This is a genomic window from Nocardia sp. NPDC023733 (assembly GCF_040639775.1).
Classification (GTDB): Bacteria; Actinomycetota; Actinomycetes; order Mycobacteriales; family Mycobacteriaceae; genus Nocardia; species Nocardia rosealba.
Genome location: NZ_JBFAAN010000003.1, coordinates 461,374 through 516,316 on the forward strand (window position 1 = coordinate 461,374; position 54,943 = coordinate 516,316).

Here is a 54,943-nt window from a genome sequence, read left to right on the forward strand (position 1 = left end):
GGTCTGATGCACGTCCGGTTCGGTCCCTACCACGTCAAGGACGTGAAGTTCGTCGCCGCGTTCGACGTCGACGCCAAGAAGGTCGGCTTCGACCTGGCCGAGGCCATCTTCGCCAGCGAGAACAACACCATCAAGATCTCCGACGTGCCGCCCACCGACGTGACGGTCCTGCGTGGCCCGACCCTCGACGGCATCGGCAAGTACTACGCCGAGACCATCGAGCAGTCCGAGGCCCCCGCGGTCGACGTCGTGAAGGCGCTGAAGGACGCGAACGTCGACGTGCTGGTGTCCTACCTGCCGGTGGGTTCGGAAGAGGCCGACAAGTTCTACGCCCAGTGCGCCATCGACGCGGGTGTCGCGTTCGTCAACGCGCTGCCGGTGTTCATCGCCTCCGACCCGGTGTGGGCCAAGAAGTTCACCGACGCCGGTGTGCCGATCGTCGGCGACGACATCAAGTCCCAGGTCGGCGCGACCATCACCCACCGCGTGATGGCCAAGCTGTTCGAAGACCGCGGCGTGGCGCTGGACCGCACCTACCAGCTCAATGTCGGCGGCAACATGGACTTCAAGAACATGCTCGAGCGTGAGCGCCTGGAGTCCAAGAAGGTGTCCAAGACGCAGGCCGTCACCTCGAACCTGAGCGGTTCGCTGGCGGGCAAGGTGCACGACCGCAACGTCCACATCGGTCCCTCGGACTACGTGGAGTGGCTCGACGACCGCAAGTGGGCCTACGTGCGCCTCGAGGGTCGCGCCTTCGGCGATGTGCCGCTGAACCTGGAGTACAAGCTCGAGGTGTGGGACTCGCCGAACTCGGCGGGCATCATCATCGACGCGGTGCGCGCGGCCAAGATCGCCAAGGACCGCGGCATCGGCGGGCCGGTCATCCCGGCCTCGGCCTACCTGATGAAGTCCCCGCCGGAGCAGATCGCCGACGATGTCGCGCGCAAGCAGCTCGAGGCCTTCATCATCGGTGCCGACTAGTCACTGAAACAGAAAGGCCGGGCACACATCGGTGCGCCCGGCTTTTTTGTCTGCTCAGTCGAGGGAGACGTACACCTCGACGCTGGTCGGGCCGGTGTAGCGCTCCAGTTCCGCGGTGTGGGAGCGGGTGATGGTCCCGGCGTTCTCGGCCTTGATCACCTGGGCCCACGCGGTGCGCAGGAGGTCGTAGGGCTTGTCGGAGACGACGAATTTGGCGTAGCGGCCCGCGGGAATGCGGGTCAGGACGTCGCCCTCGTCCACGTCGTCGAGGCCGGCGACCTCGTAGCCGAGGACGGCCACGGCATGGTCGTTCTGGCCGATGTAGGCGGCGGCCCGGGTGACCGGCTTCTCGCGGGACAGGTAGCGGTCCCAGGTGAAGTTCACCAGGTCGAGATCGCGGGCGGTGACCTCGCGACCGGCCAGCGGCACGGTGAGTCCGGCGATCAGGCTGTTGTCCAGGGTGACGATCTCGAAGTCGGCGGTCATCGGCTATTCCCCGCTCTGCGCGTCGTCGGTCAAGGAAACGAAGATCTCGACGGTGCGTTCGTCGGGGTACTGCTCGCAGTCGCCGGTGTAGGCGCGCACGAACTCGCCCGCGGCCTCGGCGTCCCACACCTGCCGCCACAGGGCGACGATGGTGTCGCCGATCTCGTCACCGTGCGCCACGAACCGCGCGTAGCGGCCCGCCGGAATCCGCGCGAGCACATCGCCTACCTGCAGGTCGGCAAGGGTTTTGCATTCGTAGCCGACGATATGGGTGAGGTAGGAGTTGATCTCCGGAGCGAAGTCGACGTAGCCCGTCGCGAACGGTCCGGGTAAGTCCTGTCGTGCCCGTAGCCGCTGCCACGCTTCCACCACTTTGGCGCGTCGCGGCCCCTCCACAGCGAGCGCCGGACTGCGCAGCACTGTGCCCGCGATCAGCATCTCGGGACGGTCAACGACATTGAAATCCACCTGCGTAGCCCCTATGTCTAGTCTCGTCGTCGCTCGAGCGCACATCTTCCCGCATGGATACGACAGGTTCCGCGCCGGGATTCCGCCGGCGCCCGACTCCGGATGCGCACTGGCCAACGATGTTGCCATGTTCGTGCAGATGTGTGGTCACGCCTGTCCAATCCGTGATCTATCGCGGCGCCTCACCACCCAGTCCGGGGAACCATTCGCCGGGTGTACTCGGGCTCGGAGCGGGCGGGATGATGATGATCGGCGCCGGATTGCGTGGTGTGTCGCTCGGCGGGTTGAGGATGTCGAAGCCACCGCCACCGCCACCGCCACCGCCACCGCCACCGCCACCGCCACCGCCGCCACCGGACGAGGGCGGCGGGGCAGGTACCAGTGACCCGCTGCCGCCCAACGGCGGAGTCGGGAACTCCTCCACCGGCGAACCGGCGAGCGCGGAGTCCATCGTCTGCTTCCAGATGTCGGCGGGCAGCCCCGAACCCCAGATCGGGTTGCCGCGTCCGTCGCGCAACGGTTGCGGATGCTCGGTGCCCACCCACACCGCTGTCGACAGCGACGGCGTGTACCCGACCATCCAGGCGTCCTTGTTGGCCTTGGTCTCACCCAGCTGGGTCGTCCCCGTCTTGCTCGCCGACGGCCTGCCCCCCGCCAGGCCGTGCCCGTTGGAGTAGTTGGCGATCGGTTCCATCGCCCGCGTGGTCGCGTCGGCGATGGCCGGGCTGATGCGCTGCTCCGGCTCCGGAAGTTGTTTGCCCCTGCGGGTTTCCGGCGGACCACGATCGAGCAGCACCCGGCCGTTGCCGGTGGTCACCCGCTGCACGAAGTACGGCTGCCGGTACACCCCCGACGCGGCGAGGGTGGCATACGCCGATGCCATATCGATCGGCCGAACAAGATACTGCCCCAACACGATTCCGTTGAGCGGCGGCTCGCCGTTCTCGGTGAGCGTCTCGCCCTCCACCCCCGGGATGTGCTCGGGGATGCCAGCGAGATGGGCGGCCTGGGCCACCGAGCGCGGCCCGTCGGCCATCGTCATGGTGAGCCGGTAGAAACTGGTGTTGAGCGAGCGTTTCAGCGCCTCGGCCAGCGAACACCGCCCACACGAGTCACCGTCCACATTGGAGATGGTCGTGCCACGGTCGGTGATGGGTGAACTGTCGATCGCCCGCGTCACCGGGATGCCCTGCATCTGGGCGGCGACGAGCGCGAAAACCTTGAAGGCCGAACCGGTTTGCAGCGGCGCCTGGGCGAAGTCGAATCCGGTGCCGTCCTCGCCGCCGTAGTAGGCGCGCACCGCACCGCTTCGAGGATCGATCGACACCACGGCCGCCCGCAATTCCGGTGGCTGCCAAGAGGATCGGGCTCGCACGCTGTCGACGGCGCCCGCCTGCGCGACCGGGTCGATGGTGGTGGTGATCTGCAGGGCGCCGGTATTGATGTCGGCGTCGGTGAGTCCGGCGGCGCGCAGTTCCCGCAGCACCATGGTGCGGATGTGGCCCTCGGGGCCCGATGTCTCGGGCTCGGTCGCCACGTCGTCGAGGGCCAGGATCGGCGGGAACACCGTCGCGTCACGGTCACCGGGGGCGAGCACGCGCATCTCGACCATCCCGTCGAGCACGTACTGCCAGCGGGCGCGCAACTGGTCGAAGTGGGTTTCCGGGTCGAGCACCGAGGGCGAACGGATCACCGCGGCCAGCACGGCGCCTTCGGCCAATGTCAGTTCCGGCACCGGCTTACCGAAGTACGCCTTGGCCGCCGCCGCGATACCGTAGGCGCCGCGCCCGTAGTAGATGGTGTTCAGGTACGCGGCGAGGATCTCGTCCTTGCTCCACTGCCGCGACATCTTCGCCGCGATGATGAGCTCGCGCATCTTGCGGGTGACGGTGCGTTCGGAGCTCAGGAAGGCGTTCTTCACGTACTGCTGGGTGATCGTCGACCCGCCACCGGCGTTGTCGTGCCCGGCCAGGTTGTCCCGCGCCGCGCGCAGGAACCCGCTCGTGGAGTATCCGGCGTTGGTGTAGAAGGTGCGGTCCTCGGCCGCGAGCACCGCCTCCCGCACGTGCATCGGCACCTCGGTCAGCGGAATCGGAATCCGGTTGCCTTGCGGCGGAATGATTTTCGCCAGCACCGTGGTGCCGTCGGCGGCCAGCACCGTCGCCGGTTGCTCGACGGCCACTTCGCCCGGTTCGGGGATCTCCGAACTCCAGTACACCGCGAAGAACAGCAGCGCGGGCACACACACGAAGATCACGAACAGCGCGAAGACCAGCCGCCGGATCCGCTGTGCCCTGGTGCGCGGCGGGCGGGGTTCCGGGTCGTCGTCGCCCGCCAGCCGGGCAGCCTGGGCTCGCCGGGCCGCCCCTTTGCGCGGCTGCTGCTCGCGCAGAGGATCCCGGAAGCCCGCGATCGAGGTATACGGCACGTCCTCGTCGGAACGCCCGCGCCTGCCGGCCACGACCATCTCCTCCCGTCGGTGCAGGCGACTTTACCCGCCTGCACCGGCACAACCCGGGAGGAGCGCGCCCGTCAGCTCTTCACGCCGCCCGCGGTGAGGCCGGAGATGATGCGGCGCTGGAAGATCAGCACCATGATCACCAGCGGTACGGTGACGATCACACCGGCCGCCATGATCGCCGCGTACGGCTGGACGAGCGGGTCGTTGCCGGAGAAGCTCGCGATGGCGACCGTCACCGGCTTGGTCTGCTCACCGGAGAGCAACCGGGCGAGCAGATATTCGTTGACCGAGGCGATGAACGCCAGGATCGCGGTGGTGAACACCGCGGGCGCCGCCAGCGGCAGCATGACCAGCCGGAACGCCTGCAGCTTGCTCGCACCGTCGATGCGCGCGGCTTCTTCGAGCTCCCAGGGCAGTTCGGCGAAGAACGACGCCAGGATGTACACCGTCATCGGCAGTACGAACGAGATGTTCGGGATGATCATCGCCTGGTACTGGCCGATCCAGCCGAGGTCGGTGAACAGCTGGAACAGCGGCGTCACCAGCACGACGGCGGGGAACATCGACGCCGACAGGATCAGCCCCGAAACCAGGTACTTGCCCGCGAAGGTCATCCGGGCGAGCGCGTACGCGGCGAGCACGCCGAGCACCAACGCGACCACCGTCGTCACCGAGCCGATGATCACGCTGTTGAGCAGCGCCTTGCCGAAGTCGTTGCCGCGGCTGGTGTCGAAGGCGTTGCGGAAGTTCTCCAGCGTCACGTGGGTCGGCCACGGAGTGCTGTCGAAGGTGTGGGCCGGGTCGCGGAACGCGACCACGGCCATCCAGTAGAACGGTCCGAGCCCCCACACGAGCACGATCGCCACACCGAGGTACAGGCGAACGGTTCCGAGCCGTTTCCGCCACGAAACCGACTGTTCCGCAACGGGTTTGCGTTCGACGGTGGGCTCTTTGGTCATCGAGATGCTCATCAGTTCGCCTTCCGCTGCTCTTCCTGCGTGCGAACGGCGTTGGCGCCCAACACCTTCACCAGCAGGAACGCGATCGCGAACACCAGCACGAAGGTGATCGTCGACAGGGCGGCCGCGCTGTTGGGACCTTGGCGCACTTGGTCGACCACCAGGATCGACAGGGTGCTGGTGGCCGGGTTCGCGCCGGTCATGATCGCGGGCAGGTCGTACATGCGCAGCGCGTCCATGGTGCGGAACAGCACCGCGACCAGCAGTGCGGGCTTGAGCAACGGCAGCGTGATGTGTACGAACCGCTGCCAGGCCGACGCGCCGTCGACCTTGGCCGCCTCGTACACGTCGTTCGGGATCACCTGCAGCCCGGCCAGGATCAGCAGCGCCATGAACGGGGTGGTCTTCCACACGTCGGCCACGATCACCGCGAACCGCGAGGCCCACACATCCGAGGTCCACAGGATCTCGGTGCCGAGCACCCGGTTCACCACGCCGTCGTACTGGAACATGAACTCCCACAGCCGCGCGGTGACAGCGGTGGGGATGGCCCATGGGATCAGCACCGCGGCTCGCAACAGCGCCCGGCCACGGAAGGTCTTGCCCATCACCATGGCCATGCCGAGGCCGAGGGTCGCCTCGATCGTCACGGTCACCACCGTGAAGAACAGGGTGACCCCGACCGCCGCCCAGAACTGCGACCCGAGCGTGCCGGTCGGGCACGACACCGTACCCATCAGCGAATTGCATTGCTGCAGTAGCCAATGGGTGTAGTTGTCGAAACCCGCGCTGCCGCCCTCGACGAACATGCCGGTGGCCGGGTCGATGCCGGCGTCCTTGCGGAACGACATCCACAGCGCCTGGAACACCGGATAACCGATGACCACGGCCAGTGCGACCATCACCGGCGTCACGAACAGCCACGCCCGCCGCGATTGCCTCAGTTGCAGCGCTAGCCCGCGCTGCTTGGCTCCCGAAGGATCCGACACCGTTTCTACTCTCCTACGGTCTGGTCGGGTCCGCTGCGCGTACCGCTACGAACCAGCGGTCTCGATGCCCTTTTGCATGCCTGCGACTGCGTCGTCGACGGACTTCGTGCCGTTCAGGGCAGCATATGCGTTGTCCTGGATGGCCTTTGACACCGCCTCGTAGAACGGCGAGACCGGTCGCGGCACCGCGTTGGCGATCGACTCCTTCAACGCGGGCAGGTACGGCATCTTCGCGATCAGTGCCGGGTCGTCGTAGAGCGAGGTACGCACCGGCGGGAAGGCGCCTTGGGCGACGATCTGCTGCGCCTCTTCGCTGACCATGAAGCGAACGAAGTCGGCGGCGGTGGCCTTGTTCTTGGAGAACGCGCTGATCGCGACGTTGTAGCCGCCGAGGGTCGAGGCGCCGACATCGGTCTTGCCGGGCAGCGGTGCCACGCCGAAGCGGTCCTTCACCGACGAGCCCTCGCCGTTGGCCTGGCCGTACAGGTACGGCCAGGTGCGCAGGAACAGCAGCTTGCCCGACTCGAACGCGTTCGCGCTCTCGCCTTCCTTGAAGCTGATGGCCTCTTTGGGGATGTCGCCGCGCTGGTAGGCGTCGACCAGAACCTTCAGCCCCTCTTTGGATTCGGGGCTGTTCACGGTGGGGGTCTTGCCGTCGGCGCCGACGAAGCTGCCGCCGTAGGCGTTGATGACCTCGGAGGTGTTCACGGTCAGGCCCTCGTAGGGGAACAGCTGACCGGCGTAGCAGCCGATGTTGTTGTCGCGCGCGATCTGGCACTGGGCGAGCATCTCGGACCAGGTGCGCGGCGGGTTGGGAACCAGGTCCTTGCGGTAGTACAGCAGGCCGCCGTTGGTGTTGCGCGGTGCCGCGTACAGCTTGCCGTTGTAGGTGGCGCTGGCGACGGTCGGCGCGAGCAGCGGCGCGGTGTCGATGGCGAAGCTGCCCTCGAGCGGCTGGATCCAGCCCTTGGCGGCGAACTCCGCGGTGTAGGGCACGTCGAGGGCGACCACGTCGTAGCCGTCCTGCTTGGAGCGGAAGTGCTCGGCCATGTCGTCGCGCTGCTGGTCGGCGTCGGCCGACTGCTCCTTGAACGTCACCTGCTCGTTCGGGTGCGCGGCGTTCCAGCGGTCGATGAGCTGCTTGACCATGCCGGTCTCGGAGACGTCCTTACCCTCGACGTAGGTGATCGGCCCACGCCCGGTCAGGTTCTGGTCGAGGGCGTTGCCGCCGTTGTCACTCGAGCAGGCGCTGGCGAACGATGCGGTAAGCAACGCAATCGAGGCAGCAGCCATCGTCGCTCTGGGGACAAACTTCAAGGCCATCGCAGACACTCCAGGGTCGAGACAGTGAGCAGCAGCACAGTGCGTCGGTGCAGGGGCAAACATACAGGATTTGTGGCGGCGCGGGCGCCGCGTGTTCGCGGCCCCGCCGGTCCCGACGATCAGGTACCGTTGCTTGCTCCTTCGTCGCCTACGCAACGGCACCTGATCGTCGGGACGGCCGCGAACCGCCGCTGCGCGGCGATCCCTCCTCGAGGTCGGGATGTGGTGGCGGGGAGTGCGGTTATGCGTGCTGAAGTGTGTCGGTGTGGTGGCCTACCCTCGATCGGGTGACCATTGCATCGTCGGCGGGGCCGGACCGGATGCTCTCCCGGATCGGTGGTTTGCTGCGCAAGGCCGAGGCCACCGACAACGAACACGAGGCCGAGGCCTTTCTCGCGGCAGCACAACGGCTCGCGACGAAGTCGTCGATCGATCTGGCGGTGGCGCGCTCGCATGTGGCGCGGCGCGAACGCAGGTCCACCCCGGTGCAGCGGATCATCCCGATCGGGGAGCCGGGGCGGAAGGGGTTGCGCACCTACGTGCAGTTGTTCGTCGCCATCGCCACGGCCAACGACGTGCGCTGCGATGTCGCGCGCACCTCCACGCAGGTCTACGCCTACGGTTTCGAAGCCGATATCGACGCCTGCGAGGCGCTGTACGCGAGTCTGCTGGTGCAGATGGTGCGGGCCTCGGATCACTACATCAAGTCGGGTGCGTATCGCGAGGCCACGGTGGTGAAGGTGGTCGCCGAGAAGCGGTTCGGCCGCACGGTCCGTCGCAGGGTGCAGGCCCCGGTCGCCGGTGTGACGGCGCGACTGAATTTCCAGATGGCGTTCGCGGCGCGGATCGGCGCGCGCCTGGCCGAGGTGAAGGCCGAGGTGGTCGCCGAGGAGTCGGCGGTCGAGTCGACCGGAACCGCACTCGCCCTGCGCGACAAGGAACTCGCCCTCACCGACTTCTACACGGCCACCTCGGAAGCGCGTGGCACCTGGCGAGGACCGCAGACCTCCACCGGCCACTCGGCCGCCGCCCGGCAAGCGGGCGACCGGGCGGGCCGCAACGCCCGCCTCGGCCCCGCCACCGAACTACCTGCCGCTCGCGGCAAGCTCACGGGACGATGAATCGCGACGATGTTTCCCGTCCGGCTCCGCGGCGCGACACGCAGCGGGCGCGGGTGTACGACGCCGAGCAGTTGGTGCGTGGTGTCTTCGATCGCGCCGAGGAATTCGGGCATCGCACTGTCGATATCTATGGTTCGCAGGTGACCTTGCCGGTCGAGCGGCGATTCGCATCGGTGGAATCGGTGCAGAGTTATGTCGACAAGGTGCTTACGCTGAATTGGGTTCGAGCCCGATGGGATCGGGCGGTGGTTTCCGTGCGGGTCCGTGCGCGGGCGGGCACGGCCGCGGCACATTACGAACGTGCCGCTGCCGTGCTCGCCGTCCCACTCCATACCGGCGCCACCGCATGGGCGTTGCGCGAACTGGTTGTTCTGCACGAACTCGCCCATCATTTGGCGCCGACCCCCGACGAAGTGTCGCACGGACCCGAATTCTGCACTCGCTATGCGGAATTGGCCGACGGCGTGATCGGTCCCGAGGCGGCTCTGCTGATCCGGGCGACATTCGCCGGTTGCGGAGTCCGCTTCGGGTGAGCCTCGATTACCGGCCCCCGGTGCTGCCCGGGGCGCTGCCGCGCCCGCCCTGTCCGCTTCCGCGCGGACCGGTCGAGGTGCAGGACTTGCTGTCCGTGCAGGGTGAACCGCTCGTCGAACCGCCACTCCCGCCACCGCCGAGCGATCCCCGAGCAGCGACGAAACTCGACTGCGCGGGGTCTGGTGTCGCTGCGGCGGCCACGCCGACCCCCATCACGCTGAACGCGGCGATCATCGCGGCGGCAATTGCTGTTCTCATTGTTTCCCCTTCGTTCTCGGCTACGAGTCGATCGTGCGGGAAGGGGTCTAATGAATTCTCAACGGCCGCTTGTAGATAAGGCTCGAGGCCCCGGTGCAGGCGCACCGGGACCTCGATTGGACGGGTGTTGCCGATCAGTCCTCGGTGACCTGGACGTCGACGTCGATATTGCCGCGGGTCGCGTTGGAGTACGGGCACACCTGGTGTGCCTGGTCGGCCAGCTGCTGCGCTTCCTCGCGGGTGAGGTGGGGAAGGGTGACCTCGAGGGTGACGGCGAGCTGGAAGCCGCCCTTGTCGTTCGGGCCGATCGAAACCTGCGCACCCACAGCGGAATCGGCGATATTCGCCCCTGCCTTCTTACCGACCAGGCGCAGCGCGGAGTGGAAGCACGCGGCGTAGCCGGCCGCGAACAGCTGCTCGGGGTTGGTGCCCGCGCCGTCACCGCCCATTTCCTTCGGCGGGGCGAGCACCACGTCGAGCTTGCCGTCGGTGGTGCGGGCGGAGCCGGTGCGGCCTTCGCCGGTGGCAAGGGCTTCGGCGGTGTAGAGAACCTGCATGGGGAGTCTCATTTCTCGATGAGGGAATCGGTCAGTTTGCGGAGCAGAGTGCGAAGGGCCGCGGCTTCGTCGCCGGTCAGACCCGCGGCTTGCGCCATTTCCGTGGGGATGGCGCAAGCTCGGGCGCGCATGGCCCGCCCGTGATCGGTGAGCACGATGTCGACGCGGCGTTCGTCGTCGGCCGCGCGCCTGCGTTGCACGAACCCGGTTGCTTCCAGCCGCTTGAGCAGCGGAGACAGAGTGCCGGAGTCCAGATCGAGCGCCCTGCCGAGCTCGCCGACGCTGCGGCCGTCGCGTTCCCACAGTGCCAGCATCACCAGGTACTGCGGGTAGGTGAGCCCTAGTTGTTCCAGTTTCGGACGGTAGACCGCCGTCATCGCTCGCGAGGCCGCGTAGAGCGGGAAGCACAGCTGCTCGTCGAGGGTGAGTCCGTCGGTCATGAGAAAACCGTAGCGCACAATTAAGTTGTGTGCAACCAAATTGGGCCGATGGCTACCCTCGGTGGCCGAGGCGGCTAGGAGTGGCGCCTACGGACCGGAGTCGGCAGCTGAACCGTCCTCGAGCAATGCGCGTACCCGTTCATGCCGCCGCATCCACCACTGGGCCCGCTCGGCATCCGGATGCCGGTATCGATCCATCGCCGCGGGATCGGGTTCCGGCGCACTGGTCGGCACCGCCAACCACCCGTCCACCGGTCGCAGCGAATCGGCAACGAGATCGCCCTCGAACAGCGCGAGAGTGCCGAGCCCACAGGCGAATTCGAGCTCCGGCAGCGTCCCGGCCAGAGCGATCTGGGCTGCCAGCCCCACACTCGTCTCCAGTGCCGACGACACCACCGTCGGCAGCCCGGCGGCCTCGGCAACCGCGAGCGCCCGCCGCACCCCACCCAGCGGCGTGCATTTGAGCACCGCAACATCCGCCGCGCCTGCCACCGCAACGCGCAACGGGTCCTCCGCCCGCCGGATCGACTCGTCGGCCGCGATCGGCACCGAGACCCGCGCCCGCACCTCAGCGAGTTCCTCGATGCTCCGGCACGGTTGCTCGACGTACTCCAATCCGCCTGCCGCCGAATCAAGTTCCCGAATTCGCCGCACCGCTGTCTCGACATCCCACGCCGCATTGGCGTCGACCCGGACGGCGCCGGAATCCCCGAGCGCCGCCCGCACCGCCGCCACCCGCGCCAGATCTTCGGCCGACGAATCAGGATGATCGGCGACCTTCACCTTCGCTGTCGCACAACCGGATTCACGGACGATTCGCGCCGCACGCTCGGGATCTACGGCAGGCACAATGCAGTTCACCGGCACCCGCTCCCGCATCGGCGCAGGCCACCCGATCGTCGCCTGCTCGACAGCGGTAGCCAACCACCCCGCCGCCTCCCGATCGTCGTACTCGGGAAACGCGCAGAACTCTCCCCACCCGTTCTCCCCGCGAATCAGCATCCCCTCGCGCACGGTGATCCCCCGAAACCGCGTACGCAGCGGAATCGCGTAAACAAAGGTCTCGAAGTCCACGCCATCACCCTAAGCGTTGCGCAGTGTCGGAGAGGGTGACCTGCTCTGCCTACTTGTACGCCGGACCGTAGAAGTCAGGTCGCAGACCAGACCGCGGAAACGGGCGCGGTCGGGTACGGCGCACCGGTGACGGGTCTCGGCCGTAGCCGAGGACGACCGTCGGCGGCGGCATCCGAGTGGACGCCGCCGGCGACCGCATTCACAACCTTTCGATGATGGTCGCGTTGGCGAGCCCGCCCGCTTCGCACATGGTCTGCAAGCCATAACGCGCGCCACGCTGGTGCAGGGCGTGTACCAGGGTGGTCATCAGACGTGCCCCGGAGGCACCGAGCGGGTGACCGAGGGCGATGGCACCGCCGTTGACGTTCACCTTGCTGAGGTCGGCGCCGGTTTCCTGCGCCCAGGCCAGGACGACGGGCGAGAACGCCTCGTTGATCTCGATCAGGTCGATGTCGGACAGGTCGAGGCCCGCCCGGCGCAGCACCTTCTCGGTCGCGGGGATCACCGCGGTGAGCATGAGCAACGGGTCGTCACCCGCGACGGCGAAGCTGTGCAGCCGGGCCAGTGGGCGCAGGCCGAGCTGCTCGGCCCGCTCGCCCGACATGATGAGCACGGCCGAGCTGCCGTCGCTGACCTGGCTGGCGGAGGCGGCGGTGATCTCCCAGCCGATCTGCGGGAAGCGCGCCGCCATGGCCGGGTCGTAGTAGGCGGGCTTCAGCTTCGCCAGCGTCTCCAGTGTGGAGCCGATGCGAATGCCCTCGTCGGCGGTCAACCCGTTCAGCGGGGCGAGTTCGTCGGCGAAGAGTCCATCTTTCGTTGCGCGGGCGGCCTTTTCGTGGCTGTTCAGCGCGAACTCGTCGAGCTGGGTGCGGCTCAGCCCCCACTTGGCGGCGATGAGCTCGGCGCTGATGCCCTGCGGGACCAGGTCCTCCGGATACCGTTCCGCGAAGGCGACCCCGGACAGATCGGCGGCCCCGACCGCACTGGCGCCCATCGGGACTCGCCCCATGGACTCGACGCCTGCCGCGACGACGATGTCGTACGCGCCCGCGATGACGCCTTGGGCGGCGAAGTGGATGGCCTGCTGGCTGCTTCCGCACTGCCGGTCGACGGTGGTCGCCGGCACCGACTCGGGGTACCCCGCGGCCAGTGCGGCCCGCCGGGTCATATTCACGCCCTGCTCGCCGACCTGGGTGACGATGCCGCCGATCACGTCGTCGACCAGCGCCGGGTCGATGCCGCTGCGCTCGATCACCGCGCGCAGGCTGTGCGCGAGCAGGTCGACGGGATGGACGTCGTGGAGTGCGCCGTCGGGTTTGCCCCGGCCGATGGGGGTGCGTACCGCTTCGACGATGACCGCGTCTCGCATGGGAGCCCTCTTCCCTCTGGCTATATCAGACAATAGCCAGATTAGACGCTAACTATCATTTGCTCAAGTCAGGGAGGCGTATGATGTCGGCTATGGCAGCGGTGATGGAAGGACCCTTGGCCGATCTGAGCAGGTGGGAGACCGAAGGCTGTTCGATCGCCAGAGCCATGGAGCTCATCGGCACCCGCTCGGCCGTTCTCATCCTGCGTGAGGCCTACTACGGCACCACCCGCTTCGACGGCTTCGCCCGCCGCGTCGGCATCACCGACGCGGCGGCGGCGAGCCAGCTCCGCAAACTCACCGCGGCGGGCATCCTGGAAAAGCGCCCCTACCAGGAAGAAGGCAAGCGCACCCGGCACGAGTACGTCCTCACCCAGATGGGCAGGGACCTACTCCCGGCGGTCGTGGCGCTGTGGCAGTGGGGCGACACCTATCTCCAGCCGGGCCCGGCGCCGCTACTGCGCGTCGATACCGAAACCGGCGAACCGGTCCGGGCGCGGCTCACCACACCCACCGGCGCACCGGTCGAACTCGAACAGCTCACCGTTCGCGTCAACCCGGACTACCTGCGTGCCCGCAAGAAGGCGGGCCGCCGACCGGAGGGCACCGGTGCCTGATCGGTACGACGACGGAAGCCGACCGCACCGATGATGCGGTCGGCATGTCAGGCCGATCAGCGCAGCCGCTGACCGTTCTCCGTGCTGAAGAAGTAGAGGTTCGCCGGATCGGTGGACAGCGACAGGCGCTCGCCCTTGGCCGGTGGGTTGCGCCAATCCACCCGCGCCACAAGGGTTTCCCCGGACGTGCCGCTCGCACCGGTGGAGAGTGCTCGGCCGTAGACGTAGGCGTCGGAACCCAGTTCCTCCACCACGTCCACCTCCATCTGCATCCCCTGACCGTCGACCTCGAGATGCTCGGGGCGGATGCCGAGCACGACCGAACCCTCACCCGCGTCGGCCACCGCGCGCGGCACCGGCACGGGGTAGCCACCGATGGTGACGGTGCCGTCGGTGACTGGCAGGGTGAACAGATTCATCGCGGGCGAGCCCATGAACCCGGCCACGAAAACATTCGCAGGGTCCCGGTACAGGTCACGCGGCGACGCGCACTGCTGCAGCAGGCCGTCCTTGAGCACGGCGACGCGGTCGCCCATGGTCATGGCCTCGACCTGGTCGTGGGTGACGTACACCGTCGTCGTCCCGAGCCGCCGCTGCAGCTGGGCGATCTGGGTGCGGGTCTGCACGCGCAGCTTGGCATCGAGGTTCGACAGCGGCTCGTCCATCAGGAACACCTGCGGCTGCCGCACGATCGCGCGCCCCATCGCCACGCGCTGGCGCTGACCACCCGAGAGTGCCTTGGGCTTGCGGTCCAGGTATTCGGTGAGGTCGAGCAATTCGGCTGCCGCGCGCACCCTTTCGTCGCGCTCGGTCTTGGACACCTTGGCCAGCTTCAGCGCGAAACCCATGTTCTCCGCGACCGACATGTGCGGGTAGAGCGCGTAGTTCTGGAACACCATCGCGATGTCGCGATCCTTGGGTTCGGCGTGGGTCACATCGTTGTCGCCGATGAGGATGCGCCCGCCGTTGACCTCCTCGAGGCCGGCGAGCATGCGCAGCGAGGTCGACTTGCCACAGCCGGAGGGGCCGACGAGGACGAGGAATTCGCCGTCGGCGATTTCGAGGTCGAGGGCGTCGACGGCGGGTTTGCCCGCACCGGGGTAGAGCCGGGTGGCGCCTTCGAAGGTCACGGTAGCCATGCGTAGATCATTCTTCCCATCCCGGCAGGAACGTGCCGGACGATCCGAGAACAGGGTCGGCTCGGATCGTAGCGGCCCGGCGCTCCGGACGTGCTGCGGTAGCCTCGGTCCCGGAGCCCACCGAGTACCGAGGAGCGCGGTATGAGTCGTCCAGTTCGTATCGGAGTCCAGCTTCAGCCCCAGCACGCACCGGATTACGGGCTGATTCGTGATGCGGTGTTGCGGGCCGAGGACGCCGGGGTGGACATCGTCTTCAACTGGGACCATTTCTATCCGCTCACCGGTGATCCGGCGGGCGCGCATTTCGAATGCTGGACCATGCTCGGCGCGTGGGCCGAGCAGACCGAGCGGGTCGAGTTCGGTGCGCTGGTCACCGGCGGCGGCTATCGCAATCCCGATCTGCTCGCCGATATGGCGCGCACGGTCGACCGGATCAGCGGCGGCCGGTTGATTCTCGGCATCGGTGCGGGCTGGTTCCAGCGCGACTACACCGAGTACGGGTACGAATTCGGTACGGCCGGTAGCAGGCTGAACCTGTTGAAGGACAACATGTCCCGGCTCACCGCCCGCCTGCGCGTGCTCAGCCCGCCGCCGGTGCGTGACATCCCGATCCTCATCGGTGGCGGCGGCGAGCGCAAAACGCTGCGCCTGGTCGCCGAGTACGCCGACATCTGGCATTCCTTCGTCGACGTGGAGACGCTGGCGCACAAGAACAAGATCCTGGCCGAGCACGCCGCCGCCGTCGGCACCGACGAGAGCCGGATCGAACGGTCGGTGCAGTGGCAGGGCCGGGCGCAGGCCGAACAGTTGCGCGCGGCGGGTGTGAGCCTGTTCACCATCGGCGTCTCCGGTCCCGACTACGACCTCGCCGAGGTGCGCCGCGCGATCGAGTGGCGCGACGAAGTGAACCCGGAATTACTGGAAGGCCTCGCATAAAATCTTTGACCTGCCCGGATGCACCACACCAGGCGCGGGTGGCGAGTGGGGACACGGGCGGGCATTAGGGTCTATCGGCATGGCAGGTGTGCGTGCTGTGCGAACCCGGGCGCGGATTGCCGCGCTGTTGCTCCTCGTCGGCGTGGCCGCGACCGGATGCGGTGGCTCCGGTGGCGAGACGTCGACGGGTGACCTGTGCTCGCCTCCGGGCCAGAGCGCGGCGGCCGCGGCGCCGACCAATCTCGCCTCCTCCGAGACTGCGGGCACCGACCGCTACACGACCCCGACCACGGTGCCGCTCGAGTCGATCGACACCAGCAAGCTCGGCCTGCTCAGCCCGGGCAAGCTCAGCGTCGGCACCCTCTCGGACGCGCCGCCGAGCATCTGTGTGAACGGCCAGGGCACCTTCACCGGTTTCGACAACGAACTGCTGCGTGAGATCGGCGCGAAACTCGGCCTGCAGGTGGAGTTCTCGGGCACCGAGTTCGCCGGGCTGCTCGCCCAGGTGGCGGGCAAGCGCTTCGATGTCGGTTCGTCCAACATCACCACCACCGATGCCAGGCGCGAACTCGTCGGCTTCACCAACGGCTACGACTTCGGCTATTTCTCGCTGGTGGTTCCGCAGGGTTCGGCGGTCAAGGGCTTCGGTGATCTGAACTCGGGTTCGCGGATCGCCGTGGTGCAGGGCACCGTGCAGGACGAGTTCGTGGTGAACCAGCTGCGCCTGGACCCGGTGAAGTTCCCCGACTACAACACCGCGTACGCGAATCTGAAGTCCGGCCAGGTCGACGCCTGGGTCGCCCCGTCGGCGCAGGCCGAGGGCGCGATCAAACCCGGCGACGGAATCGTGGTGTCGGAGAACACCTTCAGCCTCGACAACTTCGTCGGCTACGCGGTGGCCAAGAACAACCAGCCGCTCATCGACGCCCTCAACGCGGGCTTGGACGCGGTGATCGCCGACGGCACCTACGCGCGCCTCTACGCCGACTGGGTGCCGCGCGAGCTGCCACCGGGCTGGAAGCCGGGCTCCAAAGCCGCACCGGCGCCGCAGCTTCCGGACTTCGCCGCCATCGCCGCGAGCAAAGACCCCGGCGAAGCCGAAGTGGCGCAACAGAAATCGACCCTCCAGCAGTTGAAGGACACCTTCTTCGACTGGTCGCTGTACACCAAGGCCTTCCCCGACCTCATCAAAACCGGTCTGCCGAATACGCTGATCCTGGCCGTGGTTTCGGGTGTCCTCGGCACGGTGCTCGGCATGCTGCTCGCGGTGATGGGAATCTCGCGCACCCGCTGGTTGCGCTGGCCCGCCCGCGTGTACACCGATATTTTCCGCGGCCTGCCCGCCGTGGTCATCATCCTGCTGATCGGGCTCGGTATCGGCCCGGTGGTTCGTAATGTCACCGGCGGCAACCCGTACTGGCTCGGCGCGGTGGCGTTGGCCTTGCTGGCGGCGGCTTACATCGGGGAGATCTTCCGGTCCGGTATCCAGTCGGTGGAGCCGGGTCAGCTCGAAGCGGCCCGCGCGATCGGGTTCGGGTACCGCCAGGCGATGACTCTCGTGGTGATCCCGCAGGGTGTGCGCCGGGTGCTGCCCGCGCTGATGAACCAGTTCATCGCCCTCATCAAGGACTCCTCACTCATCTACTTCCTCGGGTTGCTCGCTTCCCAGCGCGAGCTGTTCGCGGTCGGCCGCGACCTCAACGCCCAGACCGGCAACCTGTCCCCGCTGGTCGCGGCGGGTCTGATGTATCTGGTGCTGACCATCCCGCTCACCCACCTGGTGAACTACATCGACCGCCGGATGCGCACCGGAAAACCGGTTCCCCCGGTCGATCCGCTCGAACAGGCCGTCATCACGGAAGGCCGGGGCGCATGACCGCCACGCCCGCCCGCGCTTGCGAAGGAGTTACAGCTCGATGAGTGCATCCCTGACCGGTACCGGCCTGCATCTGACGCTGGGCAACAATCACATCCTGCGCGGCGTCGATATCCACGTCGACGCGGGCCGGACCACCACCGTCATCGGGCCGTCCGGTTCCGGCAAGTCGACCCTGCTGCGGGTGCTCAACCGCCTGCACGAACCCGATTCCGGCGACATCCTGCTCGACGGCGAATCGGTGCTGCGCGAGAACCCCGACCGGTTGCGTCAGCGCATCGGCATGGTGTTCCAGCAGTTCAACCTGTTCCCGCACAAAACGGTCGCCGACAATATCGCCCTCGGACCGCGCAAACTGCGCGGGCTCTCGACCGAGCAGGCACGGGCGCTCGCGGTGGAGCAGCTCGAGATCGTCGGCCTTGCCGACAAGGCCGACGCGCGACCAGGTTCGCTGTCGGGTGGGCAGCAGCAGCGCGTCGCCATCGCCCGCGCCCTAGCCATGAAACCGGAACTGATGTTCTTCGACGAGGCCACCTCCGCGCTCGACCCCGAGCTGGTGAAGGGCGTGCTCGCGCTCATGGCCGACCTCGCCGCCGGCGGCATGTCGATGATCGTGGTGACCCACGAGATGGGGTTCGCGCGCAGCGTCTCCGACAGCGTGGTGTTCATGGATCAGGGCCAGGTCGTGGAGACCGGCGCGCCCGGCGAACTGTTCGACGATGCCAAGACCCCGCGTCTGCGCCGCTTCCTCGATCAGGTCCTCTGACCAGCACGAAGGGCTCGCAGCAACGTATGCGCAACTGCTAATGTCGGGAGAGTTGCAAGCTCGATTCGACCCGGAGGAGAGCAGATGACCACCGCGCACGCCGAACATCCGCAGCACACCCACGTCCACGGCCCCACCTGTGGGCACGTCGCCGTCCCCCACCAGGACCACGTCGACTACGTCCACGACGGGCACTTGCACCGCGAACACGAGGGCCACTTCGACGAGTGCGAACCCTCGTCACACGTCGCCTGCTCCAACCACGACCACGTCCACGGCCCCGGCTGCGGGCACGTCGCCGTCCCGCACAACGACCACGTCGACTACATCCACGACGGGCACCGCCACGCACCCCACGACGGGCACTACGACGACCACTGACCGCCCCGGCACGCCGGCCGCAGCCACTGCGGGTCTTCGAGGATGTCGCTGAAAGCGAGGGCGGCTGAACCGAGACATCGCCGTCGAGGCTGCCGTCGCGGCCGAGACCGGGGTTGCGGTCGGGATCGCCGGTTGAGCGATCGCGGTGGTTGTGCCGCCGACCAGGCAAGCTGGTCAATCGGTGACAGTGGCGAAGGCCGACCAGAGGAGCGGGGAGTTCTCGGGGGTCGGGGTGGTTTGCCACGCCGCGAGCTGGGTTCGTTGCCAGTTCAGGAGGGTCGATACCGGGGTGGGGGAGTCGTGGGCGGTGTCGACGGCGCGGATGGCGGCTTGCAGCGGGTAGCCGGTCGTCGCGGTGAGGGTGTGGAAGGCGTGATCGGTGGGCAGCGGCCAGCGGGTTGCGGTGACTAGTTCGGCGCCTGCCGACAGCGCTGCGGTTGTCAGGCCGAGGGCTTCGGTGAAGCGCTGGTCGCCACCGCTTTCGCAGGCGATGAGCGCTACCCGGCTCGGCATCGGCCACAGGTCGCGGCCGGGGACCGGGGCTGGGTCGAGGGTGTAGGTGCCGAGAAGCAGGTCCTTGGCCGACAGCGGGCGGTGAGAGCGGTTCGGCGCCGCGAAGCCACGAGTGTCCGTGGTGCACGCCAGGTGCAGTTGCGCGTGCTCGCTTTCCCCGGACTCCGGTGCGGGTGCGGTGACATGGCCGACGTAGATCAGGCGGCTCGCGCCCGCGCGGAGTGTGTCGGACAGCCAGTCGCGGTCCAGATCGGTGCGACGGAACAGTTCCACCGTATCGGCGACCGTCGGCACGACGCGGTCACCGTAGGTACTGAAATGTTGCGCCACAACGGAATCCGCACTCGGGCGGCCGAGCACCGACCCGAGCTCGGAGTCCGCGCGGAAACCGGGAACTCGCGGATCCAGCACCGCCACCACCGGCAGGTCCCGGGTCTCACTCCAGCGCCGCACCATTCGATCCGGTGCCCGAACCACCGACACCGGCGCCAGCAGGCTCACATCGGCGATATCGAGGAGCCGGATCGCCGGATCGGGCGCGATGATCTCCCACGGAACCTGGGCGAGCCGAGGCGACGGCTGAATCCGCAGATGCGGTCGAGTGCCCCGCTGCGACAGTTCGTACAGTTGCACCGCCAGCCCGTATGGGAGCAGTGCCCGCGACAATGCCTGCGCCAGTGCGTTTTCCGCCTCGGGATCGACCAGTGCGCCCTCGGTCATCACCCGGCTCAACTCGTCCGGGCGGCTGGGATCAGGCACAGCTGCGGCCAGCTGTCGCAACACCGCACGCACATCATCACGCGGCAGCATCGCCACCCCGCGCGCCGAAGTGTCGCCGACCCACCTCCAGGAAACGTAGACGTCGCCGGCATCGGCCATCCGGATCAGCGTGGTCGGCTGTTCAATGCTCACGGTCACTCACTCATTGCTCTCGGGGGTCGACAGCCGCAGACACGGACTCGTGGCGCGCACGCACTCGCCGGCTTGCCGATTGCCGGGCGCCGGCTGGTTGCTTGCGGGGGAGCGGGCGCCGACTCGTTGCGCTCGGGAGTGCGGCGGTCACAGGGCGATCACCCGTTCGTCGCGGATCAGCCGGCCGTACCGCTGCTCGGCGTGGGAAATGTAGTCGGACAGGAGGAGTCGACCGTTATCGGAAAGGCGGGGCGGTGGGGCGACGGGAATTCCTGCTGCTGCGGCTACGTCGGCGAGGGCGGTGCCGAGGTGAAGGGCTGGGGTCGCGTCGTCGGGTGGGGGCGGGTCGATCAGCTCGAATTCGAGAGTGGCCGAGGGCGGTTCGGCCAGGAGCCCGACATCGAGAGCTGTTCCCGCGCAACGGCTGTCGACCAGGTCTGCAACCAATTGCCCGTCCCCGGTACGGGCCGCGCACTGAAAGGCCAGGCGCATGGCGGGTTCGGCGACCGTGCGGTGCCAGTGTTCGCGCTGGTTCCCGTTGGGCAGGGTGTGGCGGACCGCATCGATGGCCAGCGCGGCAGGGACCGCGAGGGTGAGCGCGCGCGACAGTGTGGCCGGATCGGGCTGAGCGTCGGACTCGATCCTCCGGTGCAACAATTCGGCGTGCCAGTAATCGAGCTGCGCGCAGTGCATTCCGAGACCGTGTTCGGCGTAGACCTCGAACGACATCGCGAGCAGTTCCTCCGCGAGGGCGAGGTCGTCCTCGGCGGCGGCGACGGTGGCCAGCCGCAACCGCACATCGGCCGCGTCGAGCACTGCACCGGCCTTGTCGAAACAATCGAGCGCATGCCGATATCGGGCGCGCGCGGTGTCGAAGTCACCCCTGCCTTCGGCCAGGTAGCCGTAGGTTTTCGCGCCGATACCCGCGCGATGCTCCAGCTCGGCTCCCGCGAAGAATCCCTGGCTGGCCGCCAACGGCTCCTCGGCATCGCCGAAGCGGCCCGACCGCACGAACATGATGGCCAGGTTCTGCTGGGTTTCGGCCACGGCCGCGGCATCGCCCGCCGCCTCGAACGCGGCCAGCGCCTGCTGCGCGAAGTCGACGGCCAGTTCGCGGCGACCGATCTCGAACGACGCGGCCGCCAGATTCATCAGCGGATGACCGATCAGCTCGGGCGCCAGCCGGCGCGTCACCTCGAGCGACTCGGCGGCGAGCTCATTGGCCCGCGCCCACTGCTGACGGTGCAGCGCGACAGCCGTCAGCGAGAGCAGGCACGCCACCGGCAACAAGCCCTGGTCGGTGCCGTCGGCGAGCAGCAGCCGGGCCTCTTCCAGCGTCTCCTGGGCGGAATCGAGTTCACCCAGATGCTGGTATGCCTGCGACAGATTGACCAGTGCGGCCGGTCGTTGATGCGCCGCGTCGGCCGGCATCACGGCAAGCGCTGTCCGCATCAGACTCACCGACCGTCGATGCTCGCCCAGCTCGTCGGCCATGCTCGCCGCATTGATCAGCGCGGCGCTGCGCAATCGGGGCGGTGCGTCCTGCGCGGCGCGCTCGAAGATCTCTAGCGCCCCGAGCACGTCACCGCGCTGGTAGGCCGTGTAGCCCGCGGCGAGCCGGTCGTCGTCGTTGTCCGATGTTCTACCGGTCGCTGCCATCGCATCGGCTCCTTGTCGTTCGGGCGGTGCCTGCGCGCATCAGAAGTCCTCGTCGGACTCGGCCGCTGCGGATTCGGCGGTGAGCAGCGGGTCGGTGGTCCGGCCGGTTAGCCGTCTGCGGACGAAGTCGCGGATGCGCGCACGCTCAGCGGATTCGTCGTGGGTGCTCTCCGGTCCGACGCCGGGGACGAAAACCGAGAGAGTGGTGAAGGTTTCGACGCCCTCCGGTAGTTGGATCTCGGCCGACCAGCTGTCTGTCCGCAGCTTCAGCCCGATGGTGACGAAGAGCTCGGCTCCGATGTCGAAGCCGAGCCCGACGCGAGGGCGCAGGTGCTCGGGAACATTCGGTGGGCAGTCCGGTGCTGCAACAACCGTGACGCGCACCTTGGACCCACCGGAACTGCGTACAACGTTCCAGGACAACGTATTCCCGCCTGCGTCGAACAGCCCCGGCGGGCATCGCCGCCAATCCCAATCACCACTTCCACGTGCCATGACAAGGCCGTCGCCGGCCCGCGTCCCGCCTGCGGCAAGCGCGTAATCATCAGCGCGAGAGGTTGATTCATGCCCCGCTTCGGCCATCGGGCCGGTCGCGTCGTCACCCGACTGCGTCGACCGGGCGGGTGGAGCGGACTGTTGGGCGGGCGCGTCTCGCCGGTAGGTGAGGTCGGCAAGGTCCTCGCCCGTGCCGATCCCTATGAGCTCCGAGTCCGCGAGCACCATCTCGCACCTCTCGGAAAGCTCTCGAATTTCCTCGTCCAGAAGGTTTGGGTCGAGGGCCGGTATCCCGTCGACAGTCGATGCGGGCCACCATCGAGAGGCCCAGTGCGCGTAGGCCAGCCGCCACAAAGCCACCACCAGATCCGCGCGCGCTGGTTCGGTGGCGAGCTCGCCGTCGACACCGTCAGCCACCGCCAGCGCGACGCTCTCCCCATAGATCGCCCACAGCCAGTCCTGCGCGGCATCCGCATCGTCGAGCACAGCGGCAGGCATCTGCCGATCGTCGAGAACGCTCCAACTGAGATGTCCACCAACAACTTCGAGAACCATCGCGTCCAACGGTGCCGAGATATCGGTGATCAAGGGGCCGGGACCGACGGTCACCAACCCCTCGGAGCGGCTGAGCCGAATCATCAACTGGCCCTCGCCTCTTCGATATCGACAGTCGCGACGGTGAGCGCCTGCTTCACCCGCGTCCGATGATCGAGCATCACCGACCGCGCCACCCCATCGAGCAGATCCCACAGCTCGGCCGGATCGAACACCGCGAGCTCGCGTACGTCCCGGCCGTGCAACCGCACCCACAACCTGCGCAGATACGGGCGCCACGGTATCCGCAGCTCAGCGGCGACCACGTCCAGCGGCCCGCTCGCTATCTCACCGAGGTGCACCGAGTAGCGCCGCGCTTGCAGGACATATGCTTCCCGACGCCATCGCGCGTTCACCACCGCGTGCGCCCGCGACCCGCGTTCACCGCGAGCGTCGGACATCACGACCGGGTTCGGTGCTACCGACATCGCACCCAACGGTGAAAGTCCGAGCGCCAGTTCACAACCCGCTGACGCCGTCACCCGAAGAGATTCGTCGAGCAACCCCCACGGCGAACAGCTCCGGGTCACCTCGGTGCTCACCAAAGTCGGCAGGTCGGGCAGGTCGGTCCGGTCGATGCTGCCCTGCAGGACGGTGAAGACACGTTCGTAGATGCTCCGGTCGAACGGGAGCGCGAGGGTGGCGGTCGATGCGGTGGCGCCGACAACGGGGCGTGGTGGGCATTCGTGCAGGGTCAGTCCCAGGTCGTCGGCACCGTGCCTGGGATGCGGGCGCCACAGGGCGATTCCTCGGTGGGTGCCGACCTTGTCCTCGATCAGCTCGTCGAGCAGCGGACCGGCGTCGGCGGGGTCACCCTCGCGGGCCAGAGTGCTCGCGTCGAGTAGTTCGATCAGCGCGGAGGCGAGGTCGCGCGAACCGGAGTTCGCCAATGGGCGTGCACGCCAAGCAGACTCGATGAGCGATGTCAGTTCGGCGAGCCGGTTCGGTTCGGTCACCAGGTTTTTCAGCGCCGTCGTCGTGCGGCCGCCCGTTCCCTCGTGCACCTCGCGTAGCACCGCGACGGCACGCTCGCGGGCATCCGCTCCCGGTTCACCGTGCAGAGTCGCCAGTTCGAAGCACCGCTGGAAGTACAGATCCTGCGCGTTGCCCTCGGTGATCCGTAAGGCGCGCCGCGCCTGCTTGAGCACGGTGAACCAGCTCGCGCACGCCCGCAGCGCATCGGAACGCGCGAGTACCAGGGAGGTCAGCAAGGTGACGCCGTCGGCGTCGAGGACGCTGCCCGCGCACAGCGGATGCTGCACCGGCCGGATCACCAGCGGGTCGAGGATCAGTTTCACGGTGCGCCGCAACGGCGCACCCTGTGGTCCGCTCAAGGCGTCGACACCGTCGAGCCCGCGCCACACCTCGTCGAGCACCATGGCGCGGGGTCTTCGCATTCGACCAGGGTAACCGCAGGTCAGCCGACTGTCCGAGGGAAAACTTGGGATCGGTAGGCGGCGCGCGATTTCTACCTTTCTCGCAACGGGTTCACCGACCCGCTCACACCGAGAGAGAACGGAAACACCATGAACACCAAGCTGATCGCCACCCTTGCCGCCGCCTCCGCCGCGACCGCCCTGTTCGTCACCGGCTGCAGCGACACCGGCAGCTCCACCAGTACCCCGTCCAGCACCGCCGCCCCCGCGCCCGCCGCGGGCAAGTCCACCGCCAGCGTCGACGGCAAGGAACTGACCGCGAAGTTCGACACCACCTGCGCCAAGCAGGCCGGAACACTGGCACTCGCCCTCACCGACACGGCCAACGCCACCTACGGCAGCCTGTCGGTGAGCGCGACGCTGGAGGGTGAAACGGTGCAGGCCGTCGCCATCGCGGGCAGCCAGGGCGGGTCCAGCGGCATGCCGTACGCCGTGGGCTACGGCAACGGCCAGCCCGGCGGCTCGGCCACCCTCGCCAAGGACGGCAACACCTTCCGCGTCACCGGTGAGGGCGTCGGCGCCCCCGACATGACCAACCCCCTGGCGGGCCCGTCGACGGTGAAGTTCGACATCACCTTCGCCTGCTCCACCATCGTCGGCTGACCTGACCCCCTGATCGCGATCCGGTCGCATCCATCCCTAGGAGAATCATGAAATCCAAGCTGCGTGCGGCCGCGGTCGCCTTCGGAATCCTGGCCATCGGCTACTACCTCTACTACGGCCTCACCTACACCCCCGACGAATTCACCGGCACCATGCTCGGCTGGGTCGGCCCGCAGATGGCGTTGCCCATCATCGCGCTGACGATCGTGCCGATGGTCTTCGCCTTCACCGGCGACGGCATCTTCGAGGCCTTCACCGGTCACAACAGCTCGGAGTTCCGCAGCGGTGAGATCGGTATCGGCACCATCACCTCGTTCCGCCAGACCGGGGTGTCGGTCAACGACCAGCCGCAGGTGCGGATCGAATTCCGGGTCGAAGGCGCCGACGGCAAGACCTTCGACTCCCACGCGAAGATGATCGTGCCGCTCACCGAACTGGCACTGCTGCGACCCGGTGTGGTCCTGCCGGTGCGATACCTGCCCGGCCGCACCGACAAGGTGGAGGTCGACCGCTCCGGCGATGCAGGCGCCGCCCAGCGCGCCATGAACGAATCGCTCATCCGCAAGGGCATCACCACCCGGGACAAGCTCGACATCGCCGAACGCGGCATCGCCGCCCAGGCGGTGGTCCGCAGCCTGGATGTGCCCGGCCGGATCCGGGGCGGGTACACCGAGGTGGTGCTCGGACTGGTCGTCACCCGGCCCGACGGCAGCACCTTCCAGACCGGTGCCGAGAAGTACCTGCCGCCGACCGCGATCGGATCGGTGCAGGTGGGACGCATCATCGGCGTCCACTACCTGCCCGGTGACGAACAGGAGGTGGTGATCTCACTGCCCATCAATGCCTGACCAACCCTCCACTCGGCGCGTGCTGCCCACGCGCCGAGTTTTGGTCGTGCGTTCACCTTCACGTTCCCGACGGCTCGCCTGCGCTGCCTACCGTGCCGGAAACCGCACTAATCAGGAGTAACCGTGAGTCTGAAACCGCTCGCCCTTTTCGTCACCCACGACGGTCAGTCGTCACGCTCGGCCATCACCTGCGAATACAAGTGCGGCAACGCCTGCTTCCACGAGGTCCCCAACACCTCCGACGGCGAGTACTTCGGTGACATCGTCGCCCGGCTGAACCGTCGCGGACTCATCAAGGGCGGCGCCGCGGCAGTGCTCGCCGTCGGCGCCGCGAGCATGCTCGCCGCCTGTGGCGACGACAGCTCCGACACCGGTTCGGCCGGCTCGCCCGGCACCGGCACCGGCTTCACACCCGTCGCGCCGAACAAGGAAGACGCCGTCGTCGTCCCCGAGGGCTACGAGCAGTCGGTGCTGATCCGCTGGGGTGACGCGGTGATCGAGGGCGCGCCCGCCTTCGATTTCGAGAAGCAGACCCCGGCCGCCGCCGCTCAGCAGTTCGGCTACAACTGCGACTTCGCCGGCCTCCTGCCCATCGAGGGCGAGGCCGACAAGTACGTGCTGGTCGTGAGCCACGAGTACAGCACCGAGCCGATGATGTTCCGCGGCTACAACAAGGACGCGCCGACCCGCGAGCAGTTCGAGATCGCCCTCGCCTCGCACGGCCTGAGTGTTGTCGAGGTGCACGGGCAGGCCGGCTCGGGTCAGCTGAAGCCGGTGTTCGGCAAGTACAACCGTCGCATCACCGCGACAACCGAGTTCGAGGTGCGTGGTCCGGCCGCCGGGAGCGCGCTGCTGAAGACCAAGGCCGACCCGACCGGTACCAAGGTGCTCGGCACCCTGAACAACTGCTCCGGTGGGGTAACCCCGTGGGGCACCGTGCTTTCCGGTGAAGAGAACTTCAACCAGTACTTCGGCAACGCCGAGAAGGTGACCGACGCCGACGTCGCCAAGAAGCTCAAGCGTTACGGCATCGAGGGTGGCGCGTCGGAGCGTCGCTGGGAGAACTTCGATCCTCGCTTCGACCTCACCCAGGAACTCAACGAGGTCAACCGCTTCGGTTACGTCGTCGAGGTGAACCCGTGGGATGCGTCCTCGGCGCCGGTGAAGCACACCGCGCTGGGCCGCTTCAAGCACGAGGCCGCGACCATCCACGTCACCGCCGACGGCAGCGTCGTCGCCTACAGCGGTGACGACGAGCGCTTCGACTACATGTACAAGTTCGTCTCGGCCAAGAAGGTGCAGCCGGGCGTCGGTGCGTCGAGCATGCGCCACAACATGACCATCCTCGACGAGGGCACCCTCTACGTCGCCAAGCTCACCGGCGACCACGCCGCCGAGATCGACGGTTCCGGCAAGGTCCCCACCGGCGGATTCACCGGTAAGGGCGAGTGGATCCGCCTGCTCGAGACCGGCGCCGACGGCAAGGGCAAGTCGTTCGTCGACGGCATGTCGGCCGAAGAGGTCGCCGTGTTCACCCGCCTGGCCGGTGACAAGGTCGGCGCGACCAAGATGGATCGCCCCGAGGACTTCGAGACCAACCCGAAGACCGGCAAGGTGTACGTGGCGCTGACCAACAACACCAAGCGCGGCGAGGAAGGCAAGCCGGGTCCCGACGAGGCCAACCCGCGCAAGCTGAACAAGAACGGTCAGGTCCTCGAGCTCACCGACAACCACACCGGCACCGAGTTCACTTGGACCCTGCTGCTGGTCTGCGGTGACCCCGCCGCCGCCGACACCTACTTCAGCGGTTTCGACAAGTCCAAGGTCAGCCCCATCTCCTGCCCCGACAACCTGGCCTTCGACCCCTACGGCAACCTGTGGATCTCCACCGACGGCAATGCACTGAAGTCCAACGACGGCCTGTTCGCCGTGGTCCTCGACGGCCCCGACCGCGGTGAGACCAAACAGTTCCTCACCGTCCCCCGCGGCGGCGAGACCTGCGGTCCGATCATCACCGAGAAGCAGGTCATCGTCTCCGTCCAGCACCCCGGCGAGTCCGACGACGCCACGGTCGACAAGCCCCTGTCGAACTGGCCCGACGGCGGCACCACCCAACCCCGCCCGTCGGTCGCGGTGATCTGGAAGAAGAACGGCGGTCGCATCGGCGTCTAACCCGCGCCGACACCCGATCTGCTGACGAAGCCGCTACCCGACTGGGCGGGTAGCGGCTTTGTCATGTCCTCGCCGCCGGATCAGGACTCGTCGGTGGGTGGACGTATGTTGGGGCGCACGGCGGCGATGGGAGTGGTGTGAAGGTGGGTAGGCGGGTGCGGTTCGAGCCAGGGGTGGCGGTGCTGGGGGAGTTGCGGGCCGCGGTTTCGCCTGATGACGATCCGGTCGGGGAAGGTGAGGTTTCCGGGGTCGAGTATCGGGATGTCGATTTCGCCGATGCGCAGGTGTACGGGTTCGGTGCCGAGGGGTGCCGGTTCGTGAGTGTGCGGTTCCCGACCTTGTTGCGGCAGGCCACTATCGCGGAATCGGAATTGCAGGTGTGCGATCTGGCGAATGTGCAGGCCGATGATTCCTCGATGTTCGAGAGTGTGGTCGGCAACGGCCGGATCACCGGGTTGTCGTGGACCGCAGGGGTTCTGCGTGACGTGCTCGTGGAGTCGACGCGGGCCGACATGGCCTCGTTCGCCGAATCCCGTTTGAGCAAGGTCGTTTTCCGGGATTGCGATCTGCGCCAGGCCGACTTCCAGCGCACCGACTTCCGCAATGTGCGCTTCGAACGCTGCAATCTCGCGGGTGCGCGGTTCACCGGAGCCCGCATCCAGCAGGATCTTCGTTTCGAAGAGTGCGATCTCACCGGCATCTACGGGGTCACCGCGTTGCGTGGCGCGACGATTCAGGGTGGCGACCTCGAAACGCTGGCCGCCACGCTGGCCCGCGAGCTCGGCATCACGGTGGAGCTCGGGAGCTAGCCCAGCCAGTCGAGGACCGAGGCGGCCGTCCAGGACTGTTGCATGCTGCCCAGCGGGGCGCCGGTGAAGGGTTCGTAGTACTCGGCGAAGGAGCCGTCGGCGGCTTGGCGCAGACCCTCGGCGCGCAGAAGGTAGGAGCGTTCGGCCCAACCTCGGCGGGCGAAGGCCCACGAGAACAGCCAGCTCATGACCGGCCAGACGGGGCCGCGCCAGTATTCCCGGGGCCGGAAGTCCTTGGCGACAGGGGAAGTCGAGGGCGGGAGGGCGTAGCGCAGGTCGGGGTGGCCGCAGAAGCGTGGGCCCTCGAAGGTGTTGAGCAGGGCGCGTTCGGCGGGGCGGGACAGGCCGCCCGAGATCAGCGGCGCGAACATGGCCAGCGTCTCGGTACTGATCCACCGGCCCAACCGCACGTCGTAATCCTTTGCGGCACCGGTCCGTTCATCGGCCGTGGCCGCCACACCCTTGCGGAAGCGCGCCGCCCAGCCGTGCAGTTCCCGCACGTCGGCATGCGGCTGCTTGTACTCCTCGCCGATATCGGCGAGCACCTCGCAGGCCAGCGCGAAGATCGCGGAGACGAACACGTCCTCCACGGCGAAACTCATCACCGAGGTGAGCTGGAAGTCGTCGTAGTTGGCGCGCCGCATCTGTTCGACCAGCCACAGGTACCGGTCGTACTCACGATCGCTCGGACGTTGGGTCGGGTCGGAGATGACGACGGTGTCGGCCCGGCGATACGGCGGAAGGTCCACGCCGGGAACGACATTGGCGTAGGCGCGGTCCCAGCGCGGCGAGTTGTCCATGCCGGATTCCCACCCGTGGTACAGCGTGATCCGGCCGTTCTCCTTGGGGTCGCGCGCATGGGCGAGCCACCGGTGCCAGCGCACCAGATCCGGCCACCGCCGATTCAGGAACTCCTGCGCCACCGCCCGCGTGGAACGCCCGTGCCTGCGCGAATGGTCGAGAATGCGCTGCACGGCGATGGCATGCACCGGCGGCTGGGTGATGCCGGAGGTGTCGGGCCCCTCGGGGGCGTTGGCGGCCAGCCTGCGGCACTCCCAACGCGCGGGCCCGGGGAAATACCCGTCGACACCGTTGGCGAACACGATGTGCGGGATCATCCCGTTCTTCCACTGCGCCGACAGCAGCGTGTCGAGTTCGACGACCGCCCGCTCCACGCTCAACGGCGCGAGCCCGACCGCGACGAAGGCCGCGTCCCAGCTCCACATGTGCGGATACAGGCGCGGCGCGGCACTGGTCATGGTGCCCAGGTCGTTGCCGCGCAGAAGGTAGGCGGCGCGTGCCGCGAGCTGCGTGGGGGTGAAACCCGGGTCGGTCATCTCCCTATTCTGCGGCGGAGCAGCACCGATGGCATCCCGACATGACTGTGACGATCAGTACCCGGTCTCGCGGGTGACATTCTGCGACGCCGTGCCGACCGAACTGAGCATGGTGGTGATGCACAACCCGAGCACCAGGTTGATGACCGCGGTCGCGATCTTGGCCTCGATATCGGCGACGAAGGTGAACGGCAGGATCACCGCCACGGCCGTGAGCAACAGGCAGATCCAGGTGAAGAACGTCATCGGACTCGGCATCGCCAGCAGCAGCACCATCAGCAGCGCGGTGGCCAGCAGGGCGGCACCGGCGGCGGCGACGGCATACGACGTGGTGGAGACGGTGCCGTAGGCGCCGGCACCCTCCGGGGAAAGGATCGCGATGCCGAGCACACCGCGCACGAGCATGATCGCGACGACCGCGAGCAGCGCGGCGACGACGGCCGTCCCGATGCCGCCCGCCCACAGCTTGCCCACATTGACCTTGGGCTCCTGGGGTTCGCCCGGCTGCGGGGCGTACTGGCCCTGGCCGTAGTGCGGCTGGCCCTGCTGCTGCGGATACTGCGGGTCCGAGGGTCCGTAGTTGTACCGGGGATCGGTCATAGTGCGACGGTACTAGTGCACGCCGACATCCGCCCGAGGAACGCACAGGTGTCGGCGTCGACGCGCCGGATTAGCGTGGGGCCTATGACGGTGACAAGTACTCCCGCCCCGATTGCCCTCATCACCGGCGCTAGCCGCGGCCTCGGCGCCGCCATCGCCCGCGAGCTCGCCCCCACCTATGATCTGCTGCTCGGCGCCCGCTCCGCCGACGCGCTCACGCCGATCCTGGACGAGCTGCCAGGCGCGACCGGTTGGCCGGTACCGCTCACCGACTATCCGACTGTCGCCGAGGCCGCCGCGCGCATCGAGCGGCTCGACGTGCTCGTGCACAACGCGGGCATCGCCGACCTCGGCACCGTCGCCGAATCCTCGCTCGACCAGTGGCGAAACACCCTCGAGGTGAATCTGATCGCCGTCGCCGAACTCACCAGGCTGCTGCTTCCCGCGCTGCGCGCCGCGAACGGGCATGTGGTGCTGATCAATTCGGGTGCGGGCCTGCGGGCCAACGCGGGGTGGGGTTCGTACGCGGCGAGCAAGTTCGGGTTGCGGGCCTTCGCGGACGCGTTGCGTCTGGAGGAGCCGCAGTTGCGCGTCACCTCGGTATTTCCCGGGCGCATCGATACGGATATGCAGCAGGCGATCGTGGCCGATGAAGGGCGTGAGTACCGTCCGGAGGAATTCCTGACCGCCGAGACGGTGGCGCGAGCGGTACGAAACGCCGTCGACACTCCGCGCGACGCGCATCCGACGGAGATCGTTCTTCGCCCGCGCTGAAACATTGGCGGCTGGCGCCGCGGTTCTCGGCGCTCGACTCCGCCTCTCCCTCCCTCCGGGCACTCCTTCGTCGCGCCCTCCGGTCAGTCCAGAGGCGGAGGCGCGCCGAGATCAGGACAGGCCTGCTGAGCATGGGTGTTCGTCCAAATGTGCTCCCTGGTTCTTCTGCTCGAGGGAATCTCGGGTTACGGTCCGCTGAGCGGTGCCGATGTGGTCTCGAGGAGGAGTGGATGGACAGACGTCGAATGCTGACCTTGCTCGCCGCGGGGACGGTCGGGGCACTGGCCGGTTGTGCCAGCGCGGGTGGTGAGACCGCGCCCGTCGGGGAGGCGGTCGTGCCGGTCCCACCGCCGCCCGCACCGACGCCGAAGCAACCGGTGCTGCCTCCGCCGCCGAGCGGTCCGAAGTCGATCATCGGCGCCGAGACCATCACCGCCCTGCCAGGCCAGGGCACCAGCATGGCCCTCACCGTCGACGACGGCGCGAGCCCGGAGGTGGTCGGCGCCTACATCAAGTGGGCCGAAGACACCGGCGCCCGCTTCACCTTCTTCGTCACCGGTTCGTTCGAGGCCTGGACCATCCACCGCGATGCCCTGCGCCCGCTGGTCGACTCCGGTCAGATCCAGCTCGGCAACCACACCTGGAGCCACGAGGCACTCACCAAGATCGGCGCCGACGGGGTCGTCGACCAGCTGAGTCGTACGAAAACCTTCCTGCACAACAACTTCGGTGTCGACGGCACCCCGTACTACCGTCCGCCCTTCGGCTATCACAACGCCACGGTCGACAAGATCGCCGCCGACCTCGGCTACACCGTGCCGACCATGTGGTACGGCTCCCTGTCCGACTCGGGTCTCATCACCGAGGAGTACCTGATGGAGTGCGCCCGAAAGTACTTCGCCGCGCAGACCATCATCATCGGCCACGCCAACTTCCCGCCGGTCACCCACTGCTACGGGCAACTCGTCGACATCATCCGCGAGCGCAACCTGTCGCTGGTCACGCTGAACGACGTTCTCGAGGTCCGAGCCTGACGAAAATGGGCCGGCGAGAACAGAACTCGCCGGCCCATCGGTAGCTCATCGGCTACGGCACGATGTTCACCATCTTGCCGGGCACCACGATCACCTTGCGCGGGGCCGCGCCCTCGAGCAGTGCCACGACCTTCTCGTCGGCCAGCGCGGCTGCCTCGATCGCGGCCGGGTCGGCGTCGGCGGGCACCTGGATCCGGCTGCGCACCTTGCCCTTCACCTGAATCGGGTACTCCACCGAATCCGCCACGAGCAGCGCCGGATCGGCGGTGGGGAACGGACCATGGGCCAGGGAAGCGTTGTGGCCCAGCCGTTCCCACAGTTCCTCGGCGATGTGAGGCGCCAGCGGAGCGAGCATAAGGACCAGGGGTTCCACGGCCGCGCGCGGTGCGCCGTCGGGGTAGTTCTTGGTCAGGTGGTTGGTCAGCTCGATCAGCTTCGCGCCCGCCGTGTTGTCGCGCAGGGCGGCCAGATCCTCGTCTACACCGGCGATGGTGCGGTGCACCAGGCGCAGCGTCTCGTCGGACGGTGCGGCGTCGGTGGCCTTCACCGCGCCGGTCTCCTCGTCGACCACCAGTCGCCACACCCGCTGCAGGAACCGGTGCGCACCGACGACGTCCTTGGTCGCCCACGGCCGCGAGGTGTCCAGCGGACCCATCGACATCTCGTAGAACCGGAAGGTGTCGGCGCCGTACAGGTCGCACATCTCGTCGGGGGAGATGGCGTTCTTCAGCGACTTGCCGATCTTGCCGTATTCCTGGGAAACCTCGATCTCGACACCGTCGGCACCGGTCCAGAAGAACTTCGAGTCCCGCTCCACCACCTCGGCGGCGGGCACGTACGCACCGCGCTCGTCGGTGTAGGCGTAACCCTGCACATAACCCTGGTTGTAGAGGCGGCGGTAGGGCTCGCTGCTCGACACATCACCCAGGTCGAACAGCACCTTCTGCCAGAACCGCGCGTAGAGCAGGTGCAGCACCGCGTGCTCGACACCGCCGACGTACAGGTCGACACCACCCGGGTCGTTCGGGCCGTGCTTGTCGGTGCGCGGGCCGAGCCAGTACTTCTCGTTCTCCTCGGCGCAGAACGTCTCGGTATTGGTCGGGTCGGCGTAGCGCAGCTGGTACCAGGAGCTACCCGCCCAGTTGGGCATGACATTGGTGTCGCGGCGGTACTGCTTGGGGCCGTCACCCAGGTCGAGTTCCACGTTCACCCAGTCGGTGGCCTTGGCCAGCGGCGGGGACGGCTCGGAGTTCGCGTCGTCGGGATCGAAGGTGACCGGCGCGAAGTCCGCCATCTCCGGAAGTTCCACGGGCAGCATGGATTCCGGCAGGGCGTGCGCGACACCATCGGCGTCGTAGACGATGGGGAACGGCTCACCCCAGTACCGCTGCCGCGCGAACAGCCAGTCGCGCAGCTTGTACTGGATGGTTCCGGTGCCGTGGCCCTCGGCTTCGAGGTGGCCGATCATGGCGGCCTTCGCCTCGTCGACCGAAAGACCGTTCAGGAAGCCGGAATTCACCAGCTCGCCCTCACCCGACCAGGCCGCCTCGGTGATGTCGCCGCCGGAGATGACCTCCACGATCGGCAGGCCGAGGGTGGTGGCGAAGTCCCAGTCACGCTGGTCGTGGCCGGGCACCGCCATGATGGCGCCGGTGCCGTAGCCGCTCAGCACGTAGTCGGCGATGAAGATCGGCACCTGGCTGCCGTCGGCGGGGTTGGTGGCGTAGGAGCCGAGGAAGACGCCGGTCTTCTCCTTGTTCTCCTGCCGCTCCAGATCCGACTTGGCCGCGATCGACTTGCGGTATGCCGCAACGGCTTCGGCGGGGGTGGCGCTGTCGTTGGTCCAGCGGGCGTCGGTGTCGGCGGGCCAGGCGGCGGCGGTCAGCTTGTCGACCAGCTCGTGTTCCGGCGCGAGCACCACATAGGTGGCGCCGAACAGGGTGTCGGGCCGGGTGGTGAACACCTCGATCGTCTCGCCCTCGGGCGCGTCGAAACGCACCTGCGCACCGCGCGAACGCCCGATCCAGTTGCGCTGCATGGACTTCACGTTGTCGGGCCAGTCCAGCTCGTCCAGGTCGTCGACGAGGCGGTCGGCGTAAGCGGTGATCCGCATCATCCACTGCCACATGCGCTTACGGAACACGGGGAAGTTGCCGCGTTCGCTTCGCCCGTCGGCGGTGACCTCTTCGTTGGACAACACCGTGCCGAGGCCGGGGCACCAGTTGACGATCGAATCCGACTGGTAGACCAGGCGATACGAATCGAGCAGGGCCGCCCGCTCGGTGGCGCTCAGCGACGCCCAGTCGCCCTCGGCCACCGGACGCGCACCGCTGGCGAACTGCTCTTCGAGCTCGCCGATCGGCCGGGCACGACCGGCCTCCTGGTCGTACCAGGCGTTGTAGATGCGCAGGAAGATCCACTGCGTCCACCGGTAGTACTCGGGATCGGTGGTGGCGAAGGAGCGACGCGGGTCGTGGCCCAGGCCGAGCCGGTCCAGCTGACGCTGCATCGTCGCGATGTTCGACTCGGTGGTGACGCGCGGGTGCGCACCGGTCTGCACGGCGTACTGCTCGGCGGGCAGGCCGAAGGCGTCGTAGCCGAGCGCGTGCAGCACATTGCGCCCGCGCATGCGGTGGTAGCGGCCGAACACGTCGGTGGCGATGTAGCCGAGCGGGTGGCCCACGTGCAGACCCGCGCCCGACGGGAACGGGAACATGTCCTGGATGAACAGCTTGTCGTCGGGGGTGTCGCCCGCGAGCGGCCCGACCGGGTTGGGCGCGTTGAAGGTGCCGCGTTCGGCCCAGTTGCGCTGCCAGCGCTGTTCGATCCGCCCCGCCAGCTCGGCGTTGTACCGGTGCTGAGGTACGTCACTCTCGGTCGCACGAGTGTCCTGCACGGTCCCGCCTTCTTGTTCTCGCCGATCAGGGGTAAACATCGTCTAACAGGGTAGAACGTTGCGGCCAGTTCATTTCCGAAGGGCCGTGTAGCGGGGCGCGCTGTGCGGCGGGTCACCTCCGTGGGGAGCACCGGATCGGTACTCGACAAGGGTGCGCTAGCCTGCATGAATGGTCGTCGTCGCTCTCCTGCTGTTCGCGCTGGCCGCGGTCGCCATCGCGACCGGTGTGCTCGGACTGCTCGGCAAGTTGCCCCGCAATCGTTTCCTCGGTGTCACCACCGAGGCGGCCCTGCACAGCGACGACAATTTCCGCATCGCCAACCGCATCGCCGCCCCCACCTCCGTCGGCGCGGGCGCCCTGCTGTTCGCCGGCGGCCTCGTGGTCCTGGTCGCGGGCGGTTTCGCCGCCCTCGGCGTAGCCGCCGCCGTCGCCGTGATCGCGATCTTCACCCTCGGCGCAGGCGCGAACGCCGCCGCCCGTACCGTAGAACCCCTCATGCCCCCCGCCCCGGCCGGCGGCTGCGGCTCCTCCTGCGGCAGCTGCTCCCTACGCGACACCTGCGCCCCCGCCAACTGATTCCTGGTCCCGCCGCCGCCCTTCCGGTACAACGGAAGTAGGTACTTACCGGGGGGTTCATGATGATTTTCGGAGTGGTGGTTCTCGTAGCGTTCGGTGGCGTGGTCGCCGTCAGCTTCATTCCTTGGCTCGGCATCGCCTTGTTCGTGCTCGCGGGGGTGCTGTTCGTCGTCGGCATCGTGCAGAGCAGGCGTGAGCGGGTCCTGTTGACGAAGCCGCAGGCTCGTCGTGCCGGCGCGGCGGGTGCCACTGGTGGCGGTTGGTCGGCGGCGGGATTCTTCGACTGGGGCGGTGGCGGAGGTGGTCACTCCGGAGATGGCGGTGGCGGTGGTGGCGGCTGCGGCGGGGGTGGTGGCTGCGGAGGCGGCAGCTGACCAGGTGGCGCTGCTAGTTCGCGGTAAGTGAATCGCAAGGTGGCGCACCTAGATTCGGGATCGAGAGGCAGATCCCGAATCAGGAGGAGCCATGAGTTTTGTCGATCTCGTCGGCACGGTTCTCAGTGTTGGCGTCGCTGTACTGGTTGTGGCGATGGTGGTGTTCGTTCCGCTGGCCATTCTCGCCGCGATCCTGCAGGCGGCACTCGGTTCGGGATCTCGGCAGTCTCCGCAGTACCGGCCGGGCCCGCGTCAGCGCCGGAACCGGAACGACCGCTGGTCCAGTGGTAGCGACTGGACCTACAACGGCGGCTATTCGAGCGGCGGCTATTCGGGTGGCTCGTCCGGCGGCTGGTCGGACGGTGGTTCGTCGAGCAGCAGCTGTGACTCCGGTTCGAGTTCGTCCAGCAGCTGTGGCGGGGGCGGCGGCAGCAGTTGCGGTGGAGGCGGCGGCTGCTGATGTCAGCCGTTGGGTGGGGGAGGCACCTGGCGCGACAGCGGCGCACCCGCCGGGTTCACGTAGAGCACGAGGATGCGGACCTCGGTGGTCCCGTTGTTGCGGGCGACATGGGCGTTGTCCGGCCCGCTCGGCTCCCGGAACAGCCGGAACCGGCGATATTCGGCCGGGCCGCGAGCAAGGTAGGGATGATCGAGCACACCACGGGTGACCAGCACGAACAGTGTTCCGTCGTGGAAATGCCAGCCGCTGGTGCCGCCGGGAACGATACGGGTGCGGCGGACGACGATGTCGCGGCCCGCCAGCCGCAGGCGCAGCAGCGTACGGCTGGCGGTGCCGACCGCCGGAGCCGGGTTGACGACGAACTCTCGGGTGCACCTGCGGATCATGTCGTCATGAAACCACCTCCACGCAGCCAGGCGAGGGCAGCGTGCACGGCGCGTCCCGCCGCCGGATCGCCTACCGCGATGCGGGCGCTGCCGTCGGGATAGGCCTTGGCTTTGATCCCGGCCCGGCGCAGCGCCGTCGCCACGCCGGGGCCCGGAAGGTACAGGAAGTTCGCTCGACTCTCCGGAATGTCGAAACCGCATGCCCGCAACGACAAGCGCAACACATCGCGTTCCCGGTTGATGCGCTCCACCCGCTCGCGCAGTTCCTCGCCTGCCGCGTAGGCGGCCCGCACGGCGGCGACCGAGGCGGTGGTGACCCCGAACGGCAACTGCTGCGCCCGGACCCGCTCGATGAGCGAACCGCGCCCGACGCAGTAGCCGATACGCAGCCCCGCCAGCCCGTACGCCTTGGAGAACGTGCGAAGAACGAGCACGTTCGGATGCCGGGCCAGCAGAGCACGCAGATCGAGCCGATCGCCCGCCACGAGGAATTCGACGTAGGCCTCGTCGAGCAACACCGGCACCCGCTGCGGCACCGCCGCGACGAACTTGCGAACGGCACCCGCGTCGAGCACCGTCCCGGTCGGATTGTGCGGCCTGCACAGCACGACGAGCGCCGTCCGCCGGTTCACCGCCCGCCGCATGGCGGTGAGATCCTGGTTTCCGGAGAGATCGAGCGGCACCGGGACAACCGCCATCCCGGCCATCTCCGCCATGATCGAATACCCGTCGAATGTCGGTGTGCCAGTGACGAGTTCACCGCCACCCAGGGCACGCATCACCTGCATCGCGACCCCGGTGGCCCCGGCACCGACCACCACGTCGGCGGAGGAGACACCGAGATGCGTGGCGATGATCCGGGGCAGTTCCTGCGGCAGAAACTCGGGGTAGCGATTGGCCTGGGAGAGTGTCTCTTTCACCGCCGCGAGAACAGAAGGCAAAGGCGGAAAGGGATTCTCGCTGAGGCCTAGGTCGAACGTGGTCGGTACCGGTTCGCTGCCGAACCGCTGCGACGGGATGGTCGGCTCGACCAACCGCACACTCATCGCGCCGCTCCCCAGCGCACCGCCGCGGCACCGGCGAAGTCACCCGCGTGCGCGAACGCCGACAGCAGAACAACCGAACCGTTGCGCAATCGTCCGGCCTGGTTCTCCACATCGAGCGTCACGGGAATGCCTGCGGCGAAAAGGTTTCCGCACCGGTCGAAGGTGTCCGGGTGGCGTTCGGCGGGCAATTCCAGCGCGTCGTGCCAATTGCGCAGGAACAGCCGATTGGGCTGATTGGTGACGAAGGTATCGATATCGCGGCTCTTCACCCCGATCCGATCACACACCGCGAGCGCCACTTCCGGGACGAGCCGGTTGCCGCGCGCGAACACCTTGGTGATCTTCGATTCGGAGAAACTCACGCACCCCTGGCCCTCGCCCGGTTCCCAGTACTTGCGGGTGCCGTTGGTGGTGAAGTCCATGTCGCCGGCGAATTCGGGGTAGGTGCGGCATTCGATATCCAGAATCGGCGCCGAATCGTCCTTGCGCAGCAGGCCGATTCCGCAACCGTCGCCGGGCACCGGCGCCTGGGCGAGTTTGCGGATATCGGGCTGGGTGAACACCGGGCCCGCGCAATTCTGGGCCGCGACGATCAGCGCGGTCTTCGCGTCGCTGGTCGCCATCATCATCCGCGCCATCGCCATCATGTGCACGAAGGCCGCGCAGCCGCTGTTGTGCACGTCGAGCACCTGGGTGGGGCGCGCACCGAGCCTGCGGGCCAGCTCGGGTGCGGCGCCGAGCACCGGATTGTCGGGCAGCTGGGTGTGGGTGATGATGATGTCGATCTCGGCGGCGAGGTCGGCGCCGTGGCGTTCGCGCAGCACGTCGAAGGCGCGTTCGGCCATGTCGACGGCGGTTTCGTCGCGCCCCACATGGTGGCGGCCGGTTGGCGAACGGAACATCACGTTCTTGGCCATCCGCTCCGAGCGGGAGAACTGGGTGAAGTATTCGGTCGGCACCGGGTCACCGGGCAGGTAACTCGCGACATCGACCAGACTCACTGACGGCATACTCACTGCATCCACTCCGGCTTGATCGGCAGCCCGTTGGCCGCGCGGTATTCACAAATGGCCTTGAGGTTGTCCAGCTCAAGCTGATGACCGGCGGAGAACATCTCCCAGAAATCGCCGACCCACACCGGCCGCTTCGGCGGCGCGGTCTCCGGATAACCGTTCTCGTCGTAGAAGGGGTGCTTGCAGTTCACCCACAGCACCACCGAACCGGGCTTGTCGAACACCAGTTTCGCGTCGACCACCCGCATCAGGTAGATCATCCACAGGTGTTCGGACTGGTCCCACGCGCAGTGGTAATCGACGGTCATCGCGTCGGCGTGGGCGACGGTGCGGGTGAAACACTTCGTCTCGTCACCGAGCCGGTCGTAGGAAAGCCACAGCCCCGGTTCGGCCGTTTCGGTGAATCCACGCAGGCTGTAGGTCCATTCCTCGAGCGAGCGTGTGTCGGCGAGGTACTCGAAGACCTCGCGTGGCGGTGCGTCGATATAGGTCTGGACCGGGCAGTAGTCACCGAAGATCTGGTCGTGCGGGTACACCGAACGCAGCATGTCCATGATGATCGGAGTGGTCGCCTCCCGATCCGAGTTCTCGATGCGCAGTACGCCGGGCACCATCCGGTCGGGAATGTCGCTGAGTGCAGGCAGGGCACTTGTTGTCACGGTGTTCTCCTCGTCGGTCAGGAAAGGAAGGGCAGGAACGGCGGGATTTCGTCGGGGTCACAGCGGATTTCGACGAACGACGGCCCGTCGGTGGTCAGGCAACGGCGCAGGGTCGCGTCGAGTTCGGTGGGTTCGTCGACGGTGTGGGCGGGTAGTCCGGGGAACATGGCGGCGATGCCCGCCCCGAGACGTGTGGTGCGGAAACGGTTGAAGCTGTACCGATCTCGGTAATAGATCTGTTCACGGGTGACGCACATGGCGTGCGCGTTGTTGTTGAACACCACGAAGGTGATCGGCAGGTCGTATTCGACGGCGGTGTGGATCTCCATGCCGTGCATGAAGAACGACCCGTCGCCGGCGATCACGACGGTGCGGTGGGCGGCACCGCGGGCGAACGCGGAACCGATTCCGGCGCCGAACGCGTAACCCATGCCACCCATGCCGAGCGCGACGACGAATCGTCCACCCTCGGGCACCCGTAGGTAATGCACCACCGAGGCGCCGGTGTTACCCGCGTCGGCGAAAATGTCGGCGCCCTCGGGGAGTTCGCGCTGAATCGCTTCCACGACTGTGCGGTAGCGCAGGCCCGGCCCGTCGGCCGTCGGCACGGACATGAGGGTGAGGTCGGTGTTGTGCGGTTCGGTGCGTGTGGTTACGGCTGAGTGGTGATCGACCACGGGGTGGTGTCGCTCGGGACGAAGGACGGTCAGCGCGGTGGCGAGGTCGGTGCTGGTGGCGTGCGTGGCGGGAAAATGGGGCGCGAGCGCGCCCACGCTGAGCAGGGGTAGCGCGGCGAGAGCGGTGTCGAGGCCCGCACGGGTGGTCACCGGCAGGCGGGTGCCGACCAGAAGGCAGGCGCTCGCCGATTCCAGCGCATCGAGCAGGTCGGCGTGACCCATGCTGCCCGCGACACCGCAGAAGCCGGGGCCGGTGTTGGAATACACGTCCTTCGCGTCCGGTGCCACACCGATCGAGGCATCGAGTGCCTCGACCAGTTCCGCGAGTTCGATGCGGGCATTGTCGCGGGCGACCTGATCGCCCGCGATGACCACGACCTTTCCCAACCTGCGGGCGGCGGCGAGCTGAGTGGCGACCTCGGCAAGGGCGCTGTGCTGGTGGATGGCCGAGGTGGTCGGTACCGTGACTGCCCGGCCGACCGTCGCGGGCCGTTGACCATTGCTGTGTGCCGCGATCAGATCCGGCATCATCTGCTGCTGAATATCCTTGGGTAGCAACAACACCGCAGGCCCACCGGACTCGGCTGCCGCGATTGCCTCGGCGAGTTGCCCAGGCACTTGCGCCGGTTCGGTGACCCGCGCGCAGTATCGGCTCACGGTCGCGAACAATGCTGCCGCGTCGAGAGATTCGGCCAGTCCACTGGAATCCTGGAACGCGCCGCGACCTTCCAGGCTTGTCGGCGGCTGACCGACCAGCGCGAGTACCGGCACCCGCGATGCAAATGACTCGGCCAGCCCCGCGACAAGATTCACCGCCCCGCCGCCAGAGGTCGCGGCGACGACTCCGAGTCCACCGGTGCTGCGCGCGTACCCGTCGGCCATGGTCGCCGCCGAGAACTCGTGTTTGGCGATGATTCCGGCCGGGTGGCCGCCCGCGTCGAAGATCGCGTCGTAGAGGTCTTCGATATTGGCGCCGTCGACGCCGAAGATCTGGCCGATGCCCCGGTCGGCCACCGCCCGCACCAGGTAGTCCACCACACGGTCCGGCATCGGCACTCCTTCTCCGCCACGAAGATCCACAGCGGTGATCACTGCTGTCACCTGGGATTACGTGGCACGCCGACGCCGAGTTCAGAGGGTGGGCGAATACCCACCCTTGTGTGTACGTATACATCTATGTATATTGAGTTCATGCCCAACAAGACGATCTACGTATCCGACGACGATCTGCCGGTGTTCCAGCGGGCACAGGAGCTCGTCGGCGGCAACCTCTCCAGCACGGTGGTCAGCGCACTGCGCAAACTCATCGAGTCGGAGGAGGGTCGCGCGGCCGGGTTCGACGAGGTCGTGCTCCGGGTCGGTCGCGACGGCGTGCGGCAGGTGCGCTTCCAGGGCGTTCTGCTGGGCGAATGGCGCGATATGACCGACAAGCGAACGCTGCATCAGCAGGTGTATCGCAGCCGCAAGGGCAAGTTCGTGCTCGCCACCCACACCGCGAAGTGGAAGGACTACCCGTCCGACGACCTCGGCGATCTGAAGGACTGGAAGAACTGGCGGCGCCTGCTCGGCATCGGCGAGCAGGCCACCGACTGGGGCGACTACGAGTACGAGATCCTCGACGATCTGAAAGACCTGAAGGACCGCATTCCCGACAACCTGTACCGCAAGGTCGAAGAAGTCACCGCGCACCCGCGCATCGAAGACCTCGACATCTAGCGCACCACAACAACTCCCACCGACACCGCAGCCCCGAGGGGGCGGTGTGGCTAAAACATGCACTTATTCGCACCAATGAATGCAATCTTCTGGAAAGGGACGACCATGGTTCACCCGGCCATCACCGCCCGCGGCCTGCGTAAGGCGTACGGCGAGCACACGGTCCTCGACGGCATCGACCTCACCGTCGCCGAGGGCACGATCTTCTCCCTGCTCGGCCCCAACGGCGCGGGCAAGACCACCACCGTGCAGATCCTCACCACCCTGATCGGCGCCGACGACGGCGAGATCCGGGTCGGCGGCCACGACGTGCGCGCCTCGGTCGACGACGTGCGGGAACTCATCGGCGTCACCGGTCAGTTCGCCGCCGTCGACGAGTTGCTCACCGGCCGCGAGAACCTCGAGCTCATGGGTGCCCTGAACCACCTTCCGAAGCGGGAGATCCGCAGTCTCGCCACCGAACTGCTGGAACGGTTCGACCTCGTCGAGGCGGCCGACAAGCCGGCGAGCACCTACTCCGGCGGGATGACCCGCAGGCTCGACCTGGCCATGACCCTCGTGGGCAATCCGCGCATCATCTTCCTCGACGAACCGACCACCGGTCTCGACCCGCGCAGCCGCCGCTCCATCTGGGACATCATCCGCACGCTCGTCGACGACCTCGGCGTCACCGTCTTCCTCACCACCCAGTACCTGGAGGAAGCCGACCAGCTGGCCGACCGCATCGCGGTACTCGATCAGGGCCGCATCGTCGCCGAAGGCACTGCGGCAGAACTCAAACGGCTCATTCCCGGCGGACACATCCGCATCGACTTCGCCGACCGTGCCCGCCTCGACGCGGCGCGCTTCGCCCTCGGTTCCTCGGCGCAGGTGCTCGAAGGCAGCGACGGCCTCACTCTCGCCGTGCCGGGCGACGGCGGCGTGCGTTCGCTGCGCGCGGTGCTCGATGTGCTCGACGCCCATCACATCGAGGCGGGTGGCATCTCGGTGCACACCCCGAACCTCGACGACGTATTCCTCACCCTCACCGGCAAGCCGACCATCCAGGAGACCGTGCGATGACCACCCAGACCGTCCGGCGCGATCACACGTTCGCCGACACCATGACGATGTTGCGCCGCAACATCACCCACGCCAAGCGCTACCCGAGCATGACGTTCAGCATCATCATCATGCCGATCGTGCTGCTGCTCGTGTTCAACTACGTGTTCGGCGGCGCGCTCGAGAAGTCTTCCGGCGGTGAGTACATCGACTACCTGGCCCCCGGCATGCTGTTGCTGCTGCCCGCCTACATGACGGTGTCGGTGGCGGTGTCGATAGCCACCGACGCCAGTAAGGGCATCGTGAACCGCTTTCGGGTGATGGCGATTTCGCAATCCTCGATGCTCACCGGCCATGTACTCGGCGCGCTCATCCAAGCGATGGCGGGCATCACGGTGATGACCGCTGTGGCGCTGCTCATCGGGTTCCGGCCCAACGCCAACGCTCTGGAATGGGTGGCGGCCTTCGGGTTGCTCGCGCTGGTGACCTTCGCCTTCGTCTGGCTCGCCATCGCCCTCGGTCTGCTGTCACCGAACGCCGAAAGTGCCAGCAACGCACCGTTTCCCATCGTGATGATGCCGTTCCTCGGCAGTGGCCTGGTCGCCACCGACACCATGCCGGTCGGCCTGCGTCAGTTCGCCGAGTACCAGCCCTTCACCCCCATCACCGAAACCCTGCGCGGACTGCTGATGGGCACCGAGATCGGGGTGAACGGCTGGGTGTCGCTGGCCTGGTGCGCGGCGATCGCCGGTGGCGGGTTCCTCTGGTCGAAGTCGATCTTCCGCAAACAAACCCGCTGAGAGACAGCAAGATCCGGCCACCTCGCCAGGGGTGGCCGGACTTCAGTTGCGTTCCAGCTCGATCGGGTGGGTTGCCAGCAGCGACAGCGGCAGCGGCTGACGCCGCAGCACCCCTGCCCACAGGTCGTGGCGATCGGTCGCGACCGGGTCCGAGGGCAATGCCGACACCACCACCCAGTCGTCGTTGTCGAGTTCGCCCTCGAGCTGCCCCATCGACCAGCCCGCGTACCCGGCGAACACGCGGATGCCCTCCACCAGCGGGGCGATCTCGGCGGGATCGGCGTCCAGGTCCACGAGCACCACCCGCCCGTCCACCCGGCGCAGCCCGCGCACCTCGCCGATCTCGGCGCCGACCCGGAGCACGCCGAGGCACAGCGCGGCGTCGCGTTTCACCGGTCCACCGATGTAGAGCTCGGTCGGCTCGGCCACCAGATCCGCCCACAGCGGCAGCACATCGCGCACCGGCGTCTCGCTCGGGCGGTTGAGTACCACGCCGAGACTGCCCGCGTCGTTGTGCTCGATGACGTACACGACTGTCCGCCGAAAAGTAGGTTCTACCAGGTCGATCGCGGACACCAGCAGGTTACCGGCACGGATGCGGGCACCGAGCTGTCCGCGCCGTCGGTCGTCGCCGTGCCCGTCGCGAGTCCGGCGTTCGTCCGGGTCGTCTCCGCGTGCCACCGGCCCATCATCGCATTGGATGGGTGTCCCGCGCTTCCCTCGACCCGGGGAGAACCGGAAATATCTCATCCCGACCGGCCCGGCGATGCCCGGTAGGGTCGCGGCATGCACACGCCCGAAGTCCTGCTCGACGACAGCGACGCCGTGTACGACTACTACCTGCGACATCGGCAGAACCGGTGGAAGGCGCTGGCTTCCTACGCGGTGCTCGCCCGGCGATTCCGGCCGAGGATCAGCTACGCCGAGGGCGCCAAGGCGCAGGTCGCCGCGCTGGTGCGCGGCAAGCGGCCGATCATCTACGCCATCAACCACCTGTCCACGAGCGACCCGTACACCGTCGCCGCCGCGGCCTGGCGGTCACCGCTGCGCGCCAAGATCGGCCGGGTACGTGTGCTGGCCAAGGACGAGCTGTTCGCCGATCCAGAACAGCGCCGCAAGGTCGACATGATGGGTGGGATCCCGGTGTTCCGGGGCAAGGACCACGGCATACGCGCGGTGAACGCGGCAGGTCAGCGCATGATGGACGTGTGCGCCCAGCGCCTCGCCGACGGCGATCACCTCGCGGTCTTCCCCGAGGGCACCTGCAACCTCGTCGACCACAAGACGGTGCAGCCGGTCGGCAGCGGTATCGGGCACATCGCCTTCCGTGCCGCCAAACTCGGCGCCCCGCCCGCTCTCGTCGCCATCGGCTTGAGTTACGGGCCGCGCCCCGCCGACGCGATCGAACCCGGCGCCGACGAGGTGGTGTCGTCGAGCTTCTACTTCCGAACACCCGTGCTCGAGCTACCCGCGCGACCGGGCGATATCGCCCGCCTTGTCAAGGACGAACTGCAAGCCGCCGTCGACGGGGCTGTCGCCAACTACTGAGGCAGCCCGAACATCTCCCTGGCTCCCTGTGGGACCAGGGAGATGTAGCGGGGGTTTTCGGTGATGAAGTGCAGCACCATCGAACACATCGGCAGCACCTCGAACCCTTCCTTGCGACTGGTCGTGAGCGCCGACTCCACCAGCGTGTTCCCCAACCCGCGGCCCTGGAACTCCGGGTAGATCTCGGTGTGGACGAGGGCGCGTTCGGCACCGGTGTCCTGGTATTCGATGTAGCCGGCGGGGGTACCGTCGGAGATGAGTTCGAACCGCTCCAGCGCGGTATTTTCGCGGACCTCGGTCGCCATGTGTAGAAGCTACAGTGTTTGTTGGAGCGCTGGCGCGCTCGAGTTCGCGGCCCCGCCGGTCCCGCCGCGAACCGCCGCTTCGCGACGTCCCCTCCTCGAGGTCGGGGAGTGCGGGGCCGGAAAGGCGGGGGTGGTGCGTACTCGCGCAGTGGGGTTGTCGAAGACGGTGGCGGGTTCGGAGGTTTGCCCGGAGAATGTCGGGATGAGTGGTCCTCGAGTGGTGCTTGCCCCTGACAAGTTCAAGGGTTCGCTGACCGCGCCCGAGGTGGCGGCCGCGTTGGGGGTGGGAATCAGGCGCCGGGCGCCCGGGGCCGATGTGCGGGCGGTGCCGGTGGCCGACGGTGGGGACGGAATGGTCGAGGCCTTCGCCGCAGCCGGGTGGCAGCGGGTGGAGATCGACGCGCCGGGGCCGACGGGCGAGCCTTCGCGGGCGGTGTACGCGATACGCGACGAGACCGCGGTGGTGGAGCTGGCCGCGGCGGTCGGGTTGGTGAAACTTCCCGGTGGCAGGCTCGCGCCGTTGCGGGCCGACACCTTCGGTCTCGGCGTCGTGGTGGCGCACGCGCTGGACGCGGGGGCGAGCGAGATCGTGCTCGGGCTCGGTGGGAGTGCGTCGACGGATGGCGGGTCTGGGCTGTTGCGCGCGCTCGGCCTGCGCCTGCTCGACGAGAACAACGACGAACTGGACGGCACCGCGATGGATGTCGTCACCCTGCTGAGCCGGGTGGCGGCCGTCGATCGGGCCGGCCTGCATCCCGCTGTCGCGCGGGCACGCTTCACCCTTGCCTGCGATGTCGACAACCCGCTGCTCGGCCCGGCCGGTGCGGTGGCGGTGTACTCGCCGCAGAAGGGCGCCGACCGGCACATGATGGTGAAACTCGAAGCTGCACTCACCAATTGGGCTGCCGTCCTCGGCACCGGCTATGCCGAGATCGGGGGCGCTGGCGCGGCGGGCGGCACCGGTTTCGGTGCGCTTGCCGTCCTCGGCGCCGAGGTGCGCAGCGGCATCGACGTGCTGCTCGAGCTGCTCGAATTCACCGCGCTGGTCAAGGGGGCGGCGCTGGTGGTGACGGGTGAAGGGTCGCTCGATCACCAGAGCATGCACGGCAAGGCGCCCGTGGGGGTCGCGGCGGCGGCCAACGCGGCGCGGGTACCGGTAGTGGCGGCGGTTGGCCGAACGATGCTGTCGCCGGGCGAGATTCGCGCCGCCGGGTTCGCCGCCTGTTATCCGCTCAGCGAACTGGAACCCGACGCGGCGCGGTCGATGCTGACCGCCGGGAAACTACTCGAACGCATCGGCGAGCGCATCGCCCGCGAATACCTGTAGCCGCCGGTCACACCAGCACGGCACGATGCCGGTCGCCCCACGCCTCGAGCGGGGCGAGCGCGTCGCGCAGCGTTTCGCCGAGCGGGGTCAGCGAGTACTCGACGCGCGGCGGGATCTCCGGGAAGATCTCGCGACGCACCACCCCGGCCGCCTCGAGATGGCGCAAGTTCTCGGTGAGCACCTTCTCGCTCACACCGTCGAGCAGCCGCCGGATGTTCCCGAATCGCTGCGGCCCTTCGCCGAGCACCCACATCAGGTGCAGTTTCCATTTGCCACCGACCACGTCGATGGCCAGGCTCATGCCACACACCTGGTGATCTGCGTCACTGCTCATCGTCTGCGCACCCTTCTGACCGTATTTCGAACCTATAGGTAAGCAACCGCACTGCGACGTGCGGTCTTCCCGCGCGCTGCCGCCGCCGACACCATGGAAACCGGCGCCGAACCAATCCGTATCGAAAAAGCGAAGGGCTACACCATGAGTACCCGATCAGTTTCCGTTCTCGGCCTGGGCCCGATGGGTCAGTCCATGGTCAAGGCCTTCCTCGAGGCGGGCGTCGAGGTGACCGTGTGGAACCGCAGCACCGCCAAGGTCGACGCCATGGTCGCCCTCGGCGCCAAGCGGGCCGAGACCGTCGCCGAGGCGCTCGACGCCAACGAGGTGTCGGTGCTCAGCCTCACCCACTACGACGCCATGTACGACGTGCTCGGCCAGGCGGTCGACCACCTGCCCGGCAAGGTGATCGCCAACCTGTCCTCCGATTCGCCCGAAAAGGCGCGGGCGGGTGCGAAGTGGGTGCGTGAGCGCGGCGCCGAGTTCTTCTCGGGTGGTGTGATGTCGGCGGGCGACAATATCGCCCATCCCGCGTCCTACATCTTCTACAGCGGTCCCAAGGCGGTGTTCGACGCGCACGCCGACCTGCTTCGCCCGCTGAGCCCGCAGGAGTACCTCGGCGCCGACGACGGTCTCGCACAGGTCTTCTACCAGGCGCTGCTGGTGATCTTCCACCCCTGGCTGCTCGCCTTCGACCAGGCCACCGCCGTGATCGCGAAGTCCGGTCACGACATCGCCCAGTTCGTTCCGTTCGCGGTCCGCGCCAGCGAGGCCTTCCCGTACTTCATGGAGCAGTTCTCGGTGGCGAACCAGAACGGCGGCTGGGCCGACCTGGCCAGCCTGAAGATGATGGACGCGGGCGCGCAGCACATCATCGACGCCAGCGAGGAAGTCGGTGTCGACGCGGCGTTCTCGCACCTGGCGCAGTCGTTCTGGCGCAAGGCCATCGCGGCCACCGAGGCCGCGGGCAAGCCCGTGTCGACCTATGAGCTGATGCGCGGCGAGAACTCCTGAGGCAGTAGCGAAACCGTCCGACGTGGGTCGGACGGTTCGCTCGTTCTAGGCCGTTCCGGTGCCGAGCCGGGGGAACGGCTCGGTGGAGAACACCACCTCCACGGCTACCTCGAAATAGGCCGCGATGCGCAGCGCCAGGTGCAGGCTGGGGCTGTATTCGCCGCGTTCGAGGTAGCCGATGGTCTGGTAGTGCACGCCGAGTGCTTCGGCGAGGTCCCGCCGGGAGATGCCACGCTCGGCGCGCAGCATCGCGATGCGGTTGTAGATGACCTCAGAAGGCACGCTGCATCGCCTTGTCCCGTCGCGTCGCCATGGTCGCGCCCGACTCGTGCTCGGCCATCCGCCGCAGCACCAACGGGGCGAGAGCCAAGCCGACGACGGCCCAGATGCCGAGTACGCCAACAGTTTCCAGATGACGCCAGGACTGGTCGAGTTCGATGCCGACGGCCTCACCCGGCAGCAGCGCCGAGCGCATGCCGAGGCCGAGCCAGTACATCGGGAACAGCTGGCCGAGCACCTGCAACCAGCCGGGCAGGGCGGTGATCGGGTAGAAGACGCCGGAGATCGCGATCAGGCCCATCAGTGGGATGGTGAGCAGGAAGGCCGTCCTGGTGTCGAGCACGCTGCCGAGGATCGCGCCGATCGGCAGCACGGCCAGCAGGCCGAGCACGAGTACCCATGCGAAGGTCGCCACCGCGCCGGGTCCGCTCAGCGACGAGCCGCCGATGATCGCCATTCCCACACCGAGCACGATAACCACCTGCGCCACCACCGCCCCCGTGGTGCTCACGATTTTGCCGACGAAGTAGCCGACCATGCCCTTGGGCACCGCCTTGGCCCGCAGCAGCGTGCCGTCCTCGCGGTCGAGCACCAGCACATTGAGGATGGCGTACATCCCGTTGAACGCGATGATGCTGCCGAGCAGGCCGGGTACCGCCAGCTCGGCGATACCGAGCCCGCTGTCGCCGTAGTCGCGGTCGCGCAGCAGGAACAGCACGCCGAGAGTGATTGCCGGGGTGAGGAATTGACCGATCAGATCGGGTGCGTTGGTGTAGACCTGCCGCAGTTCGATCAGGCCGCGGGCGAAACCGGCGCGCAGAGCGGTGTTCATCGGGTCACCTCCGTGAGTGCGTGGACGGTCTCGCCGGACTCGGCGCGCCGGACCAGGGTCATATAGGTGTCTTCCAGCGAGGCGCGGCGCACCTCGAGGTCGGCGATGTCGGCACCGTGCTGGGTGAACAGCTCGTGCACGAACTTGGTGGACTCGGTGGTGGTGTGCACGAACCGTTGATCGTCGACGGTCCAGCTCACCTGTGCTTCCCCCGCGATCGAGCGGGCGAGCGCGTCGGGTGACCCGTCGGCGATCACCCGCCCACCGGCCAGGATCAGGATGCGGTCGGCCAGCTTCTCCGCCTCGTCGAGATCGTGGGTGGTGAGCAGGACGGTGGTGTTCTCCAGATCGGCCAGCCGGTGCACCAGATCGTGGAAATCGCGACGCGCGGCCGGGTCGAAACCGGCGGTCGGCTCGTCCATGAACAGCAGTTCGGGCCTGCCGACGATGCCGATGGCCACATCGAGCCTGCGCCGCTGCCCACCCGAGAGTGTGGCGATCTTCGCACCCGCCTGCTCGGTGAGTCCGACGAGTTCGATGAGCTCGTCTGTGTCCCAAGGCCGTTGGACATTCGCCGTGGCATAGGGGCGGTAGTAGGTGCCGAGGTGCTGAAGTAGTTCGCGCACACGCCATTTCGCGTGATCGCGCCAGGACTGCAACACCACCCCCACCCGGGCGCGCCAGTGTTCGTCACCGTGTTCGGGATCGGCCCCCAGCACATCGACCCGACCGGCCGACCTCCTGCGGAACCCCTCGAGGATCTCGATCGTGGTGGTTTTGCCCGCGCCGTTCGGCCCGAGCATGACGAGCACCTCCCCGCGCGTGGCCTGAAATGTCACATCGTGCAGCACATCCGCCTCGTCGTAGCGCATCCGCAACCGCTGGACGTCGAGAACGACGCCGTTACTCGAAGCCATGATTCCTCCCAGTCATCGACCTTCGATGAGATGTAGCATATGTACTACATCTCATTGCGGCAATGCTTTCGCGAAAACGGGCAAATCGGATCTCGATGCTCGCTTCCGGTCGACGACTGACATGCTTGGCGCATGGAGAACGCGAGTCGCTATCTGGCTCCCTCGGGTATCGAGGCGACCCTGCTCAGGGTCGTCAATCAGCTGCCGCGACTTGGCATCAGCATCATGGGTTCGCGGCTGCTCGCCGTGCGCGGACGCACCAGCGGCGACTGGCGCACCACCATGGTGAACGTGCTCGCCGACGCCGACGGCACTCGCTATCTGGTCGCGCCGCGCGGCCACACCCAGTGGGTGCGTAATCTGCGCGTCGCGGGCGGGGGCGAATTGCGACTCGGCCGCAAGGCCGAAACCTTCTCGGCCACCGAGGTTCCCGATGCGGAGAAGGTGCCGGTACTGCGCCTCTATCTGAAGAAATTCGGCTGGGAGGTCGGCGCCTTCTTCGAGGGTGTCAGTAAGGACTCGACCGACGAGGAACTCGCCGCGATCGCGCCCGGATTCCCCGTCTTCCGCCTGGCCTAGACCCGCGTACTCAGGAACTCGATCGCCGCCACGTAACCCTGGATGCCGAGCCCGGCGATGACGGCGGTGGCGATGGGGGAGACGAAGGAGTGGTGCCGGAATTCCTCGCGGGCGTGCACATTGCTGATGTGCACCTCGACGATCGGGACCTCCGGAATCACCAGGGCATCGCGCAGGGCGACCGAAGTATGGGTGAGGCCACCGGGATTCACGACGATGGCCGACGCGACACCGCGCGCCTGATGGATCCGATCGATCAGGGCGCCTTCGTGATTGGACTGGAACGCCACCACCTCGCGCCCGAACCGGGCCGCCGTGCGCTCGCAGAGGGCGACCACATCGTCGAGGGTGTCGGAACCGTAGATCTGCGGTTGACGGGTGCCGAGCATGTTCAGGTTCGGCCCGTTCAGCACGAGAATCGGACCGGTGGCCTGCACGGACGTCTCCATGGGTCGAGCCTAACCCGCGGCCCCGGCCTCGGGTCGTCGCACCGTCATCGGGTCGAACGTTCCCTCGGGCGGGGCCGGGAACTCAGAGGCCGGTAGGGCCTTCCGCGCGTAGGTCGTCCACTTTGCGCATGGCTTCGCGCAATTCGGCCAACCAGCTCTCGGCGTGCTTGCCCGCCAGCTTCACCGTCCAGGCCAGCGCGTCGGCGCGGGAACGGGCCACGCCCGCATCGATCAGGGTGTCGAGCACCTGGCGTTCGGGCTGACGCAGGCGCGTCATCACAGGAACGGCCAAGTGGGTGAACAGGATTCGTTCACCGTTCACCCGAACGCCCCAGGCGACGCTTCGCCCGTACCGGCGCTGAGCCTCGTCGGCGATGCGCATGCGCGCCGGGCGGGTCGACTCGCGGAAGCGGGCGAGCGCGCCCTCGCGGGTCGCCGCCGAGGCGGGTGCGTCCGCGTCGCCTGGATCGGGGAGTTCGCCGACGACGACGATCTCGTCGCGGTCGATCTCGAGTTCGGGCGGGCCGGTGAACCAGTCGGCGGGCAATCGTCCGGCGAACCAGTCGGCGGCATCGGCCGCGTCGGGTAGGTCGGCCTGTTGCCAGCCGCCGGGACGGCCGAATCCGCGTTCGCGATGGGCGTTGCGCATGATGATCACCTGCTGTCGGAGAGTGCATGTGTTGCAGTGATTACAAGATTACGCCGGAATTCGGGTGCGCGATTGTGCCGTGGGTGAACGTGAATTCGGATGATCGGTGGCGGGCGATTGGTTGTCGGTGGCGATGGGTACCCTCGCTGTGAATCGCCAGACGATGCGAGATACTCACAAGTGTGCGGGCCTGCCGGTACGGTAAGCGCGCCAGTTGTTGCCACTGGCAGGGCGAGGTTCGAAATCATCCCCTCACGGGGTCGGAGTTCGGGCACAATCGAGGTGCTGAGGTCGGATAGCGTCCCGTTTACCGGGGCATCGGAGACGGGTCAACTTCCGGTACGGTTGTTTTGTTACCGGAGTGGCAAGAGTGAAGAGTGGGCGATATGGATGTGTGGGGATCCCGCCGCTTTCGCGTCCGGGGCGCAATGGCGATCGCGGGGGTTGCGACCCTCGCGATGGCGCTGTGCTCGTGTGGCGTGGGTGGGAAGACGAGTGAGTCCGAGACCGTCGTCCAGCGGTTCACCGACCTGCTCGACAAGCAGGACTACACCAAAGCCGCCGATCTGACCTCCTACCCCGCCGCCGCTTCGGCAACCATCAAGCAAATGTTCGAGGGGCTGCAGTCGGGCACTGTCGACTACGAGAAGACCCAGGTCATCGATCTCGACGCCCAGTCGGCCATTTTCAGCATGGACGTGGCCTGGAACTTCGGCGAGAACAAGGACTGGAGCTACACGCTGCAGGGCACCGTCCGCAAGCTCGCCATCGGCTGGCGGATCAGCTGGGACCCCGCCGTGGTGATGCCGCAGTTGACGAACAACCGCACCGTGAAGCTCGTGCGAACCACGGCCAAGCCGCCGCCGCGCGTGGTCGACCTGGCGGGCGAGCCGCTGATGACCGAACAGATCATCAATGTCATCAAGATCGACCCCGCCCGCACCGGCGACCTCGTCGCCTCCACCAATGCATTGGCCGATGCCATCGAACCCGTCGCCCCGCTCATCACCGGGCCCTACCTGATGGAGCAGCTCGCTGCCTCGCAGGGCAAGCCGGTGGTCGCGGTGAATCTGCGCGAGGGCGATTTCGCCATTCTCGAGCCGAGGATGGCCAAGGTGCCCGGCGTGGTGATGGAGAAGCAGCCCAAGCTGATCTCCGCCGATCGCCGCACCTGGTCGCCGATGCTCGACTCGCTGCGCGAGGTGTGGAAGGCCAGTCTGGAGGCCACGGCCGGCTGGGGCGTGCAGATCTTCGAGGCCGACGGACGGTTCGTCAACCAGGTGGCCGGATACCAGGGCCCCGCCGGTCCCGATATCGCCGCGACCATGGATCAGCGCCTGCAGCGGGCCGCCGAGGACGCGGTGGTCAGCGTCGGCACGCCCGCCTCGGTGGTGGCGATCCAGCCGTCGACCGGTGCCGTTGTCGCGGTGGCGCAGAACAGTTACGCCACCGAGAAGGGGCCCATCGCGTTCACCGGGCTGTTCCCGGCGGGCGGCACGATGGAGTTGTTCCGCGCTGTGGCCGCCGCGACCAAGAACAAAGCGCCGCAAGATGTTTCGGTGCAGGAAGCTTCGGAGGCCGCCGCCGCGCTCGGCGTGGGTGTCGACTTCAAGGTGGCCGGGCTCGACGAGGTCACGGGACGGATCGCCGCACCCGGGCGCAGCACCGAACAGGTGCGTCAGGGCGCCGGTTCCGATGCGGTGCTCGCCAGCCCGTTCGGTATGGCGCTCGCCGCCGCCGCCATCGCGCGTGGCGAGGTGGCCGCGCCGATGATCGAGGCAGGCAAGCCGGGCAAGGTCGACAACCCGATCCCCGCCCTGCCCCCGCCCGCCGTCGACCGATTGCGCGCGATGATGCACGAGGGCATCAACAAGCCGGAAACCGCCGCGCTGCGTGGCTTCCGCGACGTCACCGCGTTCGCCGCGACCGGCGGATCCGACGGCTGGCTGCTCGCCACGATGGGGGATCTGGCCTTCGCGGTACACATCGCCGATGTCGACAGCGGAGACGCCACCTCCCGCCTGGCCTCCGTCCTCCTGAAGTCCCTGGCCACCCCCGAAGCTTGAGAAGCGCACAACTAGGCTGCACGGTGTGAAGAGATTCGCGCCCCTCGCTGTCGATGTGCTGCTCGTGATCGTCTTTTGTGCGATCGGGCGGCGTAGTCATGACGAGGATGTGCTTGCCGGGCTGGTGAAGACGGTGTGGCCGTTCGCGGTCGGGCTTCTCATCGGGTGGGGGATCGCCTGGGTCATCGCACGGGGGAGGCGGTTCGATCCGGCGGCGCTGTGGCCGAGTGGGGTGGTGATCTGGGGATCGACGTTCGTCGGTGGGATGGTGTTGCGGGCGGTGAGTGGGCAGGGGACCGCGGTGAGCTTCATGATCGTGGCGGCCTCGGTGCTCGCGCTGTTCCTGCTCGGGTGGCGCGCGGCTGTGCGTGCGCTGCGCTAGATCCGGCGCTGTTTGAACTCGGCCTCGTATTCCTCGTCGTCGGCCTGCTTGGTGCGGAACAGGAACGCGAAAACGATCCAGCCGACGATCGCGACC

58 protein-coding genes (2 of these 58 running past the window's edge) are annotated in these 54,943 nt (G+C 67.6%); 26 read left to right on the forward strand and 32 right to left on the reverse strand.

The window, feature by feature from the left end; all coding sequences use genetic code 11:
- A protein-coding gene (locus tag AB0F86_RS17565) for an inositol-3-phosphate synthase (RefSeq protein ID WP_181699757.1) crosses the window boundary here: on the forward strand, nt 1–981 show its 3' portion. Its footprint begins 129 nt before the window's first position; 981 of the gene's 1,110 nt are visible here — the last part of the coding sequence; the start codon falls outside the window, past its left edge; its stop codon occupies nt 979–981.
- A gap of 54 nt (nt 982–1,035) precedes the next feature.
- On the opposite strand, the gene AB0F86_RS17570 is transcribed toward AB0F86_RS17565, so the two are convergent.
- The 6 genes from AB0F86_RS17570 to AB0F86_RS17595 form a co-directional block, all read right to left on the reverse strand.
- Nucleotides 1,036–1,467 carry a GyrI-like domain-containing protein gene (locus tag AB0F86_RS17570; RefSeq protein ID WP_067643408.1) on the reverse strand — a complete coding sequence of 144 codons (432 nt, stop codon included), beginning with the start codon at nt 1,465–1,467 and terminating at the stop codon, nt 1,036–1,038.
- 3 nt (nt 1,468–1,470) lie between these two features.
- The gene (locus tag AB0F86_RS17575; protein WP_181699760.1) at nt 1,471–1,935 is read right to left on the reverse strand and encodes a GyrI-like domain-containing protein; all 465 of its coding nucleotides are present in this window, start codon (nt 1,933–1,935) and stop codon (nt 1,471–1,473) included.
- Nucleotides 1,936–2,104: 169 nt separating this feature from the next.
- Nucleotides 2,105–4,402: a transglycosylase domain-containing protein gene (locus AB0F86_RS17580; protein ID WP_356985451.1), complete on the reverse strand. Its 2,298-nt coding sequence runs from the start codon at nt 4,400–4,402 to the stop codon at nt 2,105–2,107.
- 65 nt (nt 4,403–4,467) lie between these two features.
- On the reverse strand, nt 4,468–5,355 hold the full coding sequence (locus tag AB0F86_RS17585) for a carbohydrate ABC transporter permease (protein WP_356985555.1): 888 nt from the start codon (nt 5,353–5,355) through the stop codon (nt 4,468–4,470).
- 11 nt (nt 5,356–5,366) lie between these two features.
- A complete protein-coding gene (locus AB0F86_RS17590) occupies nt 5,367–6,344 on the reverse strand; it encodes a sugar ABC transporter permease (RefSeq protein ID WP_181699764.1) in 978 nt (325 codons plus the stop codon).
- Between the two features lie 45 nt (nt 6,345–6,389).
- The gene (locus AB0F86_RS17595) at nt 6,390–7,667 is read right to left on the reverse strand and encodes an ABC transporter substrate-binding protein (RefSeq protein WP_181699767.1); all 1,278 of its coding nucleotides are present in this window, start codon (nt 7,665–7,667) and stop codon (nt 6,390–6,392) included.
- Nucleotides 7,668–7,987: 320 nt separating this feature from the next.
- On the opposite strand from AB0F86_RS17595, the gene AB0F86_RS17600 reads away from it, so the two are divergent.
- Together AB0F86_RS17600 and AB0F86_RS17605 are read left to right on the forward strand one after the other, a co-directional pair.
- Nucleotides 7,988–8,788, forward strand: a complete 801-nt coding sequence (locus AB0F86_RS17600; protein ID WP_181699864.1) for a DUF2786 domain-containing protein — start codon at nt 7,988–7,990, stop codon at nt 8,786–8,788.
- Nucleotides 8,785–9,321 (forward strand): TIGR04338 family metallohydrolase, encoded by a 537-nt coding sequence (locus tag AB0F86_RS17605; protein WP_225281576.1) that lies wholly within the window; start codon nt 8,785–8,787, stop codon nt 9,319–9,321. The genes AB0F86_RS17600 and AB0F86_RS17605 overlap by 4 nt, the downstream gene beginning before the upstream one ends.
- Nucleotides 9,322–9,714: 393 nt before the next feature.
- Here AB0F86_RS17605 and AB0F86_RS17610 read toward each other — a convergent pair whose 3' ends face one another.
- The 4 genes from AB0F86_RS17610 to AB0F86_RS17625 form a co-directional block, all read right to left on the reverse strand.
- Nucleotides 9,715–10,137 (reverse strand): organic hydroperoxide resistance protein, encoded by a 423-nt coding sequence (locus AB0F86_RS17610; protein ID WP_181699774.1) that lies wholly within the window; start codon nt 10,135–10,137, stop codon nt 9,715–9,717.
- 8 nt (nt 10,138–10,145) lie between these two features.
- Entirely contained in the window at nt 10,146–10,577 is a 432-nt protein-coding gene (locus AB0F86_RS17615) for a MarR family winged helix-turn-helix transcriptional regulator (protein ID WP_356985452.1), read from the reverse strand.
- A gap of 87 nt (nt 10,578–10,664) precedes the next feature.
- Nucleotides 10,665–11,651, reverse strand: coding sequence for an o-succinylbenzoate synthase (locus tag AB0F86_RS17620; protein WP_356985453.1), 987 nt, complete (start codon nt 11,649–11,651; stop codon nt 10,665–10,667).
- Nucleotides 11,652–11,850: 199 nt separating this feature from the next.
- On the reverse strand, nt 11,851–13,020 hold the full coding sequence (locus AB0F86_RS17625) for a thiolase family protein (protein ID WP_356985454.1): 1,170 nt from the start codon (nt 13,018–13,020) through the stop codon (nt 11,851–11,853).
- An 80-nt stretch (nt 13,021–13,100) separates the two neighbouring features.
- On the opposite strand from AB0F86_RS17625, the gene AB0F86_RS17630 reads away from it, so the two are divergent.
- Nucleotides 13,101–13,637, forward strand: coding sequence for a helix-turn-helix domain-containing protein (locus tag AB0F86_RS17630; RefSeq protein WP_356985455.1), 537 nt, complete (start codon nt 13,101–13,103; stop codon nt 13,635–13,637).
- A gap of 56 nt (nt 13,638–13,693) precedes the next feature.
- Here AB0F86_RS17630 and ugpC read toward each other — a convergent pair whose 3' ends face one another.
- Nucleotides 13,694–14,776, reverse strand: a complete 1,083-nt coding sequence (gene ugpC, locus AB0F86_RS17635) for a sn-glycerol-3-phosphate ABC transporter ATP-binding protein UgpC (protein ID WP_356985456.1) — start codon at nt 14,774–14,776, stop codon at nt 13,694–13,696.
- Between the two features lie 141 nt (nt 14,777–14,917).
- On the opposite strand from ugpC, the gene AB0F86_RS17640 reads away from it, so the two are divergent.
- From AB0F86_RS17640 to AB0F86_RS17655, 4 genes are all read left to right on the forward strand, one after another.
- Entirely contained in the window at nt 14,918–15,712 is a 795-nt protein-coding gene (locus AB0F86_RS17640) for an LLM class F420-dependent oxidoreductase (RefSeq protein ID WP_067497643.1), read from the forward strand.
- A gap of 79 nt (nt 15,713–15,791) precedes the next feature.
- The gene (locus AB0F86_RS17645) at nt 15,792–17,588 is read left to right on the forward strand and encodes an ABC transporter substrate-binding protein/permease (protein WP_356985457.1); all 1,797 of its coding nucleotides are present in this window, start codon (nt 15,792–15,794) and stop codon (nt 17,586–17,588) included.
- Between the two features lie 40 nt (nt 17,589–17,628).
- Nucleotides 17,629–18,354 (forward strand): amino acid ABC transporter ATP-binding protein, encoded by a 726-nt coding sequence (locus AB0F86_RS17650; protein WP_181699789.1) that lies wholly within the window; start codon nt 17,629–17,631, stop codon nt 18,352–18,354.
- A gap of 84 nt (nt 18,355–18,438) precedes the next feature.
- Nucleotides 18,439–18,735: a hypothetical protein gene (locus tag AB0F86_RS17655; RefSeq protein WP_067497651.1), complete on the forward strand. Its 297-nt coding sequence runs from the start codon at nt 18,439–18,441 to the stop codon at nt 18,733–18,735.
- Between the two features lie 174 nt (nt 18,736–18,909).
- Here the strand turns inward: AB0F86_RS17655 and AB0F86_RS17660 are convergent, their stop codons facing one another.
- The 4 genes from AB0F86_RS17660 to AB0F86_RS17675 all read right to left on the reverse strand — a co-directional run bounded on the left by AB0F86_RS17660 (nt 18,910) and on the right by AB0F86_RS17675 (nt 24,287).
- The gene (locus AB0F86_RS17660) at nt 18,910–20,127 is read right to left on the reverse strand and encodes a CHAT domain-containing protein (protein ID WP_356985557.1); all 1,218 of its coding nucleotides are present in this window, start codon (nt 20,125–20,127) and stop codon (nt 18,910–18,912) included.
- A gap of 180 nt (nt 20,128–20,307) precedes the next feature.
- Nucleotides 20,308–21,819: a tetratricopeptide repeat protein gene (locus tag AB0F86_RS17665; protein WP_356985458.1), complete on the reverse strand. Its 1,512-nt coding sequence runs from the start codon at nt 21,817–21,819 to the stop codon at nt 20,308–20,310.
- 39 nt (nt 21,820–21,858) lie between these two features.
- Entirely contained in the window at nt 21,859–22,953 is a 1,095-nt protein-coding gene (locus tag AB0F86_RS17670; RefSeq protein ID WP_356985459.1) for a hypothetical protein, read from the reverse strand.
- On the reverse strand, nt 22,953–24,287 hold the full coding sequence (locus AB0F86_RS17675) for a hypothetical protein (RefSeq protein WP_356985559.1): 1,335 nt from the start codon (nt 24,285–24,287) through the stop codon (nt 22,953–22,955). Before AB0F86_RS17675 ends, AB0F86_RS17670 begins: the two co-directional genes overlap by 1 nt.
- Before the next feature lie 147 nt (nt 24,288–24,434).
- Here AB0F86_RS17675 and AB0F86_RS17680 point away from each other — a divergent pair, with 147 nt between their 5' ends.
- The 4 genes from AB0F86_RS17680 (at nt 24,435) to AB0F86_RS17695 (ending at nt 28,776) form a co-directional block, all read left to right on the forward strand.
- Nucleotides 24,435–24,947, forward strand: a complete 513-nt coding sequence (locus tag AB0F86_RS17680; protein ID WP_181699795.1) for a lipoprotein LpqH — start codon at nt 24,435–24,437, stop codon at nt 24,945–24,947.
- Nucleotides 24,948–24,994: 47 nt separating this feature from the next.
- The gene (locus tag AB0F86_RS17685; RefSeq protein ID WP_067643457.1) at nt 24,995–25,795 is read left to right on the forward strand and encodes a hypothetical protein; all 801 of its coding nucleotides are present in this window, start codon (nt 24,995–24,997) and stop codon (nt 25,793–25,795) included.
- A gap of 123 nt (nt 25,796–25,918) precedes the next feature.
- A complete protein-coding gene (locus AB0F86_RS17690; RefSeq protein ID WP_356985460.1) occupies nt 25,919–27,967 on the forward strand; it encodes a PhoX family phosphatase in 2,049 nt (682 codons plus the stop codon).
- Between the two features lie 155 nt (nt 27,968–28,122).
- Nucleotides 28,123–28,776, forward strand: a complete 654-nt coding sequence (locus AB0F86_RS17695; RefSeq protein WP_225281566.1) for a pentapeptide repeat-containing protein — start codon at nt 28,123–28,125, stop codon at nt 28,774–28,776.
- Here the strand turns inward: AB0F86_RS17695 and AB0F86_RS17700 are convergent.
- Nucleotides 28,773–30,113 carry a glycogen debranching protein gene (locus AB0F86_RS17700; protein ID WP_181699803.1) on the reverse strand — a complete coding sequence of 447 codons (1,341 nt, stop codon included), beginning with the start codon at nt 30,111–30,113 and terminating at the stop codon, nt 28,773–28,775. The genes AB0F86_RS17695 and AB0F86_RS17700 overlap by 4 nt on opposite strands.
- 54 nt (nt 30,114–30,167) lie before the next feature.
- Nucleotides 30,168–30,713 (reverse strand): DUF6069 family protein, encoded by a 546-nt coding sequence (locus tag AB0F86_RS17705; protein ID WP_067497675.1) that lies wholly within the window; start codon nt 30,711–30,713, stop codon nt 30,168–30,170.
- Between the two features lie 84 nt (nt 30,714–30,797).
- Between AB0F86_RS17705 and AB0F86_RS17710 the strand changes: the two genes are divergently transcribed.
- Together AB0F86_RS17710 and AB0F86_RS17715 are read left to right on the forward strand one after the other, a co-directional pair.
- Nucleotides 30,798–31,487, forward strand: coding sequence for an SDR family oxidoreductase (locus AB0F86_RS17710; RefSeq protein WP_356985461.1), 690 nt, complete (start codon nt 30,798–30,800; stop codon nt 31,485–31,487).
- A 230-nt stretch (nt 31,488–31,717) separates the two neighbouring features.
- Complete coding sequence (locus AB0F86_RS17715) at nt 31,718–32,521, forward strand: polysaccharide deacetylase family protein (RefSeq protein WP_356985462.1); 804 nt, start codon at nt 31,718–31,720, stop codon at nt 32,519–32,521.
- A gap of 52 nt (nt 32,522–32,573) precedes the next feature.
- On the opposite strand, the gene leuS is transcribed toward AB0F86_RS17715, so the two are convergent.
- Entirely contained in the window at nt 32,574–35,417 is a 2,844-nt protein-coding gene (gene leuS, locus AB0F86_RS17720) for a leucine--tRNA ligase (RefSeq protein ID WP_356985463.1), read from the reverse strand.
- A 169-nt stretch (nt 35,418–35,586) separates the two neighbouring features.
- On the opposite strand from leuS, the gene AB0F86_RS17725 reads away from it, so the two are divergent.
- The 3 genes from AB0F86_RS17725 to AB0F86_RS17735 all read left to right on the forward strand — a co-directional run bounded on the left by AB0F86_RS17725 (nt 35,587) and on the right by AB0F86_RS17735 (nt 36,828).
- Nucleotides 35,587–35,994, forward strand: a complete 408-nt coding sequence (locus tag AB0F86_RS17725) for an SdpI family protein (RefSeq protein ID WP_181699812.1) — start codon at nt 35,587–35,589, stop codon at nt 35,992–35,994.
- 59 nt (nt 35,995–36,053) lie between these two features.
- Entirely contained in the window at nt 36,054–36,368 is a 315-nt protein-coding gene (locus AB0F86_RS17730) for a hypothetical protein (protein ID WP_067643487.1), read from the forward strand.
- A gap of 91 nt (nt 36,369–36,459) precedes the next feature.
- Nucleotides 36,460–36,828: a hypothetical protein gene (locus AB0F86_RS17735; RefSeq protein WP_356985464.1), complete on the forward strand. Its 369-nt coding sequence runs from the start codon at nt 36,460–36,462 to the stop codon at nt 36,826–36,828.
- A 2-nt stretch (nt 36,829–36,830) separates the two neighbouring features.
- Here AB0F86_RS17735 and AB0F86_RS17740 read toward each other — a convergent pair whose 3' ends face one another.
- Genes AB0F86_RS17740 through AB0F86_RS17760 form a run of 5 tightly spaced genes read right to left on the reverse strand, consistent with a single transcriptional unit; the run spans nt 36,831 to nt 41,659 of the window.
- Nucleotides 36,831–37,214 (reverse strand): hypothetical protein, encoded by a 384-nt coding sequence (locus AB0F86_RS17740; protein WP_356985465.1) that lies wholly within the window; start codon nt 37,212–37,214, stop codon nt 36,831–36,833.
- Complete coding sequence (locus AB0F86_RS17745; RefSeq protein ID WP_356985466.1) at nt 37,211–38,260, reverse strand: aminotransferase class I/II-fold pyridoxal phosphate-dependent enzyme; 1,050 nt, start codon at nt 38,258–38,260, stop codon at nt 37,211–37,213. Before AB0F86_RS17745 ends, AB0F86_RS17740 begins: the two co-directional genes overlap by 4 nt.
- A complete protein-coding gene (locus AB0F86_RS17750) occupies nt 38,257–39,270 on the reverse strand; it encodes a 3-oxoacyl-[acyl-carrier-protein] synthase III C-terminal domain-containing protein (RefSeq protein ID WP_181699821.1) in 1,014 nt (337 codons plus the stop codon). Before AB0F86_RS17750 ends, AB0F86_RS17745 begins: the two co-directional genes overlap by 4 nt.
- A 2-nt stretch (nt 39,271–39,272) precedes the next feature.
- Nucleotides 39,273–39,932, reverse strand: a complete 660-nt coding sequence (locus AB0F86_RS17755) for an SRPBCC family protein (protein WP_356985467.1) — start codon at nt 39,930–39,932, stop codon at nt 39,273–39,275.
- 17 nt (nt 39,933–39,949) lie between these two features.
- Complete coding sequence (locus AB0F86_RS17760) at nt 39,950–41,659, reverse strand: thiamine pyrophosphate-binding protein (protein ID WP_356985468.1); 1,710 nt, start codon at nt 41,657–41,659, stop codon at nt 39,950–39,952.
- Nucleotides 41,660–41,800: 141 nt separating this feature from the next.
- On the opposite strand from AB0F86_RS17760, the gene AB0F86_RS17765 reads away from it, so the two are divergent.
- The 3 genes from AB0F86_RS17765 to AB0F86_RS17775 all read left to right on the forward strand — a co-directional run bounded on the left by AB0F86_RS17765 (nt 41,801) and on the right by AB0F86_RS17775 (nt 44,166).
- Nucleotides 41,801–42,325: an EXLDI protein gene (locus tag AB0F86_RS17765; protein WP_067643858.1), complete on the forward strand. Its 525-nt coding sequence runs from the start codon at nt 41,801–41,803 to the stop codon at nt 42,323–42,325.
- Between the two features lie 105 nt (nt 42,326–42,430).
- On the forward strand, nt 42,431–43,387 hold the full coding sequence (locus AB0F86_RS17770; RefSeq protein WP_181699828.1) for an ATP-binding cassette domain-containing protein: 957 nt from the start codon (nt 42,431–42,433) through the stop codon (nt 43,385–43,387).
- A complete protein-coding gene (locus tag AB0F86_RS17775; protein WP_181699830.1) occupies nt 43,384–44,166 on the forward strand; it encodes an ABC transporter permease in 783 nt (260 codons plus the stop codon). The genes AB0F86_RS17770 and AB0F86_RS17775 overlap by 4 nt, the downstream gene beginning before the upstream one ends.
- 42 nt (nt 44,167–44,208) lie before the next feature.
- Here the strand turns inward: AB0F86_RS17775 and AB0F86_RS17780 are convergent, their stop codons facing one another.
- Nucleotides 44,209–44,847: a YqgE/AlgH family protein gene (locus AB0F86_RS17780; RefSeq protein WP_181699833.1), complete on the reverse strand. Its 639-nt coding sequence runs from the start codon at nt 44,845–44,847 to the stop codon at nt 44,209–44,211.
- Between the two features lie 105 nt (nt 44,848–44,952).
- On the opposite strand from AB0F86_RS17780, the gene AB0F86_RS17785 reads away from it, so the two are divergent.
- Nucleotides 44,953–45,714 carry a 1-acyl-sn-glycerol-3-phosphate acyltransferase gene (locus AB0F86_RS17785; RefSeq protein ID WP_067643509.1) on the forward strand — a complete coding sequence of 254 codons (762 nt, stop codon included), beginning with the start codon at nt 44,953–44,955 and terminating at the stop codon, nt 45,712–45,714.
- Here AB0F86_RS17785 and AB0F86_RS17790 read toward each other — a convergent pair.
- Nucleotides 45,708–46,019 carry a GNAT family N-acetyltransferase gene (locus AB0F86_RS17790; protein ID WP_067497724.1) on the reverse strand — a complete coding sequence of 104 codons (312 nt, stop codon included), beginning with the start codon at nt 46,017–46,019 and terminating at the stop codon, nt 45,708–45,710. The two genes, AB0F86_RS17785 and AB0F86_RS17790, sit on opposite strands and share 7 nt — an antisense overlap.
- A gap of 202 nt (nt 46,020–46,221) precedes the next feature.
- On the opposite strand from AB0F86_RS17790, the gene AB0F86_RS17795 reads away from it, so the two are divergent.
- Nucleotides 46,222–47,346: a glycerate kinase gene (locus AB0F86_RS17795; protein WP_356985469.1), complete on the forward strand. Its 1,125-nt coding sequence runs from the start codon at nt 46,222–46,224 to the stop codon at nt 47,344–47,346.
- Between the two features lie 7 nt (nt 47,347–47,353).
- On the opposite strand, the gene AB0F86_RS17800 is transcribed toward AB0F86_RS17795, so the two are convergent.
- Nucleotides 47,354–47,680, reverse strand: coding sequence for a helix-turn-helix domain-containing protein (locus AB0F86_RS17800; protein WP_067497730.1), 327 nt, complete (start codon nt 47,678–47,680; stop codon nt 47,354–47,356).
- A 144-nt stretch (nt 47,681–47,824) separates the two neighbouring features.
- Between AB0F86_RS17800 and AB0F86_RS17805 the strand changes: the two genes are divergently transcribed.
- The gene (locus AB0F86_RS17805; protein WP_181699837.1) at nt 47,825–48,694 is read left to right on the forward strand and encodes an NAD(P)-binding domain-containing protein; all 870 of its coding nucleotides are present in this window, start codon (nt 47,825–47,827) and stop codon (nt 48,692–48,694) included.
- A gap of 45 nt (nt 48,695–48,739) precedes the next feature.
- Here the strand turns inward: AB0F86_RS17805 and AB0F86_RS17810 are convergent, their stop codons facing one another.
- Genes AB0F86_RS17810 through AB0F86_RS17820 form a run of 3 tightly spaced genes read right to left on the reverse strand, consistent with a single transcriptional unit; the run spans nt 48,740 to nt 50,722 of the window.
- The gene (locus AB0F86_RS17810; protein ID WP_067643518.1) at nt 48,740–48,976 is read right to left on the reverse strand and encodes a helix-turn-helix transcriptional regulator; all 237 of its coding nucleotides are present in this window, start codon (nt 48,974–48,976) and stop codon (nt 48,740–48,742) included.
- A complete protein-coding gene (locus AB0F86_RS17815) occupies nt 48,966–49,805 on the reverse strand; it encodes an ABC transporter permease (RefSeq protein ID WP_356985470.1) in 840 nt (279 codons plus the stop codon). The genes AB0F86_RS17810 and AB0F86_RS17815 overlap by 11 nt, the downstream gene beginning before the upstream one ends.
- Nucleotides 49,802–50,722 carry an ABC transporter ATP-binding protein gene (locus tag AB0F86_RS17820; protein ID WP_356985471.1) on the reverse strand — a complete coding sequence of 307 codons (921 nt, stop codon included), beginning with the start codon at nt 50,720–50,722 and terminating at the stop codon, nt 49,802–49,804. Before AB0F86_RS17820 ends, AB0F86_RS17815 begins: the two co-directional genes overlap by 4 nt.
- A gap of 132 nt (nt 50,723–50,854) precedes the next feature.
- Between AB0F86_RS17820 and AB0F86_RS17825 the strand changes: the two genes are divergently transcribed.
- The gene (locus tag AB0F86_RS17825; protein WP_356985472.1) at nt 50,855–51,301 is read left to right on the forward strand and encodes a nitroreductase/quinone reductase family protein; all 447 of its coding nucleotides are present in this window, start codon (nt 50,855–50,857) and stop codon (nt 51,299–51,301) included.
- Here AB0F86_RS17825 and aroQ read toward each other — a convergent pair.
- Both aroQ and AB0F86_RS17835 read right to left on the reverse strand, forming a co-directional pair.
- Nucleotides 51,298–51,750 (reverse strand): type II 3-dehydroquinate dehydratase, encoded by a 453-nt coding sequence (gene aroQ, locus AB0F86_RS17830; RefSeq protein WP_356985473.1) that lies wholly within the window; start codon nt 51,748–51,750, stop codon nt 51,298–51,300. The genes AB0F86_RS17825 and aroQ overlap by 4 nt on opposite strands.
- Nucleotides 51,751–51,832: 82 nt before the next feature.
- Nucleotides 51,833–52,399, reverse strand: coding sequence for a hypothetical protein (locus AB0F86_RS17835; RefSeq protein WP_067497800.1), 567 nt, complete (start codon nt 52,397–52,399; stop codon nt 51,833–51,835).
- Nucleotides 52,400–52,878: 479 nt separating this feature from the next.
- On the opposite strand from AB0F86_RS17835, the gene AB0F86_RS17840 reads away from it, so the two are divergent.
- A complete protein-coding gene (locus AB0F86_RS17840; RefSeq protein WP_356985474.1) occupies nt 52,879–54,465 on the forward strand; it encodes an NTF2-like N-terminal transpeptidase domain-containing protein in 1,587 nt (528 codons plus the stop codon).
- A 25-nt stretch (nt 54,466–54,490) separates the two neighbouring features.
- Nucleotides 54,491–54,847: a DUF3054 domain-containing protein gene (locus AB0F86_RS17845; RefSeq protein ID WP_181699852.1), complete on the forward strand. Its 357-nt coding sequence runs from the start codon at nt 54,491–54,493 to the stop codon at nt 54,845–54,847.
- Here the strand turns inward: AB0F86_RS17845 and AB0F86_RS17850 are convergent.
- Nucleotides 54,844–54,943, reverse strand: the 3' end of a protein-coding gene (locus AB0F86_RS17850) for a YbhN family protein (protein ID WP_225281549.1). The gene runs 983 nt beyond the window's last position; only the last 100 of its 1,083 coding nucleotides appear in the window; its start codon lies off the right edge, out of view; the stop codon is at nt 54,844–54,846. The genes AB0F86_RS17845 and AB0F86_RS17850 overlap by 4 nt on opposite strands.

Coding starts and splice junctions, on each gene's coding strand:
- AB0F86_RS17570 (WP_067643408.1), bottom strand. CDS start 1,467: ATGACCGCCGACTTCGAGATCGTCACCCTGGACAACAGCCTGATCGCC.
- AB0F86_RS17580 (WP_356985451.1), bottom strand. CDS start 4,402: ATGGTCGTGGCCGGCAGGCGCGGGCGTTCCGACGAGGACGTGCCGTAT.
- AB0F86_RS17585 (WP_356985555.1), bottom strand. CDS start 5,355: ATGACCAAAGAGCCCACCGTCGAACGCAAACCCGTTGCGGAACAGTCG.
- AB0F86_RS17595 (WP_181699767.1), bottom strand. CDS start 7,667: ATGGCCTTGAAGTTTGTCCCCAGAGCGACGATGGCTGCTGCCTCGATT.
- AB0F86_RS17600 (WP_181699864.1), top strand. CDS start 7,988: ATGCTCTCCCGGATCGGTGGTTTGCTGCGCAAGGCCGAGGCCACCGAC.
- AB0F86_RS17605 (WP_225281576.1), top strand. CDS start 8,785: ATGAATCGCGACGATGTTTCCCGTCCGGCTCCGCGGCGCGACACGCAG.
- AB0F86_RS17610 (WP_181699774.1), bottom strand. CDS start 10,137: ATGCAGGTTCTCTACACCGCCGAAGCCCTTGCCACCGGCGAAGGCCGC.
- AB0F86_RS17615 (WP_356985452.1), bottom strand. CDS start 10,577: ATGACCGACGGACTCACCCTCGACGAGCAGCTGTGCTTCCCGCTCTAC.
- AB0F86_RS17625 (WP_356985454.1), bottom strand. CDS start 13,020: ATGCGAGACGCGGTCATCGTCGAAGCGGTACGCACCCCCATCGGCCGG.
- AB0F86_RS17630 (WP_356985455.1), top strand. CDS start 13,101: ATGATGTCGGCTATGGCAGCGGTGATGGAAGGACCCTTGGCCGATCTG.
- ugpC (WP_356985456.1), bottom strand. CDS start 14,776: ATGGCTACCGTGACCTTCGAAGGCGCCACCCGGCTCTACCCCGGTGCG.
- AB0F86_RS17640 (WP_067497643.1), top strand. CDS start 14,918: ATGAGTCGTCCAGTTCGTATCGGAGTCCAGCTTCAGCCCCAGCACGCA.
- AB0F86_RS17645 (WP_356985457.1), top strand. CDS start 15,792: ATGGCAGGTGTGCGTGCTGTGCGAACCCGGGCGCGGATTGCCGCGCTG.
- AB0F86_RS17650 (WP_181699789.1), top strand. CDS start 17,629: ATGAGTGCATCCCTGACCGGTACCGGCCTGCATCTGACGCTGGGCAAC.
- AB0F86_RS17655 (WP_067497651.1), top strand. CDS start 18,439: ATGACCACCGCGCACGCCGAACATCCGCAGCACACCCACGTCCACGGC.
- AB0F86_RS17660 (WP_356985557.1), bottom strand. CDS start 20,127: ATGGCCGATGCCGGCGACGTCTACGTTTCCTGGAGGTGGGTCGGCGAC.
- AB0F86_RS17665 (WP_356985458.1), bottom strand. CDS start 21,819: ATGGCAGCGACCGGTAGAACATCGGACAACGACGACGACCGGCTCGCC.
- AB0F86_RS17670 (WP_356985459.1), bottom strand. CDS start 22,953: ATGATTCGGCTCAGCCGCTCCGAGGGGTTGGTGACCGTCGGTCCCGGC.
- AB0F86_RS17675 (WP_356985559.1), bottom strand. CDS start 24,287: ATGGTGCTCGACGAGGTGTGGCGCGGGCTCGACGGTGTCGACGCCTTG.
- AB0F86_RS17680 (WP_181699795.1), top strand. CDS start 24,435: ATGAACACCAAGCTGATCGCCACCCTTGCCGCCGCCTCCGCCGCGACC.
- AB0F86_RS17685 (WP_067643457.1), top strand. CDS start 24,995: ATGAAATCCAAGCTGCGTGCGGCCGCGGTCGCCTTCGGAATCCTGGCC.
- AB0F86_RS17700 (WP_181699803.1), bottom strand. CDS start 30,113: ATGACCGACCCGGGTTTCACCCCCACGCAGCTCGCGGCACGCGCCGCC.
- AB0F86_RS17705 (WP_067497675.1), bottom strand. CDS start 30,713: ATGACCGATCCCCGGTACAACTACGGACCCTCGGACCCGCAGTATCCG.
- AB0F86_RS17710 (WP_356985461.1), top strand. CDS start 30,798: ATGACGGTGACAAGTACTCCCGCCCCGATTGCCCTCATCACCGGCGCT.
- AB0F86_RS17715 (WP_356985462.1), top strand. CDS start 31,718: ATGGACAGACGTCGAATGCTGACCTTGCTCGCCGCGGGGACGGTCGGG.
- AB0F86_RS17725 (WP_181699812.1), top strand. CDS start 35,587: ATGGTCGTCGTCGCTCTCCTGCTGTTCGCGCTGGCCGCGGTCGCCATC.
- AB0F86_RS17730 (WP_067643487.1), top strand. CDS start 36,054: ATGATGATTTTCGGAGTGGTGGTTCTCGTAGCGTTCGGTGGCGTGGTC.
- AB0F86_RS17735 (WP_356985464.1), top strand. CDS start 36,460: ATGAGTTTTGTCGATCTCGTCGGCACGGTTCTCAGTGTTGGCGTCGCT.
- AB0F86_RS17740 (WP_356985465.1), bottom strand. CDS start 37,214: ATGATCCGCAGGTGCACCCGAGAGTTCGTCGTCAACCCGGCTCCGGCG.
- AB0F86_RS17745 (WP_356985466.1), bottom strand. CDS start 38,260: ATGAGTGTGCGGTTGGTCGAGCCGACCATCCCGTCGCAGCGGTTCGGC.
- AB0F86_RS17750 (WP_181699821.1), bottom strand. CDS start 39,270: ATGCCGTCAGTGAGTCTGGTCGATGTCGCGAGTTACCTGCCCGGTGAC.
- AB0F86_RS17760 (WP_356985468.1), bottom strand. CDS start 41,659: ATGCCGGACCGTGTGGTGGACTACCTGGTGCGGGCGGTGGCCGACCGG.
- AB0F86_RS17765 (WP_067643858.1), top strand. CDS start 41,801: ATGCCCAACAAGACGATCTACGTATCCGACGACGATCTGCCGGTGTTC.
- AB0F86_RS17770 (WP_181699828.1), top strand. CDS start 42,431: ATGGTTCACCCGGCCATCACCGCCCGCGGCCTGCGTAAGGCGTACGGC.
- AB0F86_RS17775 (WP_181699830.1), top strand. CDS start 43,384: ATGACCACCCAGACCGTCCGGCGCGATCACACGTTCGCCGACACCATG.
- AB0F86_RS17785 (WP_067643509.1), top strand. CDS start 44,953: ATGCACACGCCCGAAGTCCTGCTCGACGACAGCGACGCCGTGTACGAC.
- AB0F86_RS17790 (WP_067497724.1), bottom strand. CDS start 46,019: ATGGCGACCGAGGTCCGCGAAAATACCGCGCTGGAGCGGTTCGAACTC.
- AB0F86_RS17795 (WP_356985469.1), top strand. CDS start 46,222: ATGAGTGGTCCTCGAGTGGTGCTTGCCCCTGACAAGTTCAAGGGTTCG.
- AB0F86_RS17800 (WP_067497730.1), bottom strand. CDS start 47,680: ATGAGCAGTGACGCAGATCACCAGGTGTGTGGCATGAGCCTGGCCATC.
- AB0F86_RS17805 (WP_181699837.1), top strand. CDS start 47,825: ATGAGTACCCGATCAGTTTCCGTTCTCGGCCTGGGCCCGATGGGTCAG.
- AB0F86_RS17815 (WP_356985470.1), bottom strand. CDS start 49,805: ATGAACACCGCTCTGCGCGCCGGTTTCGCCCGCGGCCTGATCGAACTG.
- AB0F86_RS17820 (WP_356985471.1), bottom strand. CDS start 50,722: ATGGCTTCGAGTAACGGCGTCGTTCTCGACGTCCAGCGGTTGCGGATG.
- AB0F86_RS17825 (WP_356985472.1), top strand. CDS start 50,855: ATGGAGAACGCGAGTCGCTATCTGGCTCCCTCGGGTATCGAGGCGACC.
- aroQ (WP_356985473.1), bottom strand. CDS start 51,750: ATGGAGACGTCCGTGCAGGCCACCGGTCCGATTCTCGTGCTGAACGGG.
- AB0F86_RS17835 (WP_067497800.1), bottom strand. CDS start 52,399: ATGCGCAACGCCCATCGCGAACGCGGATTCGGCCGTCCCGGCGGCTGG.